This is a genomic window from Marinifilum breve (assembly GCF_003202155.1).
Taxonomy (GTDB): Bacteria; Bacteroidota; Bacteroidia; order Bacteroidales; family Marinifilaceae; genus Marinifilum; species Marinifilum breve.
This window is the reverse complement of sequence record NZ_QFLI01000010.1, coordinates 173015-228077: the sequence shown is the minus strand read 5'-3', so window position 1 is coordinate 228077 and position 55063 is coordinate 173015. Positions and strand designations below refer to the sequence as shown.

Annotated in this window: 39 protein-coding genes and 1 tRNA gene (1 of these 40 only partly in view); 21 read left to right on the top strand and 19 right to left on the bottom strand. The window is 36.5% G+C overall.

The genetic code is table 11. The annotated features are described in order from the left end of the window. The 4 genes from DF185_RS19245 to DF185_RS19230 all read right to left on the bottom strand — a co-directional run. The coding region (locus tag DF185_RS19245) for a cadherin domain-containing protein (protein WP_207784702.1) at positions 1 to 4771 on the bottom strand (4771 nt) is incomplete at its 3' end. 46 nt (positions 4772 to 4817) lie between these two features. Then, a complete protein-coding gene (locus DF185_RS19240; RefSeq protein ID WP_110362674.1) occupies positions 4818 to 5975 on the bottom strand; it encodes an ABC transporter substrate-binding protein in 1158 nt (385 codons plus the stop codon). A 60-nt stretch (positions 5976 to 6035) separates the two neighbouring features. Next, positions 6036 to 6623, bottom strand: a complete 588-nt coding sequence (locus DF185_RS19235) for a phage tail protein (protein WP_110362672.1) — start codon at positions 6621 to 6623, stop codon at positions 6036 to 6038. Between the two features lie 659 nt (positions 6624 to 7282). Then, on the bottom strand, positions 7283 to 8014 hold the full coding sequence (locus tag DF185_RS19230) for a DUF6261 family protein (protein ID WP_110362670.1): 732 nt from the start codon (positions 8012 to 8014) through the stop codon (positions 7283 to 7285). Between the two features lie 431 nt (positions 8015 to 8445). Between DF185_RS19230 and DF185_RS19225 the strand changes: the two genes are divergently transcribed. Continuing rightward, on the top strand, positions 8446 to 9732 hold the full coding sequence (locus DF185_RS19225) for a hypothetical protein (RefSeq protein ID WP_110362668.1): 1287 nt from the start codon (positions 8446 to 8448) through the stop codon (positions 9730 to 9732). Between the two features lie 49 nt (positions 9733 to 9781). On the opposite strand, the gene DF185_RS19220 is transcribed toward DF185_RS19225, so the two are convergent. After that, entirely contained in the window at positions 9782 to 10585 is an 804-nt protein-coding gene (locus DF185_RS19220; protein ID WP_110362666.1) for an energy transducer TonB, read from the bottom strand. Between the two features lie 163 nt (positions 10586 to 10748). Here DF185_RS19220 and DF185_RS19215 point away from each other — a divergent pair, with 163 nt between their 5' ends. After that, positions 10749 to 11513: a hypothetical protein gene (locus DF185_RS19215; RefSeq protein ID WP_110362664.1), complete on the top strand. Its 765-nt coding sequence runs from the start codon at positions 10749 to 10751 to the stop codon at positions 11511 to 11513. Here the strand turns inward: DF185_RS19215 and DF185_RS19210 are convergent. Beyond that, entirely contained in the window at positions 11475 to 12395 is a 921-nt protein-coding gene (locus tag DF185_RS19210; RefSeq protein WP_110362662.1) for a CPBP family intramembrane glutamic endopeptidase, read from the bottom strand. The two genes, DF185_RS19215 and DF185_RS19210, sit on opposite strands and share 39 nt — an antisense overlap. 172 nt (positions 12396 to 12567) lie before the next feature. Here DF185_RS19210 and dusB point away from each other — a divergent pair, with 172 nt between their 5' ends. Further along, on the top strand, positions 12568 to 13563 hold the full coding sequence (gene dusB, locus DF185_RS19205; protein WP_110362660.1) for a tRNA dihydrouridine synthase DusB: 996 nt from the start codon (positions 12568 to 12570) through the stop codon (positions 13561 to 13563). A gap of 69 nt (positions 13564 to 13632) precedes the next feature. On the opposite strand, the gene DF185_RS19200 is transcribed toward dusB, so the two are convergent. From DF185_RS19200 to rbfA, 4 genes are all read right to left on the bottom strand, one after another. Continuing rightward, positions 13633 to 14286 (bottom strand): hypothetical protein, encoded by a 654-nt coding sequence (locus DF185_RS19200; protein WP_110362658.1) that lies wholly within the window; start codon positions 14284 to 14286, stop codon positions 13633 to 13635. Further along, positions 14286 to 14966: a hypothetical protein gene (locus DF185_RS19195; protein ID WP_133250091.1), complete on the bottom strand. Its 681-nt coding sequence runs from the start codon at positions 14964 to 14966 to the stop codon at positions 14286 to 14288. The genes DF185_RS19200 and DF185_RS19195 overlap by 1 nt, the downstream gene beginning before the upstream one ends. Positions 14967 to 15044: 78 nt before the next feature. Further along, positions 15045 to 16259: an ABC transporter permease gene (locus DF185_RS19190; RefSeq protein WP_207784701.1), complete on the bottom strand. Its 1215-nt coding sequence runs from the start codon at positions 16257 to 16259 to the stop codon at positions 15045 to 15047. A 15-nt stretch (positions 16260 to 16274) separates the two neighbouring features. Further along, positions 16275 to 16610, bottom strand: a complete 336-nt coding sequence (gene rbfA, locus DF185_RS19185) for a 30S ribosome-binding factor RbfA (RefSeq protein WP_054715409.1) — start codon at positions 16608 to 16610, stop codon at positions 16275 to 16277. 146 nt (positions 16611 to 16756) lie between these two features. On the opposite strand from rbfA, the gene DF185_RS19180 reads away from it, so the two are divergent. Beyond that, positions 16757 to 17200 carry a YqaA family protein gene (locus DF185_RS19180; protein ID WP_110362652.1) on the top strand — a complete coding sequence of 148 codons (444 nt, stop codon included), beginning with the start codon at positions 16757 to 16759 and terminating at the stop codon, positions 17198 to 17200. 153 nt (positions 17201 to 17353) lie between these two features. Beyond that, positions 17354 to 18346, top strand: a complete 993-nt coding sequence (trpS, locus tag DF185_RS19175; protein ID WP_243421800.1) for a tryptophan--tRNA ligase — start codon at positions 17354 to 17356, stop codon at positions 18344 to 18346. A 55-nt stretch (positions 18347 to 18401) separates the two neighbouring features. On the opposite strand, the gene DF185_RS19170 is transcribed toward trpS, so the two are convergent. Then, on the bottom strand, positions 18402 to 18893 hold the full coding sequence (locus DF185_RS19170; RefSeq protein WP_110362648.1) for an alpha/beta hydrolase: 492 nt from the start codon (positions 18891 to 18893) through the stop codon (positions 18402 to 18404). A gap of 2 nt (positions 18894 to 18895) precedes the next feature. Then, positions 18896 to 19969 (bottom strand): butyrate kinase, encoded by a 1074-nt coding sequence (buk, locus tag DF185_RS19165; protein ID WP_110362646.1) that lies wholly within the window; start codon positions 19967 to 19969, stop codon positions 18896 to 18898. Between the two features lie 138 nt (positions 19970 to 20107). Between buk and hemN the strand changes: the two genes are divergently transcribed. Next, positions 20108 to 21472 (top strand): oxygen-independent coproporphyrinogen III oxidase, encoded by a 1365-nt coding sequence (hemN, locus tag DF185_RS19160; RefSeq protein ID WP_110362644.1) that lies wholly within the window; start codon positions 20108 to 20110, stop codon positions 21470 to 21472. A 142-nt stretch (positions 21473 to 21614) separates the two neighbouring features. On the opposite strand, the gene DF185_RS19155 is transcribed toward hemN, so the two are convergent. The 3 genes from DF185_RS19155 to DF185_RS19145 all read right to left on the bottom strand — a co-directional run bounded on the left by DF185_RS19155 (position 21615) and on the right by DF185_RS19145 (position 25073). Further along, positions 21615 to 22457: a Spy/CpxP family protein refolding chaperone gene (locus tag DF185_RS19155; protein WP_110362642.1), complete on the bottom strand. Its 843-nt coding sequence runs from the start codon at positions 22455 to 22457 to the stop codon at positions 21615 to 21617. 548 nt (positions 22458 to 23005) lie between these two features. After that, positions 23006 to 24607, bottom strand: a complete 1602-nt coding sequence (locus DF185_RS19150) for a S41 family peptidase (RefSeq protein ID WP_110362640.1) — start codon at positions 24605 to 24607, stop codon at positions 23006 to 23008. A 10-nt stretch (positions 24608 to 24617) separates the two neighbouring features. After that, entirely contained in the window at positions 24618 to 25073 is a 456-nt protein-coding gene (locus DF185_RS19145) for a dCMP deaminase family protein (RefSeq protein WP_243421799.1), read from the bottom strand. A gap of 432 nt (positions 25074 to 25505) precedes the next feature. On the opposite strand from DF185_RS19145, the gene DF185_RS19140 reads away from it, so the two are divergent. Next, the gene (locus DF185_RS19140) at positions 25506 to 29411 is read left to right on the top strand and encodes a T9SS type B sorting domain-containing protein (protein ID WP_110362638.1); all 3906 of its coding nucleotides are present in this window, start codon (positions 25506 to 25508) and stop codon (positions 29409 to 29411) included. 12 nt (positions 29412 to 29423) lie between these two features. After that, on the top strand, positions 29424 to 31010 hold the full coding sequence (locus DF185_RS19135) for a PorP/SprF family type IX secretion system membrane protein (RefSeq protein ID WP_110362636.1): 1587 nt from the start codon (positions 29424 to 29426) through the stop codon (positions 31008 to 31010). A gap of 53 nt (positions 31011 to 31063) precedes the next feature. On the opposite strand, the gene DF185_RS19130 is transcribed toward DF185_RS19135, so the two are convergent. Continuing rightward, complete coding sequence (locus DF185_RS19130) at positions 31064 to 31510, bottom strand: hypothetical protein (RefSeq protein WP_110362634.1); 447 nt, start codon at positions 31508 to 31510, stop codon at positions 31064 to 31066. 502 nt (positions 31511 to 32012) lie between these two features. Further along, complete coding sequence (locus DF185_RS19125) at positions 32013 to 32765, bottom strand: hypothetical protein (RefSeq protein WP_207784700.1); 753 nt, start codon at positions 32763 to 32765, stop codon at positions 32013 to 32015. An 821-nt stretch (positions 32766 to 33586) separates the two neighbouring features. On the opposite strand from DF185_RS19125, the gene DF185_RS19120 reads away from it, so the two are divergent. After that, entirely contained in the window at positions 33587 to 34300 is a 714-nt protein-coding gene (locus tag DF185_RS19120) for a hypothetical protein (RefSeq protein WP_110362632.1), read from the top strand. A 131-nt stretch (positions 34301 to 34431) separates the two neighbouring features. Here DF185_RS19120 and DF185_RS19115 read toward each other — a convergent pair. Further along, a tRNA-Leu gene (locus tag DF185_RS19115) sits at positions 34432 to 34513 on the bottom strand. A gap of 187 nt (positions 34514 to 34700) precedes the next feature. Continuing rightward, a complete protein-coding gene (locus DF185_RS19110) occupies positions 34701 to 36239 on the bottom strand; it encodes an AbgT family transporter (RefSeq protein WP_110362630.1) in 1539 nt (512 codons plus the stop codon). Positions 36240 to 36540: 301 nt separating this feature from the next. Here DF185_RS19110 and DF185_RS19105 point away from each other — a divergent pair, with 301 nt between their 5' ends. From DF185_RS19105 to DF185_RS19050, 12 genes are all read left to right on the top strand, one after another. After that, a complete protein-coding gene (locus DF185_RS19105) occupies positions 36541 to 37536 on the top strand; it encodes a dihydroorotate dehydrogenase-like protein (protein ID WP_110362628.1) in 996 nt (331 codons plus the stop codon). Positions 37537 to 37825: 289 nt separating this feature from the next. Beyond that, the gene (amaB, locus tag DF185_RS19100) at positions 37826 to 39385 is read left to right on the top strand and encodes an L-piperidine-6-carboxylate dehydrogenase (protein WP_110362626.1); all 1560 of its coding nucleotides are present in this window, start codon (positions 37826 to 37828) and stop codon (positions 39383 to 39385) included. A 200-nt stretch (positions 39386 to 39585) separates the two neighbouring features. After that, positions 39586 to 42336 carry a DUF3352 domain-containing protein gene (locus tag DF185_RS19095; RefSeq protein WP_110362624.1) on the top strand — a complete coding sequence of 917 codons (2751 nt, stop codon included), beginning with the start codon at positions 39586 to 39588 and terminating at the stop codon, positions 42334 to 42336. A 156-nt stretch (positions 42337 to 42492) separates the two neighbouring features. Further along, entirely contained in the window at positions 42493 to 44142 is a 1650-nt protein-coding gene (locus tag DF185_RS19090) for a hypothetical protein (RefSeq protein ID WP_110362622.1), read from the top strand. Positions 44143 to 44167: 25 nt separating this feature from the next. Beyond that, positions 44168 to 45640, top strand: a complete 1473-nt coding sequence (locus DF185_RS19085) for a DUF5723 family protein (protein WP_133250090.1) — start codon at positions 44168 to 44170, stop codon at positions 45638 to 45640. Between the two features lie 1020 nt (positions 45641 to 46660). Continuing rightward, complete coding sequence (locus DF185_RS19080) at positions 46661 to 46909, top strand: DUF4834 family protein (RefSeq protein ID WP_110362618.1); 249 nt, start codon at positions 46661 to 46663, stop codon at positions 46907 to 46909. A gap of 164 nt (positions 46910 to 47073) precedes the next feature. Then, the gene (locus DF185_RS19075; protein WP_110362616.1) at positions 47074 to 48627 is read left to right on the top strand and encodes a glycine--tRNA ligase; all 1554 of its coding nucleotides are present in this window, start codon (positions 47074 to 47076) and stop codon (positions 48625 to 48627) included. 215 nt (positions 48628 to 48842) lie between these two features. Continuing rightward, positions 48843 to 49643 (top strand): carbon-nitrogen hydrolase family protein, encoded by an 801-nt coding sequence (locus DF185_RS19070; protein WP_110362614.1) that lies wholly within the window; start codon positions 48843 to 48845, stop codon positions 49641 to 49643. Positions 49644 to 49694: 51 nt separating this feature from the next. Next, a complete protein-coding gene (locus tag DF185_RS19065; protein ID WP_110362612.1) occupies positions 49695 to 50927 on the top strand; it encodes a carcinine hydrolase/isopenicillin-N N-acyltransferase family protein in 1233 nt (410 codons plus the stop codon). 169 nt (positions 50928 to 51096) lie between these two features. Then, positions 51097 to 53706 carry a YfhO family protein gene (locus DF185_RS19060; RefSeq protein WP_110362610.1) on the top strand — a complete coding sequence of 870 codons (2610 nt, stop codon included), beginning with the start codon at positions 51097 to 51099 and terminating at the stop codon, positions 53704 to 53706. Continuing rightward, a complete protein-coding gene (locus DF185_RS19055; protein ID WP_110362608.1) occupies positions 53699 to 54925 on the top strand; it encodes a CDP-glycerol glycerophosphotransferase family protein in 1227 nt (408 codons plus the stop codon). The genes DF185_RS19060 and DF185_RS19055 overlap by 8 nt, the downstream gene beginning before the upstream one ends. Further along, positions 54926 to 55063, top strand: the start of a protein-coding gene (locus tag DF185_RS19050; RefSeq protein WP_110362606.1) for a CDP-glycerol glycerophosphotransferase family protein. It continues 1092 nt past the right edge of the window; only the first 138 of its 1230 coding nucleotides appear in the window; its start codon is at positions 54926 to 54928; its stop codon lies off the right edge, out of view.

The window sequence follows — 55063 nt, the reverse complement described above, 5'->3', positions numbered from 1 at the left end:
ACCCGTCACTTACCGTTAAAGTTAGGTTATGACTCCCATTTCGTTCATAATCCAAATAGGTATTATCCAGAATTGTTATTTCACCTGAATTTTCATCAATTTTAAATATACCATCCTCATTTCCTGCAACTATTACCCAATCAGTATAGAAATCATCATCTCCAGCATCGGCGTCTGAAGCTGAAACTTTCCCTATTCGGGTATTATTATCCACATTTTCAACAACATCAAACACTTGACAACAGGTAATGATTGGAGCAATATCATTTATTGGATTCACATCAACATTTATGGTTTCTGAGGCAGAAATATTTGTTCCATCGCTTACCGTTAAGCTTAATGTATAGCTGGTTGTGGTTTCATAATCCAGATTCGTATTGTCTGCAATACTGATTTCTCCGGAAGAAGCGTTAAGCTCAAATATACCATCTGTGTTTCCAGCTGTAATTTTCCAAGTAGAGAAACTTGTACCGGCGTCATTATCTGTAGCCATTACTGTTCCAATAATTGTATTATTAGCTTTGTTTTCATCTACATTGAAAGTTTGATTTGCAGTAACAACTGGAATATTGTCATTTAAATCATTGATGTCAATCCTAATATTCTCAGCCAGACTCGTATTTACGCCATCACTTACTGTTATAGAAAGTGTATATGATTCTGTTTGTTCAAAATCAAGATTCGTGTTGTCTGCAATACTGATTTCTCCGGATGTCGTATTAATCGCAAAAACACCATCATCATTGCCACTAACAATTAACCATTGCGAAAAAGAAGTTCCAGCATCTTCATCAGACACCAAAACTGTTCCAACAACTGCATTGTTATCTTTGTTTTCATCAACATCGAAAGTTTGATTTGATGCAATAACGGGAGTGTTATCATTCAAATCATTGATATCGATCCTAACATTTTCCGCCAGACTAGTATTTACGCCATCACTTACTGTTATAGAAAGTGTATATGATTCCGTTTGCTCAAAATCAAGATTGGTGTTGTCTGCAATACTAATTTCTCCAGATGTCGTATTAATCGCAAAAATGCCATCATCATTGCCACCAACAATTAACCATTGTGAAAAAGAAGTTCCAGCATCTTCATCAGAAGCCAAAACTGTTCCGATAACTGCATTGTTATCTTTATTTTCATCAACATCGAAAGTTTGGTTTGCGGTAATCACTGGGGTGTGATCATCGTCCTTGATACTTACTGTGTGAGATTGAATTGCTCCCTGGGTTGCATTGGTTATATTCACCATATCTACTATCACGCTTTCATCTGATTCATCCAGCATATCCATTGATATGGTAATCGTAATATCAGCCGATGTGCTTCCTGCTGCAAAATTTAGAGGGCTATTTTCAATGCTATAATCTATCCCTCCTCCAGATGCTGTACTTGTTTCATTTACTGAAAAATCTACACTTACATCTCTTCCACTTATTGCGGATAATTCTGCGGTAATTTGCATGGTTCCTGATTCATTTGAGCTTACCTGCGATTCAGTAGTAAAACTTACCGTTGGGGGATCATCATTATCTAAAATAGTGTATGTATGAGTTTGTTTTGTTCCTAAACTTGCATTATTGGGATTGGTTAAGACAACTTCAATCGTTTCATCTTCCTCATCTAATGTATCATCAATGATATCTGTGATACTAATATTTTTACTGGTTTCGCCTTCTGCAAAACTTAATGTTCCATTGGCTAAAGTATAATCAGTACCTGATCCTGTAGCAGTACTTGTCCCCTGAACCACATAATCTACACTAACAGGATAACCACTTGCTGCAGAAAGATTAACTTGTAGATCGGTACTGCTAATTGATTCCGATCTTTCTGAATTTTCAGTGCTAAAGCTAACAGTTGGGGCAAGATCATTATCAATTATATTTGCTGTAAAAGTAGAGGTTGCACCTTGAATTGCATTGGTAGGCTCCCCCATATTCACAATCACCGTTTCATCCGGTTCATCCAAACCATCATTATTAATTGTTATATTGAAAGTGTTGGATGTCTCCCCTGCAAGAATTTTAATCGGACTTCCTGTAATGGAATAATCCACACCACCATCGGTTGCCGTGCTGGCAGGATCCACAGTAAAGGGTACGGTTACCTGTGCATAATTAATTGCCTCTGACAATTGAACGGTGATTGTTATCGTTTCGGTTGCCTCACTAATGGTTTGGGCAATGTTTGTAAACGTAACCCTTGGAGTAGCCTTTACATTTAAGCTAACGGTAGCAGTATTACTGTAATCAGTGCCATCACTCGCTTCATAGGTAAAACTGGAACTGACACCATCCGTATTCAGATATTTCAACCATCCCCAATTTAGATGATCCCGGGAAACCAGTTGATTAAGCACAATTGCTTCACCAGGATCAATTATATTATTATTATCCGGGTCCAAAAACAAGGTTCCATTTCCAGGTAAAGCCGATATACGAATTTTTCGAAGGTAATCGCTATCTCCATCTTCATCAGTATAATCAAGGGCAATATTACCTATGTTAGGATATACATTTCCCTTGTGAATATCAGTGAAGGTACGATTGACAACAGTTGGAGGATTATTGGTTTTAAAACTAACCTGGCTACCGTAAACCGTACCTGCATCGTTCGTAGCAAAAGCCCTGGCATAGTAGGTGGTTCCCGCGGATAAGCCGGTAATGTCGCAAGTAAAAGCACCCGTTACCGAAGCCGCCCCCTTATCATCCTTACTGTCTGCAGTTGTAGGATTTTCCGAAGTACTCCAACATACACCATGAGCTGTAGGATTAGGAATCCCAAGATCATTAATGTTTCCATTTCCGGTTGCTGTTGTTGCGGTAATGGAAGAAACGGCCTGGGTTGTTACGGCTGGAAAAGCTATAATATTTAGTGTTGCAGTGTAGGTGGAAGCGCTGTAGGCTGTACCATCGTACACAGCAAATTCAAAGTAACTATTGATTCCTGTATTATTGTAATATTGCAGGTTCCCGTTATCCAAATCAGCCTTGGTAACATTGTCTGCGTTCGATAACTCTTCTCCAGCGTCATAATCATCGCCATTGTCTGCATCAACATACAAAATACCCTCATGAGGAACCAGATTTACTGCAATCTTGGTCATAATATCGCCATCAATGTCCGTAAAGCCAAAATCTGAGGTCGAAAAAACATAGGATGTTCCTTTGTAAATAGAGTTGGCAGTAAAATTGGCACCAGTTGGCTTATCATTAACTGCCACGACTGTAACAGTAGAATTAACTGAAAGTGCAGCAGTATCATCTCCACTGTTTGCAGTCCCTCCACTATCTTTTATGCTTGTAATAGTAACTGTACGATTTGCTGTATATGGACTATTGCTATTGTTTTGGTAGCTTATTGCATCTATAAGTGTTTGTAATGATAAAGTACTTAATGTACCACCACTAAAATTTACTGTTGCGATAGTTCCTGATACAGACACATTGTAACTAATTGAATTTCCAGTAGTTGTACCAGATGTGCCATTAGTAAGTACAATAGTAGTTCCATCTACATTTAATCTTTCATTTGATCCATTATTTACATTGCTTACGGTCATCGTAAAATCAGAGAATGTTTGTCCGCTCTCAACTGTAGATGCTGAGGTACTTTGGAATAGACTTACTGCGCTTTCTCCTTCGGTGAAGGTTGGATTTAGACCTGTACTAATTAGAACAGGTTCATCGTTTACAGCTATTATGCTTATAGTTCTGGTATCCGAAGAATTCGCAGCATTTTTATCGGTGGCATTTATTGTAATGGTTTTATTAACAGTTCCGGGGTCATCAGATGTATTTCGATATCGAAGCGATTGAAGTACCTCCTGAACATTTGCATTGGTAGCATCGGAATCAAAGACAATTGATAACATTGTACCACCTGTTACAACTCCACCACTGGTAGTTAAATCACCTATGTCAGTTCCATTGGCTAGTAAATTGGTTCCACTTATGGTAATTGCCGTACCATCTCCATCGGTATCACTAATACTAATTTCGTCTGCACTATCAGAGTTTGCCGTTACCTGAACAGTCAAACCTCCTCCATTCCAATCGGCATCGCCATCTGCATCATTTACCGATGCTGTTGCATCAATTAATGTTGCAGCATTGTTTTCAGTATACGATAAGGTGCTGTTATCAACTGAAATTGTTGGATCAGCATTTATTGGTCCAACAATATCCACCTCAAAACGGAGGTCTTTTGATCCTAATGATACAGTGCCACTACCTTGATCCTGATACATATTTCCACCCGGAACGTTATCATTACAATAATATATTTGTACATCAGTAGTAAAATAGAAAGTATATTTGTTTCCATTAACAACAGAAATATTTAATGAAGACAGATCGATTTCTGCCCAATCACCGTATCCAGTTAAAGCTTTATTCAAACTAATTGAGGATTTTGTGCCTAATACTGTACCATCTACTCCATCGCCAGCATAAATTGTTAGCGATGATGAATTTGTAGTGTTCGTGAAACTAAGTACTCTAATTTTGTCAAGTACACCATTCTGGCAAGCAGTAAAGCTATTCCCCATAGTCGATAAACTTGCTTGACTACCATCCTCGCTTGTAGGAGAAATTGTACATTGAGAAAAAGCAGGATTTCCATTAATGAGCAGTATGCTAATTAAAAGAAATAATATCAATATCAAGCGGTTGAGATCTACACAAAACTTGGAATGCCTTAAAAATTGTTTAGGCTCAATACTGTGTTTATTATCAGTGTTGAAAATGTAAAATTTGTTCATAGTGATCGTTTTTAAAGGACTTACTTAGGATAATGATTAAATGGGTTTAAACACACAAGTAGGGATTTAGCCACCCACTCACATTCTCTTTGTGAATGCTTTCGTAGGTGTTATGATCGTACTGCATGGCTTTGCCTTGTTCAATGGTTATTTTGTTGATTTTTTTATGGCTTACATTGATTTTCTCAATGTCAATAAGTGGTGTAGCATACTCTGAGTTGAGGAAAAAAGAGCGAGTGCCCCTTGGACCTTTTATATTTTCAGTTTTGAAACGTTTTTTGATTTCTGTCCAATCTCTCCGATTGAATTCAGGTATTAATTGCTCGAACAGTAGACCCATTTCGTACCCCAAAAGCGTGAACAGATCAGCTTTTTGTCCTGCAAAATCAGAAACTCTCTTTTTAAATGTCAGGTTGAGTTCTTCAATAGAATTGTAGTTCCACATAGAGGCAGAGTAAAAATTCAAACTCAAATTGCTTACCTCTTTCAATATTTCTTCCGATGCCATGTGTGCAGTGGTGATCAATGGAATTGCCTTATTTAATTCGGCTTTGTGATATTCGTTAAAGAACTCTTCTGCTTCGGTTCCACAGAACAGAGCATGAACAAAGGAAGGATTTTGACTTTTCACTTTATCCAATACCGATTGTATTTGTTCTGCATTACAATTTTCAGGATGGTACTTTAAAACCTGTATGTCAAGATTGTCTGCTCCGGCCATAACAGCACCTTGTCGAAAGGCCGATTGCAAATGGTATCCACCATCGTATATTGGCATAATTACTGTACCTTTTTCGCCAAATTGTTTGTGTGCCCAGTATCCCAGTGCAAATTCCGATTGCCACATCTGAAAGCTGTTTACAAAAATACTATCGGACAGATGATGAGTGTAGGGAATGTATTCTCCAAGATCGAAGAAGAATCCCAACCTTTTTCTTTTTTCAATGCTTGGAATTAAGGTTGGCAGAACCAAATAACTAATTAATCCGGAAAGAATGTCCACTTGATGAAAATTAAGAAGTTTATTGGCGGCATCAACAACCTGCTTTTCGCCACCCTGGCCTACGTATTCCGGTATAACCTGGAATAGAGAATGGTACTTTTCTGGAACTGCGGAATAAAAGCCACTAATTAGGCTGGGAATCATTTGGGGGTAGATCGAGGAATACGGAACAAGAAATCCTATCTTAATGTTTCGCTGCATATGTATAGAATGTTTTAGGAAAAAAGAGATTAGGCAAAAAATGCCCAATCTCGTGATATTTTAATCTCTGGTTGGGTAAATACCCTGCAAGCTCATAATGTAATTGGTTACCAGGTATGGTTGGCGGTTTTCGTGTGGCAAACTGCCTCCTGTATCTTGGACTGATACACCACCACCTTTAATGCTAACCCCATTAAGGTCTACTGTTGGAGTTTCAGAATTGTACAATGTATCACCAGGATTGAATCCATCTTTAGTTGCAGCTAGTGTGTGAGCGTTATTTGTACCCGGAGTACTCTCCGTTCCTGCCACATCACTTGCTTTAAACTCAATACCAAGCGAAGTGAGTGCTGCGATATGTGTGTGCTGCGGCATCTGGTTTTGAATGAGGCCTACTTGTTCATAACCTCCAAACCAACCCATTTGGTAAGGGCTAAGTCCTCTTCCCTGCCCATATCCAAGAGGAACACGTCCCCTAAAATCCGGTAAGTTAAAGTTGATTCTACCATCTCCGCCATAGGTGATTCCAATTAAGGAAAATAGACTTGCGTTTTCGCTAACGGTAAGTTTCCCTCCCCAACAATTAGCCCAATACTTAGGAGCCCAATTTAAGGGCCATAGGGCGATAAAAGAAATAAATGTATCCATAAGTGAATTTTTAATGAATTAATAAAATAGATGTTTATTGATATAATATAGATTCGTTAGTCTATCGTCATATATTTCAATCTGGTCTCTAACTCCCCAGCAAATTCATCATTCAATTCTTCCATGAGACTTTTAATAATTATTAGTCAATCAAAGGATATTTTTTACTTAATTAACCCATAATCAATATTGAAATTAGTGTATTTTAATCACATAATTAAAATTTTCATGTTATTTAATGGTAATACCTATAAAATACAAGCAAGTAAATTGAGTTGTATCAATAATTTTATTATACGATAATTTTTTTTTGGTGCTTTTTTTTCATTCATCATGTTTTTATATCCGTTTACTTGAATATTTTTGCATTTTAAAATCACCAAAGCTTGATTAAACAAGACATATAACATGACTTCTTTAAAATTTAATCAACATCATAATATGGATGTTTCATATGTTGATCATAGATCCAATTTTACTTTTGGGATACGGAAAACATAAATTTAAAATGAAAACATCTTAACATATTTATCTGTTAATTTATTTTTATTCTAAATAAAAATCAAAACAACCACGATTTGAGGAATTTAATTAGCAAAATAATGCCAGATTATTTTAATCTGTACCGTAGAATTGTGTGAGATGTGGATAAGATGGAATTATATGCTTGCCAGGTGAGACTGCTTTTTGCGCTTCAGATAATTTTGATGATTTCTTACTTCTGCATTATAGCTTTTGATAATGGTTGACAGCTTTTTTGAGTGATAAACATATGCTTCCTTGTTTGCTAATTTCATGGCATGGATATAAGGTGCAAATTCTTCGTTAATCAATTTTCTTAGTTCTATTGAAAGAATATGGGCAGGCTTAGAATTCTTTCTTTTTAAATCATCTTCCAACTGAAGAGACAAGGCGTTGTAATAGTCTTGCTGAGATTGTTCCAAATTTGAGATCAATTGATCGAGATCAGCAATTTGCTCCCTGTCGTATTTAAGCTTCTCACTCTTGAGCTGTGCAAGCAATGCCCGTGTTGAACTTGATTTGTCGACATATGATTTTTTGATGATCTGAAGTCCAAACCGGTCTAGAATTTCCTTCAGCTTCAGAGCGCTTTGCTTTTTATCATCTTCACGCCTATATGAATAAGCCTCTACCAAATAAAAAATGGCTCTTAAATCGGTATTTCTGATGTTATCAAATTTCCGAACGCGCTTTGTTCTCCACTCTTCATTTGTTTTATCTATCAATTTCTCAGTTAATTCTTTTATTGCACTTAATTTACTCATGAAGTAAATATCCTCCTTCAAAACTGAATTCAATTTGATACAAATAATATCATTGCAAAGCGTACTCATTATTTTGTGATCGATTTTTGATAAAATCTTTTCCATAATATGCAGTTTTTTCACTTATCTGATAAGATCAATTATAATTCCTTATAAAAGTTAATACTTATTTTTATATTAATTAGTATTCTATTTACTTTTTCATGTATTCTATATTTGGTGCATTATTTATTATTACTTTTTCTTTTATTTTATAGTATTAATTTAATTATCACTTTCTTTTTCATTATTTCTTTTGTTTTTATTACCATACATTTATATGTGGATAATAAAATGTAATACCCTATTACAATCCACATTATATTCCTGTTAATTCCAAATCTTTACGAAGTCGGTGAATTTTGTATTACTTAGTTTCGATAGTCGTGCTTGTCGTGGCACAGACTACCTAATTATTTTTAGATTTTATTAAACACCACTTGAATTTATCGACAAACTATGATAAATTTATAGGTAGCTAACAAAACCTACACACTATGCCACGCAAAAAAATCAAGAAAAGAAAAAAAAAGAATAATCAATTTTCTGGTTCAAAAGAAGGGCGAATAAAACTGGGAGGTTTAAATGATTTTTCGAAACGATTTGAAGAATTATCGGAGATAGCTGGCTGTAAGGATGCCTGCAAACTATTAACAAAGAAAATTAGAGCTTTAATGTTCCTTACAAGGCTACATTTAACGCAGCCACGAATAGATAAAGGAGAGCCAATTGATAAAAATCTGGCTAAAATGTTATATAAAATATTCAAATCGCAAAGAAATAGAAAGAGTATAGAATTAATAAAGGGCAAGGAAAAAATCTCTATTGACGATTTATACATTATTGGCTGCCTTAAGGTATATCTGCGTAACGAGGACGAAAGTCCATTACTCAATTCTATTAAATCGGGTTTTAAACCATTGGTTGATGCATACGATGCGCAAAAGCGCCCTGAAATACTTCACAATGAAATGTATGACCAAATACTTGCAATGCTGAATGGAATAGGTCATGATATGTTTAGTATTAAAACATCTGTTGTTAATAAAACTTACCCTAGTTCTGGAGTATTTCACATCGTAAGGGTTAAGCATCACCGACCTATAAAAAGAAATATCCTCATAGATGGAAAAAGAAGACCTATTGTAAAATTTGGGTGGCCTATTGCAGATGGCAATATATGGTACCTAAAAATAGCTGGTGAAAAAATAAAAGATATTTATAAAGGAGACAAAAAGGAATTGGATGTGTACATACAATCACATGCCATTAGAAGGTTTGAAGAAAGAACAAAACCTCTTACCTTAATGTTTTGCAGGCTATATATGACTCTTGTTTTTCGGAATTTCTGTATAGGCAAAGTATACTGCAATAAAATTTACTTAAGTGTTTACTATCAACACATTAAAATAGGATATTTTGTAGCTGATATAATTGAAGAGAAGATAATCATTAGAACATTTCTGTTTCTCACGCACAATTCTACTCCTGAAGGAAAAGCTTTAAAAGAGTTTTCGGGATTACAAAAGAAAGATATCACTTATTGGCATTTCGACTCTCTTGAGTCTTTCATGACAAATCCTCCCGAAGAGGGAAGTTTACTGAAGGATATTATGAACAAAGCAGGAATTGAACCGCTCTTTGAACTTGGCGAATTAGCAGAATTGAATGAAAATGATAATGCTAATGACATTGACTGGGCAGATGTTGAAGACTATATTGAAAAAGGCAGAGAAGAAAGATTAAGATTACCAGAAGAGGAATATGAGGAAATATATAGCTGAAATTATTAAATCTTATTCCTCCTCTAATATTCTTTTAAATTGGTGTTTTTTATCGCAACTCAAAGTTGATTGGCGCCACACTATAGAGCTTTATCGGCTTTCCATTCTTTATTGCAGGTTTCCATTTATTACATTTTTTAATGGCATCAAGTGCGGCCTGATCAAGATAAGGATCTACTTTTCTCAAAATTCGAATATCTGTTGGCTTACCTAGTTCATCAATGGCAAATAAAACCAAAACACAACCCGTAATTCCATTTTCCTGGCATATTCTTGGATATTCAACATTACGTGCCAAATCCATTGCAAACTGCTTATCTCCCCCTTTATATTCGGCAATGGTATCGGCATTTGCATAAATATTATTCGGAAGTTTCCTGCCATGATAAATGGTATATGATAAGGTCATTAATTCTTCATTAAATATATCCATACCCACTACCCTATCGTCAAAAATCTTTTGCCACTGTCCAATTCTATGCAAGGGAAACATTGTTTTACTTAAACCCTTTTTACTGATTTTGTCATTACTATTATATTCTTCTACATAATAACCTCCATTTACCTTTTTATAGGCTCTGGTAAAATTGCTTGTTCCACTACTAATACTATAATGTCCATCTTTCATTCGTTTGATGATCTCTGTTTTTTCATGCTTCCACTTTTCATTGTGAAGCTCATAAGCCATTAGAATAGATTTCTTTTCATTCTTTTTTTGAAATACCACCATATGATCCGCTCCATTCTTAGAAGGAGTAGGTGCATGATTCTTATAGTAAACAATCGTATCGTTTTGAGCAAGTAATAGCTTTGTTGAAATTAGAACAAGTAATAGAATTAATGTGTGTTTCATAATTTTTATTTATTGACCAATCAAATGTAGTATAATTATCATGTAATCTTCATTATTGTATGATATAAAATTTAGATTAATACTGCGAACGGTAAAATAGAAACGCATATTTTTTGTATATTCGCAAATCACAATACCAACATTGCTTAAACCAATTTAATTAATGCCTTACCGCCGATTACCAAATACCGACTCGGCACGAGTACGTGCCCTTAAAGCTGCCTTAAGTATTAGCATGAGAATCAATCGTTTTGACTTGGCTTTTTCATACTCATTATACCAAAGAATTGAAACCTTTTTACCTCATTATGAGCTTGCAATAAGAAATCACAGGCAAGCATTAAGTCAACAATCGAGTAAAAGCAAAGAGTACAACGAGAAATTGAGAAAAGCTCGCTTGTATGTATCTCATTTTATACAAGTTTTAAACTTTTGTATCATTCGTGGTGAATTGAAACCTGAGGCACGTGAATTTTATGGCATTCGGAAAAATTCGAAAGCAACTCCATCCCTATTAAAAGATTCGAAAGTAATTGAATGGGGAGAAAAATTGGTTAAAGGTGAGCAGGAAAGAACAAGAATGGGTGGAAACCCAATTTACAGTCCTTCCATTGCTTTGGTACGTGTGAATTGCGAAAACTTTAAACAAGCATTCAATTACCAAAAAACACTTCAGAATAACACCCATCGCTTCTCCGAAAAAGTTTCCGAATTTAGAGAAGATGCTGATAAACTAATTCTTGATCTTTGGAATCAGGTTGAGAAAAAGTTTGGATCGTTAACGGATGAAGAGAAACGCGCAAAATGTTCAGAATACGGTGTTGTATATGTTTGGCGAAAAGGGGAACGTGAAAAGTTAGAACAAGTTAAACAGGCCAAGAAAGCTTCTCTAAGCCTTCCTTTTACAGATGCTTCTGAAAACTCGTAACAACAGTAGAACAATTGCCACAGAAACTAGACCTGTAAACCAATAATTCTCGTTGGCTCCTATGGTTTCCATTTCTTCCGGAATATCACCTTTACTTATATAATACTTCGTAATAACAGCCATGCCGTTATTTACCAGGTGTGCAATTATTGGCACCCATAAACTTCTCGACCAGATTAGTAAATATCCGAAAAGGATTCCCATTGCCATACGCGGCAATAATCCGTAAAATTGCATGTGAAGTGCTGCAAATAAGAATGCTGTAATGATAATTCCCCAATGGATATTATTTGTAAGTTTTCCAAAAATGCCTTGTAAAACTCCGCGAAACAAAAGTTCTTCTCCAATAGCTGGTATTAATGCAATAACCACAAGGTTTACCAGTAGGTCAGAAGTAGAATTCATCACCAAAAACTTCTCGGTTACAACTTTTGCCCGTTCTTCATTATCAATCATCCAGTTTTCAATTCCCGACATGAATTCAGGTAAACTTAAATGGGAATTCACCTGTGCCAAAAGGTTAATCATGGGCAATGAAAAAATGATAATAAAGGTAGCCAACAGCACTTTTGAAATATTGGTACCTTCTGCTAAAAACAAGTATTCTCGAACTTTCTTACTAACCAAAAAAGCAACAATAAAAGGAGGAATTATAAACATCCCAATTGAATAAACAGATTGGTAAAATTTTAAAACCGATAGATTTACAGTGTCACTATTAATATCTATTGCTTGCAAATCTGTAAAGATGTTAATATCGAAAAATATCAATGCCAATACAGTGCCTACAAACATGGCTAACAGGAATGATACCACTACTGCAATTAAACTAATTAGTAGGTGAGTAAATGGGCTATGATGACTCAAGGATCCTTTTAACATGATTCTTTTTTTAGGTTGAAACACAAAAATAGCAACAAAAGACAATTATCAAATCAATTATTACATAAGAAACAAATGATGTAAACGATCGCTTGAAAATTCGACTATTAGACTGTTCAAGACTTTATTATATCTTTGTGCACTGATTTTTACCGAAAAAAAAGAAGCTGAAGTGAAGATAGGAAATTTGGATTTAGGAAAACAGCCAGTTTTATTGGCTCCAATGGAAGATGTTACCAATCCTCCATTTAGAGTTTTGTGTAAGCGTTATGGTGCCGATTTAATGTATACTGAGTTTATCTCATCGGATGCATTGATTCGATCGGTAAACAGAACCATGAAAAAGCTTACCATACTGGAAGAAGAGCGCCCTGTAGCCATTCAGATTTACGGAAAAGAGGTTGATCCAATGGTTGAAGCTGCTAAAATTGTTGAGGAAGCCAAACCTGATTTTCTTGATTTGAACTTTGGTTGTCCGGTAAGAAAAGTTGCTGGCAAAGGTGCAGGATCAGGAATGCTGCGAAACGTACCACAGCTTTTAAAAATAACAGAAGAAGTTGTAAAGGCGGTAGATATCCCGGTAACGGTTAAAACCAGATTGGGTTGGGATGCTGATTCAAAAATTATTGTTGAGCTTGCAGAGCAGCTTCAGGATGTTGGAATTGCCGGCCTTACCATTCACGGAAGAACTCGTTGCCAGATGTATAAAGGCGAAGCTGATTGGACCTTAATTGGAGAGGTTAAAAACAATCCAAGAATGCACATTCCAATTATTGGAAATGGTGACATTACCAATCCCGTAAAGGCCAAAGAGGCTTTCGATAAGTATGGTGTTGATGCCATAATGATTGGGCGTGCTGCAGTAGGTAAACCTTGGATTTTTAGAGATGTGAAACACTATCTTAAAACTGGGCAATTACTTCCTCCGGCAACTGTGGCTCAACAGGTTGATATGTTAAAAGAACAAATTGATGCTGCTATTGACTGGATCGATGAAAGAAGAGGAATCTTACACATGCGCAGACATATGGCAGGCATGTTTAAAGGTTTGTACAATTTCAAGCAAACTCGTATCGATATGCTTCGCGCAGATCATTACGATGATTTGATGGTAATTCTGAATAAAATTGTCTCTGAATGGGGAGAATTGCAAATCGAAGAGGATTAAAAAGCATTACATACAAAAAACGCAAAGACATTTAATCTTTGCGTTTTTCATTTATTCTTAGCCAATCTACTATTTTAAAATCTTAGGAAGCTCCTTTATAAAGTAATCTGGATTGATAACATTGTATGTTTCTGTTCTCCTTGTCCACTTCATACTTGAATTCAGAATATATCCCGTCTGTAACTTCGTAATTTGATCATGACTTAACTCCAATTCTGCCGAATAGGTTGTGAATCCGTATTTGATATACTCTTTAGGTTCAAAAGAGTCTTTGTAATGTAAAATAACAATCTCACCATTAGAAAGTTCAAATGAGAGAAATGATTTTTTTGTAATAAAACCAAAAAATCGAAATCCTTCTTCATCCATTAGCTTCCAATTGGTTTTTAAAACCACCTTATTGTCCTTTGATACGATTTGAAAATCACACTTTACAGTATTCAAGTCATCCTTAAACTTGGCAATTTTGACACTCTCCCCTTTAATTACAACTTGCTTTTCAAGAAGAGCATCCTTCAAATTAATTTCTTTTGCCACCTCTTCTTTAGAGTTAAGTGGCACAATGTCTTTTATCTCTTCCAGTTTTATTTTTTCCTCGTATTTCCACGTACCATTATTAAATAACAGGACATACTTTCCTTCTGGAGTTTTCATTCTAATTTGTGCATCAACCAGGTTGATACCACAAAAAAGAAGTATCGCAACAAGCAGTAGGTTTTTCATTATTTAAGGATTTGAGGTAATGATTTGACAAAATAAGAAGGTGCTACAACCTTATATTCTTCTGTTCTTCTGCTCCAGGTCATATGCGCTTTATAAACAATAGAGTTTCTAAGCAAACGAATTTGTTCTTCGTTTAATTCCAATTCTGCTGAGTAGGTAGAAAACCCGTATTTCTCATATTCTTTAGGCTCAAAATCTTTAGTATAAAGCAAATCTATTTTTTTGCCACCTATTAATTCCAGGCTAATCATACTTTCCTTATTAATGAAACCAAAATATGAATAGGCTTCACCATTCATGACTTTCCATTCGGTTTTCAATATAGCTTTTCCATCTTTCGATGTTAAGGTAAAATCGCAACGAACAATATTTTTATGCTTAAAATATTTCGAAAGTTTTTTACTTGGACCTTCAATAAATGCCATTTTCTCAACTGTGCCTTCTTTCAAACTAATAGGAGAATTATCTACAACAGATACATTTGTTGGCACAGCAACGGTTCCATCTTTCTTTTGAACTTCCTTGGTGTTTGTATTTGGAAGTTTTACATCGGCATAGGTCCAGGTTCCATTGTCGTAAAGAATCACAACTTTTCCATCGGAAGTTAAAGCTGTTTGCTGTGCACTTGCAACAATTGAAATACCAAATGCAAGCATGCAGAATACGAAAATCTTCTTCATTTCTGTAATTTTTAATAAGTTATTGATATTAGAAATCAACTTGATTTCTATTCGTTAATCGGTAGTGGGAAATACTTATCAGTTAAACTGCAAGTATCTTTTGGTAATGTATCGTACAGGAAAACGCGATGCGAAATACCCGATTAATACAACCGTTATAAAGATGATAAAAATATCAGAAAGATGCACATTTACTGGATAAGAGTTCATAAAGAAACTTCCGGCAGCCAATTTTACGAATCCAAATTTAATTTGTAGCCAACAGACAATTACTCCTAAAATTACACCTAACAAGGCACCAGATACAGAAATCATACAACCTTCAATTAGAAAAAGTTGTCTAATGGTTTGCTCATTTGCACCTAGACTTCTTAAAGTGCTAACATCTTCTTTCTTATCCAATATCAGCATGGTTAATGAACCTATGATATTAAAGGAGGCAATTACCAAAATAAATGCTAAAATGAAGAAAACTGCAGCTTTTTCTGTCTTCATCATTTTATAAATGACATCATGCAATTCGTATCGATTCTTTACTTGAAAATCATCGCCAAGCATTTCCTGTATTTCAGATTTCACCTCACCAATATCTGCAGAATCATTAATTCCAAGTTCTATGGCACTTACTTCGCTTTGATAACTGAATAATTTTCGTGCAAAACTTAAGGGGACCAAGGTGTATTGCGTGTCGAAATCTGGCTGAACTTGAAAAAAACCAGATGGCCATATTATCTCTGTGTTGAATGCATTCAAAGGATTGTGTCCTACTTTGGCATTACGTTTCGGCACATAAAACTTAATCGGATCAACAAAGGTTAAACCTACACCCAAATCTAATGCAACACCATATCCCAACACGGCAAACTGATACTTTGGTGTATCCAACACAAAGTTCCCATCTGCCATCATGGTATCAATGCCAGTCATCAGAGTAAAATTTTCATCTACTCCTTTTACAATTGCGGGTCGTTGACGATTGCCATATTTAAGGAGTGCGTTTTCTTCCAGAACTTCAGAATAGAATGCCACTTGTTCCATGTTTTTGATTTCTCCAAAAATTGAATCGGGAACAAATGTTTTGCCTTTAGCCGGAAGTATTTTTAAATCGGGATCGAAACTACTAAACTGTTGCTCGATAAATTGATTTAAACCATTAAAGGCCGACAACACAATTACCAATGCCATAGTACCCACCGTAACACCAACTACAGAAATTAGTGAAATGATATTGATAACATTCTGCTTTTTCTTTGAAAACAGATATCGCCTGGCTATGTGAAATGGTAAATTCAAACTTGGCAGGAGAGTTTATGACAACAGGTTGTCGATATTCTCGATATAATCCAAAGAATCATCAATGTAAAAAGCCAATTCAGGAACTACTCTTAATTGTTTACCAACTTTAGTTCCTAGAATTCTACGGATGTTCTTGGTGTTCATGCGAACAACCTCTAGCGTTTCTTCTGACTTGTCTGAAGGAAAAATACTGAGATACACCTTAGCAAGTCCCAAATCCGGGCTAATTCTTACAGTAGTAACCGAAATCATTTTTCCTCCAAATAGATTTCGTCCTTCCTGCTGAAAAATTAATCCTAAGTCCTTTTGTAATAATCTTGAAACTTTGCTTTGTCTTGTGGTCTCCATATGTATTTTTCTAAATTTTATACAAAGATATAATAAAGTCTTGAAAAGCCTTGAAAAGTGAAAGAGGGGAAAAGTTAAAGTTCTTTAAAGTGAGTTAGATGTCAAACTCACGTTCTTAAAGCATTTGCTTTTTATACATTTGCAGCATGGCGGAATGGATAGAATATGGATATTGGGGATTGTTTCTGGCAAGTTTTTTAGCTGCAACTATTCTCCCCTTTAGCTCAGAAGCAATTCTTAGTCTTTGTGTTTATTCTGGTTTTGATATCAGCTTGACTATAGTGGTAGCAAGTTTAGGCAATTGGTTGGGCGGTTTAACAGGGTATTACCTCGGATATTTGGGCAAATTGGAGAGAATTGAAAAATGGTTAAGAATTAAACCTGATAAAGCGATTAAATCCAAAGAATTTCTCAGAACCAAAGGAAATGCATTCGCTTTTTTTGCTTTTCTACCATTTTTAGGTGATTTAATTCCTATTGGATTGGGGTTATTACGAACCAATCCATACTGGATGGCCCTGTTTATGGCCGCTGGAAAAGTTTGTAGATATGTAGTTTGGGCTTGGTTAACATTACAAGCTTTGTCATGAAATCCCAAACATCAAATCTCAGAAATCAAATTTAAATACTCAATAACAATAGAATTATCTAATACTATTTTATTTATCGGATAGGTTTCATAATTTTGTCGAACTAAAATTTTTAAGTATAAACAGCTCATATTTGAGCGATTAATGAATTGAATGATGAAGACAGTAGTAAGTGGAATTCGATCTACAGGTAACTTACACCTGGGAAATTACTTCGGAGCAGTGAAGAACTTTGTGCAAATGCAAAACGATAACAATTGCTTTTTCTTTATTGCTGATTGGCATTCCCTGACTACACACCCAACTCCTGCAGATCTTCACATCAACGTAAAACGTGTATTGGCAGAATACTTGGCTTGTGGAATCGATCCTGAAAAAGCAACGGTTTACGTACAAAGTGATGTGCCGGAAATTCCTGAATTGTATTTGTTGATGAACATGAATGCGTACTTGGGTGAGTTGGAAAGAACAACTTCTTTTAAAGATAAAGCTCGTAAGCAACCTGAAAATGTAAATGCTGGTTTGCTCACCTACCCTGTTTTGATGGCTGCAGATATTATTATCCACAAAGCAAATCAAGTTCCAGTAGGAAAAGATCAGGAACAAAACTTGGAAATGGCTCGTAAATTTGCTCGCCGTTTCAATAACATTTATGGTGAAGAAACTTTCCCAATTCCTCAACCTTATTCGTACACAGGTGAGTTTATTAAAGTTCCAGGATTAGATGGATCAGGTAAAATGGGTAAATCAGAAGGCAATGCAATCTGTTTGGTTGATGACCCGAAAGATATCCGTAAAAAAGTGATGAAAGCGGTTTCAGATAGTGGTCCAACAGAAATGAACCAGGAAAAACCTGAGGCAATTCAGAACTTGTTCTCTTTAATGGATATTGTTTCTACAAAGGATACTTACGATTTCTTTAACGACAAATACAACAATTGCGAAATTCGTTACGGCGATATGAAAAAGCAGTTGGCAGAAGATATCATCAACTTTACAAGTCCAATTCGTGAGCGTATTTTAGATATCATGAAAGATGAAGAATATTTGCGACGAGTAACACAAATGGGTGCTGAAAAAGCACGTGAAAGTGCATCTAAAACTCTTGAAGAAGTTCGCAGATTAATTGGTTTTAGAAAATTCTAAACTCAAAATATTTAAAGAAAATGCCAGCTTGTTATAAGCTGGCTTTTTTTTAATTCTAAATTTTCTTAAGGAAGTTTTCGAAAACACTTTCCACCTTATCTAAAGAGGAATTCAACCTATGATCACCTGCAATTAAATGTAAACTACAATTTGCCTTCTTGGCAAATCTTACAGAGTGATCGAATGGAATAACCTCATCATCCCATCCATGAATTATTTCAATTTTGTTACAAGATAATGGATATTCCTGTTGCTTGTATCCTTCAAGGTACAAAGCCGGAGCCATTAGAAAAATAGCTTTTGGGTTTACATACTCCGAACTAACCAAAGAAACATATCCGCCCATACTCGAACCAACCAATATAAAATCCTGCTCTTCATCCTTTAAATAGTTTAAAAGTTGACATACTCTATCATCAGGATTAGCGTATGTACGATAATCCAAACTATCTACTTCAAATCCTTGCGCTTTAGCTATTTCGCTTAATCTCTTTATTTTGGTTCCCCAAGGACCACTTTCCTTTCCATGTGAGAAAACTATCTTCATATCTAATATTCTATTGCCAATTCTTTACCATCAATTACGCGGAATGCCCCTTCCGCCAATGCTTCCATTTCATTTTCTCCGGGATATACAAAAAATTCAGTCAAACATCCCACATATTCCTTCAAATCTGCAATAAACCGATCAGAATAGGCAATTCCACCAGTTATAATAATTCCATTGGCTTTGCATTTCATTGCAGTATGGTAAGCCCCAATTTCCTTGGCAATCTGATACACAAAGGCATCGTATACCAATTGAGCTTTTTCGTTTCCTTTTTCAATCAGTTTAAATACATCGCGCAGATCATCGACACCTAAATAAGCTTTCAATCCACTATTCTTACTCAATAAGGTTTCCACTTCTTTTCTTGACTTGGAATAGCACAAATCCATAATGCCACGCGTAGGAATTGCTCCTGCCCTGTTGGGAGAAAATGGGCCCATTCCCATTAGTGCATCATTTACATCGGTAATTTTTCCACCTTCAACCGATGCTATCGAAATTCCTCCTCCCAAATGAGCAATCACATATTTGGCTTTTTCATATTCGATTCCTTGTTGAGCAGCAATCTTTCGAGCGGTCATTTTCATATTCAGCGGGTGACCTCTACGATTTCTTTCAATTCCAGGGACACCAGAAATTTGAGCCTTTTCGATAATATTCCCTGCCGAAACCGGATCTACCGTATAACTTTCATCTAAACCAAAATGATTGGCCAGTTTATTTGCCAGCATACTTCCCAAATTCGAAGCATGATCGCCATATTTTCCAGTACGTGCATCTTCTAAAAATTCATGGCTAATGCGATAGGTTCCACCTTCCAATGGTTTTACTATTCCACCTCTACCAACAATGCCAACAACCGAATAATCTTTGCCATTCAGCATATCATTCAAACAATCTTTTAGCATTTCAAATCGGTATTCGAACTGATCGGTAACACGATTAAACTGATCCAAATCTTTTTGCAAATGTCTGGTTACAAAATCTTCTACCAATCCTTCTCGGTTATATAAGGCAATTTTTGTTGAGGTTGACCCTGGGTTGATCACAACAACTACTTCGTTTAGCTTCATAGTACTTCTGAATTTTATTTGAGATTTGTTAAATTACAAAATCTTTGACAAATAAGCTTCTCTCTATATCTTGACTTATCAGACTAAGTTCTTATAAAAAAAGATATCTTTGTATGAATAAGGCAAAAGAAATTTTTCATGAACAAAGAGCTCTTAATCGAAAAGTACAACGTTCCTGTACCACGATATACAAGTTATCCAACCGTACCATTTTGGGGTGATGAAAGACCAGATACAAAAGACTGGTTAAAAGTAGTTAAACGTACTTTTGATGAATCGAATTCTACAAAAGGAATTAGCATTTACGTGCACCTACCCTATTGCGAACGTCTTTGTACTTATTGTGCCTGTACCAAGGTAATTACTCGCGATCATGGCGTTGAAGACAAATACATCGATTCTCTCTTGCAGGAATGGAAAGTGTATCTTGATACTTTCGGGGAAAAACCTGTTCTAAGAGAATTACACCTGGGTGGTGGAACTCCTACATTCTTTAGTCCTGAAAACCTGAAAAAACTGATTAATGGCATTAAAGAACATGCCGATTTACATCCAAAATATGAATTCAGTTTCGAAGGACATCCGAACAATACCACACGTGAACATTTGCAAGCGCTGTATGATGTTGGATTCCGTAGGGTAAGTTATGGAGTTCAGGATTTCGATCCTGAAGTACAGCGTGTGATTAACCGCAAACAAAGTTTCGAAATTGTAAAAGAAGTAACCGAAGCAGCCAGAGAAATTGGCTACCAATCGGTGAATTTCGATTTGATTTACGGATTGCCTAAGCAACAAATTTCATCGGTTCGCGATACTTTCGAGAAAGTTTCGGAACTGAAACCAGATAGAATTGCCTACTATTCGTATGCACATGTACCTTGGAAAACCAAAGGGCAGCGCATGTTTACCGATGCCGATATTCCTGATAGTGCAGCCAAGCGTGCTTTGTACGATTTGGGAAAAGAAAAATTAGCAGAACTCAACTACAGCGATATTGGTATGGATCACTTCTCTTTGCCTCACGACGAACTCTTCGTGGCCAGAGAAGAAAAGCGTCTGCACCGAAATTTTATGGGCTACAATACTTCCCACACCGAATTGCTGATTGGCCTGGGCGCATCATCTATTTCTGATGCCAAGTATGCTTATGCGCAAAACCCAAAGGAGATTCATTTGTACCAAGCAGCCTGCGAAAAAGGAGAATTAGATTTGGTGAAAGGTTATTTCCTTACGGATGAAGATTTGACCGTAAAGCGTGCCATACTAGACATTACTTGTCGTCGCGAATTGTTCTTTACCGATGAATTACAAAAATACCTTCCCGAAAGCATTAGCGAAGAACTGAGCGTAATGAAAGAAGAAGGAATTATTGAACTAGACGAAGAAAAGTTAATCGTTACCGATTTGGGTATGATTTTCTTGAGAAACATTGCCAAACCATTCGATAATAAACTGCGCTACTCGCAAAAAGGTGGCGATAAGATGTTTTCGAAAGCGATATAGTAAGTTTATACGTTCAGATCGAAAAAACTTAAGGTCCAATTACTAAAATGTAATTGGACTTTTTTTTTAGCTTAACTATTTGAGCCTTTCACAAAAAAGAGGTTCTAAAAAAGAACCTCTCCTAACCTAATTATATCCAGTGTTACCACCTGTTGTGGCCTCTATGAAAACCTTTGCCTGCTCTACTCATAAAAATTACCAACTGATCTTCGTCAAGAATTTGGCGAACTTCCATTTTATGGTCGAATTTCTTTTTTGCCAAAGTGTTTTGGATATCCGCCAAGCGGTTTACATTGGCAACCAATACTTTCTTATCTGGATTTTCATCCGTCATTAAGTTTCTTTGTTTCAATCTTAATTCTTCGGCCTCATCGCGTAACGATTTGGTATCTTTCATGTGAGCCAAACGCAATTCTTTCATTTTTGCCTGCTGACCATCATTCAAGTCCAACATATTTCGTTTTCCTTTGCCAGCTTGCATGCCTCTTTTGCCTTGCATTTTTCCTTGTCCACGTTTCCCTTGCATTCTGCCCTGTGCCATTCCCTTCTTTCCTCCACGGCCTTGTTTCATTCCCTTGCGGTGATTTGGTCGGGCATCAGCACGTAACAATTGCTCCTCAGTTAAAAACGAACGCATTTCCATTCGCATATCTAATTTCTGAAGGTGCAATTCCTTTTTCAATGCAGTCATCTTATCGATATTGGCATAAACTTGCGATTGATTTGGTTTCTCTGCCGAAACCAAAGTTTGTTGCTTTGCTTGCAATTCGTTTAATTCATTCTTGATATCAAGAGTTTGCTTTGCGTACTTGGTACGCGCCTCTTTCATTTGTTCTTTTTGTGCATCGCTAAGATTACAACGCTCACCTTTTTGGCATTGTACGTTTCTTTGTCCGCGTTGCCCTCTATTTTGTTGTGCATATAGGTTCGACATTCCAGCCACCACAAACATGCAAATCATTCCAACTATAACTGATCGTTTCATATATCTAAAATTTTAATGTTCTCATTTACTAAATTTCAGCGCTTTTTAAAATCGAATTCGGTTCTTTGACTTTTGAAAAGTTGGAAGGTTTAATTGGCTTTGATTTTTTTTAAACTGGAAAATTTCTTGATTAGATAAAGATACCAGCTGAAATAAAGGTTACGGTGCGCTGCACCTACTAAAAAAACTCAAATGATAAGGCTATAAATCTTACGCAGCGCTGCTGCTTTTCTCACAAGAAAAAGTAGATCATTACTAAGGTGCGGAGCACCATGATATTTATAGGTAGTTTCAATATTAAAAAATAAAGGTACAGCGTACCGTTATCTGTTGTTAGCAATGCTATAATTACAATTAAAAAAGGGTTCAATATGGAATATAGTGGGCTACTAAATCAATTATTAATTGAAAATATTATCCTCTGATTCTTTAACTTTACTTTGCTCAAGCCGGATGGCTCTTACTTTTTGCATCGATCAAAAAGTAAGCAAAAAAAGAGACTCACCATGCAGCAAGTCTCTTCTTCTATTTTGTGTGATAACCTTATTCTAAAAGTGTGTTTCGGCTTCTATTAAAGTTTTATCCAGTTCCCTAATGATTGGATAAAATCCGATATCATCAATTAAATCGCGAGCAATATAAGCTTTCAATTGTGTTTCTATCACTTTGCGCGATTGTCTTAATCCTTTTGAATCTGGTTTTACTCCTTTTTTATCGGCGTAAGCTACCAGGTTCTTAACAATGGCTTTATCCTTCACAAAATTTAAAACGTCCTTGTGAGTTTTTAAGCCTTGCATCTGCTCTCTGTACTTATCAACAAAAGAGAATGCATACTGGTAGATGATTCCTTTTCTTCTCAAATCTCGGAAATAATTTGAGTATCCTGAAGTATCAACTGGAATGAAAACATCTGGCATGATACCACCTCCTCCGTAAACGGTATTTCCTCCTGGAGTTGTAAACTTTAATGAATCATTAAAATGGATGGAATCTTTTTTCTCGAACTCTCCATGAATAAATCGCAGGTTCAAATCATTGTAATATTCTTCTTTTCCATTGTTGTATGGTTTCTGAATACATCGGCCGGTTGGTGTGTAATAACGTGCAACGGTTAAACGCAAAGCCGAACCATCAGGCAATCGTCTCTGTTCTTGTACCAAACCTTTACCAAAGGAACGGCGCCCTACAATTTTTCCTCTATCATTATCTTGTATTGCACCTGCAAAAATTTCACTTGCCGAAGCCGAAACCTCATCAATCAGCACAATAACCGGTAAATCCTGGAACCTACCACTGCCATTTGATTTGTAATCGGTTCTTGGTTGTGATTTACCTTCGGTATAAACCATCATTTTATTTTCGGAAAGAAATTCATTGATCATGTTGGTTGCCTCAGACAAATAACCTCCTGTATTTCCTCGAAGGTCAACAATCAGCTTCTTCACTCCTTCGGATTCCAACCTCTCCAATCCTTCTGAAAACTCGAAATAAGTAGTTGCTGCAAAACGACTAACCTTAATGTATCCAACTTCGTTGTTAATCATGTAAGCAACATCAACACTTGGAACTGGTATCGATCCTCTCAACAATTCCATTTCTAAAGTCTCATTGCTGCTTCTGCGATAAACACCAACTTTTACCGGAGTACCTTTGGGTCCTTTCAATCGACCAATGATATCATTATCTTTTAGGTCTTTACCAACAATGGAAGTATCATTAACGGTAACCATTCTGTCGCCAGCCTTAATGCCTGCCAATTCAGAAGGTCCACCTGGAATTACACGCACAATGGCAACAGTATCCTGATAACGAATGAACTGCACGCCAATCCCTCCAAAATTTCCTTTCAAATCTTCATTTACCCTCTGTAAATCCTTAGCTGGAATGTATACGGTATGCGGATCAAGATCTTTCAGCAGCGCAGGAATTGCCTGCTCTACCAAATCTGCAGAACTAACTGTATCTACATAATCCGATTCAACCATATCTAAAACAACCTCCAACTTACTGCCCGCTTTAGGCAGCTGGAAAATAGTTGATTCTCCTTTACTGTTTCCTTGAAACAGGGAGTTAATAAACATACCAACTACAATGGCTAAGGTTAGCAGAATTGGTAAGAATATTGCACTTCTTTTATTGTTGTAACTCATGTATTTTGTTTTAATTCTCTTTGTTCAGATTGATATACTTTGTATCAATACCAGCTCTTTTCAATAAATCAATTCCATCGGTACTATGATACTCTTCAGAATAGATAACTCGAACAATTCCGGCTTGAATAATCAACTTTGCACACTCAATACAAGGGGAAGCGGTAACATATAAAGTAGCATTTTCGCTACTGTTACCCGACTTGGCAACTTTGGTAATAGCATTGGCTTCTGCATGTAGTACGTAAGGTTTGGTCTTAAAGTTGTCATCCTCGCATACATTTTCGAAGCCAGAAGGTGTTCCATTGTAACCGTCTGAGATGATCATTTTATCTTTTACGATTAACGCTCCCACCTGCCTTCTTTTACAATATGAATTTTCAGCCCACACCAAAGCCATTCTCAAATATCTCCTGTCTAACTTATCTTGCTTACTTAACACACTCACTGATTCTTTATTCATCATATTTTCAATCCATATTATGTAATTCTAACAAATGTATAAAAATATATTGGTAGTTCACCCTGATATTTTAGGAATCCTCACAATTTACCATAATCGATTGACAGCAAAATAAAATACATTTATCTTTGATATCCGTCGATTTGTCAATTTTTTAGCTATTTTTAGTGCAAGGTGTCTATCACAGCATAATAGGTAGAGTTGTATATATTGGATTCTAAATCGTGTATTTACCATTTATATCCCTAACAAACTAAATACCAATAAGATTCAACAAACAAATCTACTTATTTATCGTATTAAAAAATTGTTTGAAATCTTAAAAAAATCAAAATATTAAAGAATATCTATTGAATTCATTTTTCATTCAACTATTTTTTCGAAAAACCAATGAATTACAAGCTTTATAAATCCACTATAATCTAAATCTATTGAATGAAGCATTTCTACCCCTATCTACATACTACTCTTTTATTTGTTTTTCTGTTATTCTCCAGTCAATTTGTTGTAATTGCAGCACAGGCACCACCTGACAGCTCGATTGATTTAAGCATTGACAAATCAGCAATATGCGAAGGAGAAACCATAAGTATATTTTTAGAAAGTAGTGAAGTTGGTGTTGAATACCAACTTAAAGCCAATGGAGTGAACGAGGGCACTCCAATAAATGGAACTGGCGCACAAATATCGTTTAATTCACAACCAAATATAACGACAACTTATAGCGTTACCGCTACCAATACAAGTACCAGCGAAAGCATTGATCTGACAGAGACCATTACTGTAACGGTTAGTGCAGGACCTAATTTAAACTTATTGGTTACCGCATCTGAAACACAGATCTGTAAAGGCGAAGGTGTAATCATTTCGGTCGAAAACACTGAACTTGGCTACAAATATCTTTTAAATAATGGACCCGATGACTTTCCTCCTGCAATAGATGGAAATGGAGTAACAATTCCATTCCCACAAGTTTTTCCAGCTAGTAATACTACCTACCAGATATTTATCAGTGGTGGTTCATGTTACGATCAGATCATGCTAAACAACACTGCCTCAATTAATGTGGCAGCTGCTCCAAAAATTGATCTAGTTGCCTACGCAGATAATAATCAAATTTGTATTGGCGAATCGGTAAACATTACCATAGAAAATTCGGAGATTGGAATTGACTACCAAATTTTTGATGGTAGTACATATGTTGCAGGACCATTAACAGGAAATGGCAGCAACCTGATATTTACCTTAACACCAACAAGTACGGAGCTATATACACTGAGAGCTTTTGGTCCTAGTTGTTTGAACTATTACAATCTGGATCAAAAAATATTGGTAACTGTAGGAACAACTCCAAGAACAGATATCAACTTAAATGCGGATGATACCGAGCTTTGTATTGGCGAAACTGCCGTGATTAGTCTAGAGGAATCTGAAAATGGAGTGGAATATCAACTTACTGATGGTACGAATCCGGTAGGAACTCCAATAACAGGCGATGGAAATTCAATTTCTTTTGCAGGAGTAAGCCCTAACGCAACTACCACCTACCATGTTGAAATTAACTCAACAGAGTGTTCTGAAACTAAAGATTTAGATAATACCATTGAGATTACAGTAAAGCCACAGGCTGATATCACGCTTAATGTAACACCAAACTTTGCTGATATTTGTGAAGGTGAGAGCATTTCTATTTTCGTAGATGGAAGTGAAAATGATGTGAATTATCAATTGTATGATGGAAGTTCAACAATTGGATCGAGCATCAAAGGAAACGGTGGAAGTATTGAATTTAATATTTCACCAAGCTCTTCAACAACCTACGAAATTCAAGCAATTAAAAACAATTGTAGTAAGGTAAACACCTTAAATCAGAAAGCCACAATTACTGTAAATCCAAAACCTGATTTGGATCTTGTTATAAAAGCAAATTCTGCTGAAATTTGCGAAGGTGAATCAACAATTATCAGTATTGAAAACACCGAGAACGATGTGCAATATCAATTGAAGGATGCATCTGGAAACATTGGTACTCCTATTGCCGGCAATGGCAGTCAAATCGATTTTCCAGCAATTAGTCCGCTTAGCACTAACAATTACCTGGTAGATGCAATAAAATCTACCTGCTCAAATGTATACGAGTTCACCAATCAAGTCGCAGTTACGGTGCATCCGCAACCTGCAGGCACAATCAATTATTCTGTTGATCCCGCCACAATTTGCGAAGGTGAAATTATTGCAGTTACCATTACCGGAAGCGAAAATGCAATCAAGTATGAAGTGATTGGTAGCATCGAAGGAAAATTAGGAGAAGTTGAAGGCAATGGCACTGACATTAGCATTTTTATTAAGCCTAAACAATCGCAAACGCTAAGTATTCAAGCACAAAACTTACTATGTGCCTCTCCTGTTCTTTATCCAAACACCAGTAACATTACTGTAAACACTGGACCAAAACTCGATTTAGCAGTTACAGCAGATCACACTCAGATTTGTGAAAGCTTAAATACACCTGTGGTAATTTCAGTTGAAAATTCTGAAGCTGGTTTGTCTTATTGGTTAAAGGATCAAACCGGATCGGTTCTGGACATGGCAACCGGAAATAGCGGAACAGTTAACTTTACCTCGGTTTCGCCAACAACAAGTACCACCTACATTGTGGAAACCACCATGGCTGGGTGTAATGACAGACTTGATTTACAAAACAAATATGATCTAGCAGTGATTGCATTGCCAGTTACAACAATGGATGTTAGCATTTCAGAACCTGAAATTTGTGTTGGAGAAAATACCATTATCTCCATTGATTCAAGTGAAGTAGGCGTAAAATATCAACTTTTTGATGGTACCTATCTGGAAGGCGACGCTATTGATGGGACAGGTTCGGCCTTATCATTTCCTGAATTCTCACCTTTCCGTTCGGTAACCTACCAGATAATCGCTACCAACGATGCTTGTGGTACCCAGCAATATCTCGATGAAAGCATAAGAGTTAATGTTGGTTTACAACCAGAAATTCATCTTCATCCTACAATCGATAAACATACCATTTGTGAAGGTGAGCAAGTTGTTATTTCACTAACTCCCACCGACACAAGAGTTCAATATCAACTTTGGGAAGAAAGCACAGCCATTGGCTCTCCTATAACAGGCAATAACGAAGAGATTCACTTTGAACCAACAGCTCCTGCCAATTCAACCACTTATAGAATTGAAGCATTAGGTGAAAGATGTTTGGCTCCAGTTGACATTCGATACACAGTGGATGTTGATGTACACCACTCTCCTGAAATCAGCAAAATCATTTTAAGCAATCGCGATACCATTTGTGCAGGCGAAGAGGTAGTTATTTCGGTAGAAAACAGTCAAGCTGATATTTTTTATCAATTGCATGATGGCAGCAAGCTAATCGAACCCAATGTAGTTGGAAATGGTGGCACCATTCAGTTTCCAGAACAATATCCGAGCACTAGTAGTACATATACAGTTTATGCACACGAAACAGTTTGTACTGATCCACTTGCTCTTGACAATACCAAATTAATTACTGTTCCAGATATCAGCACCAATTCTGTTGAAAACTTTGCTACTCCGGAAGAGTTTTGTGAGGGAGAAGCCATTGATATTGAATTGACCAGTACAATTTCTGGCATTGAATACGTTCTTCAGGATGGTGACAACATCCTTTCGGAAATTGTTGGAGATGGAGGTCCAATTGTATTTGAAGATATTGTTCCAAACATCAACTCTAACTTGTTTGTAAGTGTTGGAAACTGTAAGGATGAACTAATTGCAGCAAAACCGAATTACACACTACAAAGCAATCCAAAATTACAGATTGTAAGCACCGATGTACACACGGGATACGATGGTAACCTGGTAATTTCGGTTTCGGAAGGTGTTGCTCCTTATACTTACATCATTAATCCAGGAGAAACTACAACAAGCGATAATCCAGTTTATGAACTTACCAATCTTGAATCTGGCACCTACCAGGTTTTGGTAGTTGATGGAAATGCATGTCGCTCTTCTGATGCCGGACAATTGGTTGAAATAAAACTGGATGAAGATCAACAGATCATTGTTAATAACGCTTTAACTCCTAATGGAGATGGAATAAATGATACCTGGAAGATTCATTATGATCCGAGTTTAGGAAACCCGGAAGTATACATTTTTAATATCTACGGTCAGGAAGTTTACCACTCTAAATCATATCAAAACGATTGGAAAGGAAGCTTTAACGGTTCAATTCTACCTAATGGTGCATACTATTATCTAATTGAATTTGAATCAGGAGAAATTAAACCTGTAAAAGGAAGCTTATCAATTCTGGGAAATTAAAACCACGCAGCAATGAAACAATTTTACCTTACTAAATATATTCCGATATTCATTTTTATTCTGGTTTGTTTCTGCGGAAATAAGCTAAAGGCGCAGCAGGTTCCCTTGCTCGACCAATACTATATCAATCCCACAGTGTACAACCCTGCTGCTGCAGGAGCCAACAACCTGTTTAATGCATACATGTTAAGAAATCAGAAATTTGCCGATTTTGATGGCGGACAGGTTACACATGTTTTTACTGCCGATGCTGCTCTAAAAGAAGCAAAATACGGACTTGGTTTTAGCCTGGTAAACGACAATGTTGGAATTTTTGACAACACACAAGCTTTGGCAAGCTATTCTTACAGGCTTGAAATTGCTACCGATCACTTTTTAAGATTTGGTCTGTCTGCCGGAATATCCGATTTTAGGGTAAACATGAAGGATTTAAGAGCAAATCCCGATGATCCTTACCTAATTAATACAGATTTTAAAAATACCGAACTCATGGCCAATATGGGTTTGTATTACACCTATAAAAATGTTGTGGTGGGTTTAACCATTCCACAACTTTTAAACAATTCGGTGAGTGAAAGCAATGATGGATCTGAATCATCATACAACCTGGTTCGTCATGCCATGTTAAGCGGAGGTTATGAGTTTAAAATTCCGCGCATTAAAGACCTGAGTGTTACGCCATACCTTATGATGAGATATGCCGATAGCTCTCCTGTTCAGTTTGATGTAAATGTTATCGCCAAACTTGCAGACAAAGGTTGGTTTGCAGTAAACTACAGAGACGATTTTTCGGTTGGATTAAATGTGGGTGTGAATGTATTAAAGAACTTTGTAATTGGGTATTCTTACGATATTGGCATTCAGAAAACAGGAAGATATTCTTCCAATAATCATGAATTCCTTATCGGATATCGATTAAAATCAAAAAAGAAAAGAGAACCGGAAAGAATTCTGGACAATGATGTGAGCACCTTAAAATCATTATTGGCTGAAAAGTACAAAAAGATTGACCGCTTGCGCCAAGAGTTGGAACAGATGGAGAAAGAAGAGAAAATGAGTGATGAAGATCGGGATGGTGTACCTGATGAAAAGGACGATTGCCCGGGAACTCCACCTTTCTATATTGTTGATGAAAATGGTTGTCCTGTTGATTCTGATCAGGATGGTGTGGTAGATAGTGAAGATTATTGTCCTGAGATTCCTGGTATTGCAGCAAACAATGGCTGTCCTGAACAAAAAGAAGAAAGAATCGAAATGGAAGAGCGTTTGGAAAATATCTATTTTGCCTTTGGTAAATATGAATTAACCGAATATTCTCGCAGGAAACTGGTTACCGTTATCAAAATGATGGTAGAAAACAATTCTTACATTCTTAAAATGCATGGACATACCGATGATATTGGTTCGGATGACTCAAATATCGAATTGGCCTATAAACGCCTTACAACGGTTAAAAACTATTTAATTTTAAATGGTGTACCCGACAATCGAATTATCATTATTCCACACGGAGAAAGCAATCCAGTTGTGGCAAATACCGACAATCAAAGCAGGGCCAACAACAGACGTGTTACTTTCGAAATTTACGACTATCAATAAAAACAAAAGCCCGATATGAATTCATATCGGGCTTTTTAATTATTTTGATTTCTTTATTTAAAAAGAAAAACTTTTCTCTCCTGAGATCCTGGTCGACCAATGATGTTTTTGATATAGTCATTCTTCTCGTTCAATACACCAGCTTTCTGAACATATCCTTTTGCCATTGGCATATTTGCTCCCCAAGCACCACTTGGACTACAATTCTCAAAATCGGTAATTTTTACAATGGTATGTACACCAACAGTAATAATACAGGTTTTGTAAGTTTTAGCAAGTTCCAATGTTTCTTTGATATTCTCTTTGGTCAAGTCAATTGTTTTATCAGCTTGCTTTTCTGCTAATTTATTGATGGTAACAATTGGTTGTCCTAAATCTGCAAATTCATCATTAAAACTTATTGAACCTGCAACAAATTCTTTTAATACTTCAAGTTTCGTATTCTGTGCACTTAATGAAAATCCAATCAGCACAAATAATATAACTATTGATTTTTTCATGGTTGGGATTTTATATTAAAAAAGATTAAACTGTTAATTGATATACAAATCTACAAAATATGTTCACTTAATTCTATATTTTATTTAAAATAAATTCCGTCCCAGCCAAAATTCCTTGCGCATGGTGCAGTATACAAGTACTTGCTACAAACGAAAAAAGCTTAGGCACCACCCTAAGCTTTCTTTACTAACCACTATTTACTAACCTAAATCTAAGAGAAACTACTTGTTTGTTTTCTCTATTGTAAAAGTATCTCATTTAATCGTTAAATGGTCTCAAAGGAAGTTAAAGAAACTTAAGCTCCGTTTTCTAGAAATGTATACAAAATAAAAAACCCGGCTGGTAAGCCGGGTAATCTATTTAAACTCCTAATCTATTATTCTATGAAAAAACCTAATCTATCTCTTTTGTCTGTAACAAATGTATTTAACATTTCGGTTAACAAATGAGAAGAAGTGTTAAAGAATGTAAAATTTTACAGATTGTTGCTTTTATTCGAACTTAACTTGCACAAGTTTTTAGAATACATTCAACCTGTCCTCCAACCCCTGGTTTGTTGGCTGGGAATGAACGTTCAAAGGCTGCCGTTCCTACCGTAAAAGCAGCAGCATTGGTTGCTTTTACGGCTTCTATCCTCGATACACTATCAATACTGCCAGCTACAATTATCGGCTTTTTTGATAGTTTACATACTTCTTTAATTAAACTTGGAATATCTTCCTCGGCGTGGCGATAAGCCAATAAATCCAATCCATCTACACCATCAAGACTAGTTATTTCTTCGGCTTGTGTAGCTATTTCAGTAATGCTTCCCTTCAAAATACTTGGGTGATCTTCAACGCGACCTACAAAAGGATAATATTTTAATGAATGATCTTTCACCAAAGGAGCAATTAGTTCTGGTCTTGTACCGCCCAACAGGTAATCTACATTTAAATCCATTGCCACCTTTGCTGAGTTGATTTCGCTCTCCGAATCTAAACTTACCACTTCCAGGTAAACCGTAACTCCTGCCTGCCTCAAATCTTGTGTTAATTCTTTCAGATCTTCAAAAGGCAAACCAACATCTTTAAAACCGATATGTTTTACGCCCTCTGCCACAATTTCCTTCACATACTTTCTGGCATCTTGTACTGTTTTATCATCCCTGGTTAGCATGAATATAAGATCTATGCTCATCTCTCTCATCAATTGTTTATTGTTAGTATTAGTGTTGTGTGTTTTAATGGGTGCAAATATACTTGATCCATTCATTTCCAAAGAATTTATATTGAAGGAAGTATTCTTTATTCAATTGATTTCCTCTTGAGGCTGTTTATTTCAAGAATCATACATTGAGATAAGTTCTAATACTACCTCCTGTTAATTCTGTCCTATAATTCCACTTCCCCTATCTATTTTCAAAACCTCCTTCCCTATTTTTAATGGCATTTACCATACGATATTATTGTTTGTTTAATACATACAATTATCCTCTTCATACGACATAGCAATCTTCTGGTATTATATATTAGTCTTTAGCAATCTGATCTCATCCTCCTACTAGGACTTCTCACTCCCGTTCTATTTTTTGTCATCCCCGTTGGGGTTATTAACAAATAGCACCAATTTTTTAACACCTACGGCAAGTTTCTTGGTTCGTATGCTGGGATTAGCATATCGTAAGCTGGTTCTTCTTACTAGTATGGTAGTCTTACTTATTGGTATGGATGGTCTGTTATTCTCTAAGGTGGGGTTATTTATTCGTAAGCCAAGTATCTTTAATCATAAGGCTATTTTATTAACAATTATGAATTTTTCTACAATTCATAATAATAAAAACACCATCCTTTCAGTTATATTCAAAACACACATAAAGTGTAACACTGTTATTAGCTAAATTAGAATGAACGATATGTACAAGACTTAAAAAAATATCAATTTATAGCTTATTTAAAAGCACTTGGAGGCAAAAGTCTTTTTGTAAATATATCCGAAGACTTCATTCTTTCTTAGAAGAATCACTCAATATGCATAATTTAACTTTTACTACATAACTATTATTGAATCATTTATTAAATCAAAATTCAAAACAGATGAAAGAAAACAAAACCATTAATCTAAGTTACCCTGAATTAATACAACGTAGCGATAGAGTAGCTATGGTCGTACAGCGCGATATCACAGAATTTCAAAAGTATGGCTATGCCGAAAATGTTAATGAAGAGGTTGCCGCAAAATGTCTTGCCTTTAAACAGGTAGAATCGGATATGTTTTGGGAAGGACAAAAGGTATTGGCCACCAACAAGAAAGAGAATTGTAAAGGCAAATTGGTAGAAATTCTTGGTGAGTTTGCATTTAAATCGAAATTGGCTCTGGGTGAGCATACGAAAGAATACAGAATGTTTCGATTTACTGGCTTAAAGAAACTTAACGATAAAGAATTGATCCCTTATGCATCGCATGTAATTAAAACCGCCAGGTTAATGCCTGATGAATTGGCGAAGCGGAATTTAACCCTTGAGGATTTCACCGCTGCCGAATCTGCTACCAAGGCACTGGATGATGCCATAGATGCTCAGGCCGATGCCATAGCGGTTCGCGAACAAAAAAGCATAGAACGCCTAAATAAGGGTAGCGAACTTTATAAGATGATTTCGGAACTTTGTGATGTAGGAAAAAGAATATGGGAACACAAGAACGAAGCATTTTATAACGACTATGTTTTGTTTGGCTCAAACAAATCAACATCGCATAGCGAAGATGAGGAATCAGAGAGTGTGGTGGAAGAAACAAGTACCGGAGAATAATAGTTTCGCCTTACAAAGCAATTTTAATATACATGCGATAGCCATTTTCATATGCTTATACCAAGATCATTTACATTGAAAAATAGCATAAAAAAAAATCCTTCCGAATATCATCGAAAGGATTTTTTTAGTACCCAGGGCCGGGATCGAACCGGCACGGGTTGCCCCACTGGTGTTTGAGACCAGCGCGTCTACCAATTCCGCCACCTGGGCATTGCTTTTGAATGCGATGCAAATATAGACCTTTGTTTGATTCTCGCAAAACAAAAACTACATTTTTTTGAAAAAAAAGTGATAAAAAAATCTCAGCACATAAGGCGGAAAGCCCCACAAGTACTGAGATTCATATTTTTACACCCAAAAGAAATATTTCATTTGAGCAGCATTTTTTTTTGAAATTTTATTGCGGCATGCTGTATTCAAGGCCAGCTCCTGGTCCCAATGGCAATCCTAGAAGAATCCAAACCATCAAAACAATCACCCAAACCACGAAAAATGCAACCGAATATGGCAACATGGTCGCAATAATGGTTCCAATACCTGCATTCTTTTCGTATTTCTGGAAATAAGCAATGATTAAAGCAAAGAAACTCATCATTGGAGAAATTACATTGGTAACACTATCCCCTATTCGGTACACCACCTGCGACAGTTCCGGCGAATAACCCATCAGCATAAACATCGGGATGAAAATTGGTGCCATAATGGCCCATTTTGCCGATGCCGATCCCATAAGCATATTAATAAGTGCCGAAAGAAGCACGAAAAGAATCATTAATGGAATCATACCAATTTCGGCAGCCATCAATGCTCCTGCCCCTTTAATGGCCATAATTACCCCCAAGTTCGACCATTTGAAATAGGCAACAAATTGCGCTGCAAAAAATACAAGTACATAGTATCCGGCAAGGGATTGCATCGATTTAGCCATTCCCTTCATGATATCAGCATCGTTTTTGAAAACTTTGGCTCCAAATCCGTATGCAATACCACATCCTCCTGCTCCTAAAAATAGCAAGGCTACTACCCCTTTAATTAAAGGTGAAGTTAAGAATCCACCATCTGGTCCTCTAAAGAATCCATCTTCCGGAATCAATCCCCAAAGGGTAATGGCAGTTAAAAAAATCACTACATACAAAGCCCAACGCAAGCCTCTGCGTTCTAAATCGGTAATGTCATGAATTTCTTCCTTGTGTAAATCAGAGTCTTTATATACACCCAAACGTGGTTCAATTAATTTATCGGTAACCAAGGTACCCACAATGGCAATTACAAAGGTAGAAGCCACCATAAAGTAATAGTTGGCGGTTGGATTTACCGTAACCGTAGGATCAACAATGCGAGCAGCCTCTTGCGAAAGACCTGCTATCAAAGGATCGATGGTTCCCAGAATTAAGTTGGCCGAGAATCCACCAGACACACCGGCAAAAGCAGCTGCCATACCAGCAATTGGATGTCGATCAACCGCCACGAAAATAATCCCTGCCAAAGGAATTAAAAGTACATATCCTACATCAGAAGCTGTATTTGATAAGATACCAGATAGTACCAATACAAAGGTTAGCATCTTTTTAGGTGCCGATAATACCAGTTTACGAATTAATGTTCCAATTAATCCACTACTTTCGGCAATACCAATCCCCAACATGGCAACCATTACAATTCCTAAAGGTGCAAATCCGGTAAAGTTATCTACCATTTCTACCAGAATGCGATGCAATCCTTCAATGGATAATAGATTTACCACTTCGATGGTTTCTTTGGTACCTGGATGAACCGCCTGCCATCCGAAAAGGGATGCCAATCCCGATAATAAAATTGCCATTACAGCAAAAATTGCAAATAAGGTAGCCGGATGCGGTAAGGCATTTCCGAATTTCTCCGTTACATTTAAAAACCTATCGGTCCAACTCCTCTTTTTCACTACAGTCTTCTCCATTTTAATCAGTTAAGGTTGGTTTAGTTTGTTGTCAATTAATGTGAAGCCACAAAAAAAGTGAAAAAAGAATTATACTGCAAGAAGAATCGTAAGCTTAACATTTTTGGTACCTGTTTCAATTTCTCTGCTTAAGGATTTAGGCCTTATCTTCTGATTTATAGCTCAAAACTTAATTTATATGTCCATAGGCAGAACATTAACATCAGGATTTTCTATCTTAGTATAAAGATTATTGATTTGTAATAAACTGTTTCCCCAATTAAATTTGATAGAAAATCACACAAACAAAACTTTAACTGATATGCCTAACTTAACTACAAACTACCTAGGACTAGATTTAAAAAATCCAATTATTGTTGCCAGCTCTGGTTTAACTGATTCGGTAGAAAAATTAGTGGAATTGGAAGAAAATGGTGCAGGTGCCGTTGTTCTAAAATCTCTTTTCGAAGAAGAAATCATCATGGAAATGGAAGAACAAATGCATGCCATGACAAGTCGTCCTTACATTTATCCGGAGACTTTTGACTACATGCAGGAAGAGCCACATGAGGATATTCTTCGCAAATACTTAAGATTGATTGAAGAGGCCAAAGCTGCCTTATCGATTCCTGTAATTGCAAGTATTAACTGTGTTAGCGCTGAAAAGTGGACCTATTTCTCGAGAGAAATTGAAAAGGCTGGTGCCGATGCAATGGAGATCAACTTGTTTGTTTTGCCAACAGATATGAACAGATCGGGCGAAGAAAACGAAAAAATTTATTTCGATGTTCTGAAAACTGTTAAAGATCAGGTTGCCATTCCTGTTTCATTAAAAATTAGTCCTTACCATTCGAACCTGGCCAATATGGTGAAAAAGTTGGATGATATGGATGCTGATGGAATTGTAATGTTCAACCGTTTTTACAGTCCTGATATCGATATTCATAACCTGGGAATTACAAACGGACAGGTTCTTTCTCATTCGGATGATTATAAAAATTCATTAAGATGGATTGGAATCATGTCGGATAGAGTGAAGTGCTCATTGGCAGGAACTACTGGTATTCATACTTCAGAAAGCATTATCAAGCATTTATTGGTTGGTGCTGATGCGGTTCAGTTGGCTTCTGTTATTTACAAAAACGGACCAGAATACATTGACATTTTATTAAAAGAAATTTACTCTTGGATGGAAGACCAGGGATTCGAAAACATTCGCGACTTTAAAGGAAAGATGTGTCAGTCGAATGCTAACGATCCTGCAGCTTACCAGAGAGTACAGTTCATGAAGCATTTTAGAAATTTCATTATGCACTAGAACCTTTTATTTTCATTTAAATACAGCATGCCCGAATCAATTTATTGGTTCGGGCTTTTTCGTGAATTGAATTCCCTTAAAACCTAATCAATCTCCTTCATTAAGGATTAAAACCTGAAACTTTCCCATTTGGAATGATTGCGAAATGACAAACCAGTTGAAATTAGAGAACTTAGAATCCAAAACAGTTGAAATAAACTGATAAAAATCATTACTATTTAGATTTAGTTTTATTAAATTGTATTCTTCTCAAGTTTAACCCTTAATACCACAATAAATTCATAATCAAATGGAAATTACAACTTCACAAGAACTCAAAAAGAATTTTGGAGTACAAGAAACACTAAACCGACTAGGCATAGCAGATGTAAATGCCGGAGTATCAACTGGAACTGAATGGTTCGATTGCAAGGGAGATATCACAGAATCCTACTCTCCTATTGACGGATCACTTATTGCAAAAGTTAAAAATGCTGATAAGGATGATTATGAAAAAGTTCTGGTAAAAGCTCAGGAAGCCTTTAAGGTTTGGAGAAAAATGCCAGCACCAAAACGTGGTGAAATCGTTAGACAAATTGGAAATGCCCTTCGCGATGCCAAAGATGATTTGGGCAAATTGGTTACCCTCGAAATGGGTAAGATTTACCAGGAAGGTTTGGGCGAGGTTCAGGAAATGATTGACATTTGCGACTTTGCAGTGGGTCAGTCAAGAATGCTTTACGGATTTACCATGCATTCGGAAAGACCAGATCACAAAATGATGGATCAGTATCACCCTCTTGGATTGGTGGGTGTGATTTCTGCATTTAATTTCCCGGTTGCGGTTTGGGCATGGAACGCCATGATTGCTGCTGTTTGTGGTGATGTTGTAATTTGGAAACCTAGCTCGAAAGTGCCTCTTTGTGCCATTGCCTGTCATAAAATCATTCAAAACGTATTAAAAGAAAATAATGTTCCCGAAGGTGTTTTCAACCTGGTAGTTGCAAAATCATCGGTAATGGGAGATAATTTTATTGAAGACAAGCGTGTTCCGTTGATTTCAGTTACCGGATCGACTGCCATTGGTAAGAGAGTTGCCGAAAAAGTAGGCGCTCGTTTGGGAAGAACCATTGCCGAGTTAGGTGGAAACAATGCCATTATTGTTGCTCCTACTGCTGATTTGGATATCGCCATTCCCGGCATTGTATTTGGATCTGTCGGAACTGCTGGTCAGCGATGCACTTCAACCCGTCGATTGATTATTCACGAAAGCATTTATGATGATGTGAAGAACCGTTTGCTGAGTGCCTACAAACAAGTTGAGTCCAAAATTGGAAATCCACTTGACGAAAATACTTTGGTAGGTCCTGTAATAGATGAAGGAGCGGTTGAGGTTTACCAAAATGCCATTGCAGAGGTGAAGAAAGCAGGTGGTACTATTGTATTTGGCGACAAAGTACTGGAAGGAAACTATGTATTGCCAACATTCTGCGAGGTAGAAAACCATTGGCAGATTGTTCAGGACGAATCTTTTGTTCCTGTTCTGTACATCATGAAATACAGTACGCTTGAAGAAGCCATTGAGTTGCACAACAACGTTCCACAAGGTTTATCCTCATCGATATTTACCCTAAACATGAGAGAAGCACAAACCTTTATTTCTGCCGTAGGTAGTGATTGCGGTATTGCCAATGTAAACATCGGAACATCGGGTGCCGAAATTGGTGGTGCTTTTGGTGGTGAAAAAGAAACTGGTGGTGGTCGTGAGTCAGGATCCGATTCTTGGAAGACCTACATGAGAAGACAAACCAACACATTAAACTTTGGAACCGAGTTACCATTGGCCCAAGGAATCAAATTTGATTTGTAATTCAACCAAGACTAAATTTTCAACATTTAGCCTCGACTTTGGTCGGGGCTTTTTTGCATGAAAAACTCACGCTTTCACCTAGCAAAACTCTTAATTCACGAAATAAGCAGGCATTGACACAAAAGCCTTTCACATAATTTTTTAAACACTGCATAAATTCTTATTTTTGAAGCAACACTATACCTTGCAATCTGTTTACTATGCTGAGAAAAATTCTTACCTCTTTCTTTATTGTTTTGCTTTTGGCAATCATCGTTTTAGGCTACCTATATCTTCAAAAACAAAAGGAATACAAAGGCGTCGACCCTTTTTCAGCAATTCCGGTGAACTCCGAATTAATCGTTCAGTTTGAAAGTTTGGAGCATCTAATCACAAAATTGGAGAACAATACCGGTGCATGGAAAGAGTTAGGAAATTTCCATAAGATTGCAAAAATCAATGAAAACCTTCAGTTCATAGATAGTTTGGCAAGTAAGATTGATTCGGATCATCAATTTACTCTCGACCGATCGTTTACCATGGCCAGTCATCTGCAAGGAAAAAATGACATTGAATACCTTTACATTCTGCCAATACTGGATTACCTGGAGGAAAAGAAACTACAAACTGCGGTTTCGAATTGGATTGGACCAGACTTGGTTTTGCGTGAAAGAAACTATCAAAACACAAGTATTTACAGCATTCCTGCAGCCAGTAAAAAGGAAAAAGAACTGCACTTTACCTTCTCAAAAGGATTGTTCCTGGCCAGCAGATCGATGCTACTATTGGAAAACTCGGTTCGACAATTAAGCACTGATAATTCTATATCTAAAACCAAAGGATTTGAACAAATCAGAAGAACCATTGGCAAAAATGTTGATGCGAATATCTTCCTGAATTTAAAGACTTTTCCAAAACAAATTTCCTTCTCGTTAAACAAGGAACACAGCAAGTTTATTCGCAATTATACCAACATCGGAAACTGGACCGAGCTGGATTTAAGCTTCAGAAACAGAATCATCCTGTTGAATGGATTTACCTATAGCGATCCAAGTCAAGGAAACCTGATGAACTTGTTTTTACAGCAAGAACCTGTAAAGATGGAAATGGAATCCATTCTGCCAGCTACAACTGGTGTTTTGGCTGTGTTGGGCATTGATGATCCACTGCTTCACAAAGGAAAATATCGCAAGTTTTTAGATCAAATGGGAAAACTTTCCGATTACCAGAAAGCCATTAATGACCTGAAAAAGAAAACGGGTGAAGATTTTGAAGAGATCATTTTCTCGATCATCTATAAAGAAATAGGTTTGGCCTTTGCAGAAGGAAATGCCGATAAAAAGTTTACTGTAATCCGCACAAAGAGTGCCAGTATTGCAAAAGAGAAGATGTTAAAACCTATTCTTGGTTTTGCTAAAAAACAAGAACGAACCCTATCCTACTACAAAAGAACTTACAAGCTCGATTCTGAAACTTCTTTTGACATTTACCGATTACCAGAAGATCGACTTCCCGAAAAGTTATTTGGCAGCTTCTTTAGTGATGCCTCATCGGCTTACTTCACCTTTATCGATAACTATTTGGTAATGGGACCAAGCATTAATGCATTGTCTGAATTTATTCAGGAATCTGTGTTAGGTAAAACTTTGGACAGCAACCAAAACTACCAGGAAAACAAGGAATATCTATCGAATAAAGCGAACTTCTTCTTTTACACTTCAACACCGAAGGCAAACCGTTTTATCACAAGTTTTCTGAATGAAGAGCTTCAATCTGAAATACAAAACCACAAGGAAAGTGTAAACAAGTTTCAGGCAGTTGGCTTGCAATTGAGCTCGAACAGAAACTTAATTTACAACAATCTGTTTATTGAGTATGATCCGGTTCTGGAGTCGGCACCACAAACCGATTGGGAATCAAGAATTGATACTTGTTTCCGCCACAAGCCTTACCTGGTTAAAAACCACTATACCAAAGAAAACGAAATCTTTGTGCAAGATATTCAGAACCAAATCTACCTGGTAAATCCAGCAGGAAGGATTCTATGGAAAAAGCATTTGGATTCGCAGATAGTTGGTAAGGTTGAGCAGATTGATTTATTTAAAAACAACAAGCTGCAATACCTTTTTGCAACCAAAAATCATTTGCACTTAATCGACAGAAACGGAAACTACGTTAAAAATTATCCGGTACGCCTAAAAGCAGAAGCGGCTCGTGGCATTGCCATTTTCGATTACGACAAGAACAAGAACTACCGTATTTTTATTCCTTGTAAAGATCAGCGCGTATATGCTTATTCAAAAGAAGGAAAGATAATAACAGGTTGGAATCCTAAGAAAGCAGAAAATCCAATTACATGTGAAATCCAGCACTTCAGAATTGGCGGCAAAGATTACATTGTTTATGCCGATAAGTTTAGAGTGTACATACTAAACCGTCGTGGTGTTGAAAGAGTGAAGTTGAAAAAGCAATTCTCTAAATCAGAGAACAATCCTTTTTATTTGGAAAAACAAAATAATCGCCTGGTGACAAGCGATACCAATGGAACCATTCACTACATCTATTTTAATGGTAAAGTGGAATCAAAGTCTTTCACTCAGTTATCGGAAGCACATTACTTTACGGCTGCCGATATTAACTCCGATGGGAAGAACGAATATCTATTTGCTGATTACAATTTTCTTAAAATTTTCGATGCATCGGGAGATCAAAAGCTAGAGAAGAAATTCGATTCTGGAATTAGCTACAGACCCAATGTTTACAAGTTCTCTAGAAGAAAAATAGAAATTGGCATCTGCACCGAAAACGAAAATAAAATCTATTTGATTGATTTGAAAGGAAATAATCATTCCGGCTTCCCGTTAAAGGGCAATACCGAGTTTTCAATTGGCTTTGCCAAAGCGGGCAACAAATCGTTTAATCTTTATGTAGGTGATAATCGCAACTTCTTATTAAACTATTCCGTACACTAGGCCGTTTGTCAACAATTACAATTAATTCATGTATCAGATTTATTTTCTCACATGATTAATTGCTTTTTTTGATCCGGATAAAATTTAACATTAAAGCTAGGGTTTTAGATGTTGAATTCGGTTCAAAACTAATATTGTCTATTTAATTACATTACTATGATATCTAAATCACGATTTCTGATTCCACTAATTCTTTGTGGACTATTGGCCATTACAACACAATCTTGTTTCGATTCTGACGATTACGACATGGATCGCTTATCCGAGAAAGTTGAATGGACTCCAAACATGATTGCTCCTGTTGGATATGGTACTTATACCCTTTGGTACCTTTTAAACGAACACGAGCTTGATCCAAACGATCAAACCATATTTTTAGAAGGAAACAACCTTGTGATCCGACATCGCGAAAATGATATCTTTTCTTATGCTGTTGATGAAGTATTAAATTTCCCAAATCAGGTGAGTCAGAATCTTGGAATTGCAATTGGCAACTTTCCGGGGATTCCTCATGCATCGATTCCTGTAAATCCAATCAATTTCTCAGAAACATTCTCGGTAAATGCAGGTAATCCTGATATTATTCTATCTGAATTATTGCTAAACACAGATATCGATTTAAGATTAACTAACCCTTTGAATACCGAAATTGATTTAACCATTACATTTCCTGGAATAAGCGAAGGTGGAAGCGTAGTGACTCGAACTTTTCGTGTAGGGGCCAATGCAAACAATCAACCAGAAAGCATTACTCTTAACAATGCTACAGTTAATTTTACAACTCCGTACACTACCAGTAATGAAATTGACATTGATTTTTCTGTATTTATACGAGACAATGGAGGTAATATCAGTGGAAGCGGAAATGTAGGAGTTAATTTAACGGTTCAGAATATCGACTTTATTACTGCATCAGGTGATTTTGGCAAGCAAGCAATTAATATTGGAACAGGTAGTATTGATTTGGATGTGGATTTTTGGGATGATGTAGATGGTGAATACCGTTTTGCAGATCCTAAGATTCATGTTCACTTGCGCAATTCAGTTGGTGTTCCTTTTGCTATAAATGCAAACATCACGGGTTACAGCTCGGGTGGTAATACTCAGAATTTAAATCCTGATGTATTGCAACCTGTTAATTATCCTAAAACCATTGCCGATGTTTTAGATACTCCTAATGAAGAAACCATTACTTACGATAAAACCAATTCAGACATTGTTGATTTAATGGCACTTCCTCCATCAGACAGGTTGGATTATTTTGGTAATGTAAACTTGAATCCTAACACGGTAGATGTTGCTACTCAGCCCAACATTATAAGTAATACCTCAAGAATTGATGCGGATATCGAAATTGAAATTCCGTTGGAATTTACTGCAACAAACCTAACACTTAAGGATACAATTGATGACATTGATATTGATGATGCGGATAAAGTAATGAATGCCGCAGTGGTAATTACAGCCAAAAATGGTTACCCACTTGATGTTACCGTTGAAAACATTCAACTTACTGATGCTAGCTACAATGTAATTGATGAGATTAAAGACAATGAAGTAATTGATGCCGCTTCGGTTTATACTTCGGGAGCAAATATTGGTGTGGTTGATCCGAATTCGATTAAGGAAGTTTCCCACGAAATAAAATTAACGCAAGCTCAAATTGCTAACCTTAACAAAACCGAAAACATCATTATAAATGCTGTTGTAAGTACTCAAAATGGAGGAATTCCAGTAAAGCTAAAAGGCGATTACGAATTAAAGTTCACCATATCGGTACAAGCGCAACTTGACCTAAGCAACTAAAACAAGCACTTTAAAACATCCTATAATGACAAGAATTTTAACCAAGATATCTCTTACAGGATTACTTTTTGTACTCCTGACTATGAACAGTACTGCTCAAAAATTAAACAACACCTTGTATTTGATGCAGAATGTACCTCAATCAAACCAAGTAAATCCTGCAATACAGCCAGAGTGTAAAGTCTTTGTTGGCTTTCCGGCTCTTAGTTCCATCTATTTTAATTACAGCAACAGTAGCTTTGCTTACAATGATGTGATTACCGATGGAACAGGCATTAGAAGCGATTCATTGGTTGTAGATGTAAATAGTTTTCACGATGCTTTAAAAACCACCAACTTTATTTCTCAGCAATTTGAATTGACTCTTTTTGCATTGGGAATTCGTGCAAAGGACTTCTATTTCACTCTTGATGTAATCGAGAAAGAAGACTCACGCTTTAGTTTCGATAAGGAAATGATTACCTTTCTAAAGAATGGTAACTACGACTATAGAGGAAGAACTTCCAATTGGGGTGGATTGGGAGTTGATGCCAATGCCTATCATGAAATTGCCTTGGGTATTTCGAAGAAAATCAACGATAAGTGGACTGTAGGTGTAAAAGGGAAAGTTCTTTTTGGTATTGCCAATCTTCATATGGATGAATCAGACATGTCTGTTTTCACATCCTCAACTGGTGATCAGGTGATACTGAATTCTAAGCATCGATTAAGAGCATCTGTTCCAATCAATCAAATTACTTACGACGCCAATGGTTTTGTTGATGATATCAATTTTAGCAGTGATGATTTCGATGAAGATTTCTTCTTGAATACCGACAACAAAGGTTTTGCAGTGGATTTGGGTATGACTTACAAAATGGATGAAAAAACAACACTTTATGCAAGTGTACTTGATATTGGAGCCATTACTTGGAAATCTAACGGTTATGAATTTGTTCAAGATGGATCGTTCACTTACAATGGTGCAGACTGGTCACAATCTGGGAATTCAAACGATCCAAACTATAGAGAAATAGAAGATGTATTTGATGATTTGGTAGATGATATCCAAGACGAATTTCGTGTGTCAGATTTGACGGGTTCTTACTCTGTGGGTTTACCAACCAAAATTTATTTAGGAGGTTCACACCAAATTCATAATAGAGTAAATTTAGGAGCTTTAAGTCGTACTGAAATTTTTAATGGCAAAGTTCAATCATCACTTACTTTATCGGCTAATGCACGATTCTTTAGAAACTTAAGCACAAGTTTAAGCTATACAGCTGTAAACAATTCTTACAATAATATTGGATTTGGAGTAGCCGCTAAACTTGGTCCAGTTCAATTTTATACCATTACCGATAATATTATGGCTGCAATTAGACCTAACAGTGCTCAAGTTGCCAATGTACGCTTCGGCTTTAACCTATTATTTGGCTGTAAGGATAAAAACAAAAAGAAAGACGAATGTTCATGGTTTGAACCTATAGGAAATAAAAAGAAACCATTATACAAATAAGTTGTAACTTTATATTGCTCTGTGTGAACAGAGTGTTTACATCAATTTAAATTCCGGGCTACCTTCTATGGGTAGTCCTTTTTTTATAATCAAAACCGATACAACAATACTCTTTTAAGTTTCATTAACTTTTGTTTAAACCATTTAGCACATATACAACCTATATTTGTAATGTACAAAACAGAGAAGTTTTTTCATAGAATTAGATTTAGGTTAGTAAATAGTGGTTAGAGAAAATCCCGGGCTTAACGAAGCTCGGGATTTTTCTTTGGGGTAAACTGAGCTTCAAAATTCACTTTTAAGCTTCATTAACTTTTGTTTAAACCATTTAGCACATTTACAACCTACATTTGTAATGTACAAAACAGAGAAGTTTTTTCATAGAATTAGATTTAGGTTAGTAAATAGTGGTTAGAAGAAAATCCCGGGCTTAACGAAGCTCGGGATTTTTCTTTGGGGTAAACTGAGCTTCAAAATTCACTTTTAAGCTTCATTAACTTTTATTTAAACCATTTAGCACATTTACAGCCTACATTTGTAATGTACAAAACAGAGAAGTTTTTTCATAGAATTAGATTTAGGTTAGTAAATAGTGGTTAGAGAAAATCCCGGGCTTAACGAAGCTCGGGATTTTTCTTTGGTAATACTTTAGTCCTTAGTTAAAGCAAAGAATAAAGGATAAGCCCAGGTATTTAATAAAGCATAGTGAGCTAGTGTTTACAGCTTCCTTATAATCCTCTTTACCGTTTCAAGTATATGAAACAGTTCGTATCATAGGCTTGAAACGCATCGTTTCAAGTATATGAAACGTTTCGTATCATAGGTTTGAAACACTTCGTATCAAGTGTATGATACGGTTTGTATCAAGTATTTAATACGCTAAGAACAATTAAGTGTATTGTTCTGCTTTTATTAAGCTATCTTTCTCTGCATTCTTAAGCGTAATACATACCAATTCCTCAGCTCCCTTTTACTCATTCGTTATAATTCTGTTATCTTTGTCATTCAAATTATAAGAATATGGCATTTATAAAGTTTATCATTATTGCTGTCGGTATTTATTACTTGCTAAAATTGATCATTCGTGCAATGTTCCCTTTTTTGGTGCAGAAAACTTTTGATAAAATGCAGAATGAGGCTAAAAGACAGCAGCAAGAACAACAACACAAGCGAGAAGGTGAAGTTACCATCGATAAAAGTCCAAATAGCAAATCAAATCCAAACAAAAAGGATGTAGGTGATTATGTGGATTTCGAAGAAGTAGATTAATTAATTTATAAAACTTCTGCTACGCAAACGATAGTATTACACTATCCAGCAAATAAATTATCAAAAACACTAGAAATTAATGATATGGAAAAGCCAACCAATGGCTTTTTTTGTATTTTTGTGTTTCGTTCAAATTAAAATAATAAACTCAAAATATAAGATTTATGGCTCAGGAAGATGTTTTCAAGAAACTGGTTGCCCATTGTAAGGAATACGGTTTTGTATTTCAGTCGTCGGAGATTTACGATGGACTAAGTGCTGTTTACGATTACGCACAATTGGGTGTTGAATTGAAAAACAACATCAAAAAGTATTGGTGGGATTCAATGGTAAAATTGCACGAGAATGTAGTAGGGATTGATTCTGCTATTTTTATGCACCCAACCATTTGGAAAGCATCGGGCCACGTTGATGCTTTTAATGATCCTTTGATCGATAACAAAGATTCGAAGAAACGTTACCGTGCTGATGTTTTGATCGAAGATTTGATGGCGAAATTCGAAGCCAAAATGGACAAGGAAGTTGCTAAAGCGAAGAAAAAATTTGGTGATTCGTTCGACGAAGAACAATTCAGAGCAACCAACCCACGTGTAAAAGCAAACCAGGAAAAAATGGATGCGGTACACAAGCGTTTTGTTGAGGCTTTAGACAAGAACGATCTTGAGGAATTGAAGCAAATCATTATCGATAATGAGATCGCTTGTCCGATTTCAGGTACCAAGAACTGGACCGACGTTCGTCAATTCAACTTGATGTTCTCAACTGAAATGGGTTCTACTGCTGATGGTAGCAGCAAAATTTTCCTTCGTCCGGAAACTGCACAGGGTATTTTCGTAAACTACCTAAATGTTCAGAAAACTGGTCGTATGAAGATTCCTTTCGGTATCGCTCAGATTGGTAAAGCTTTCCGTAACGAGATTGTAGCTCGTCAATTTATCTTCCGCATGCGTGAGTTCGAACAAATGGAACTTCAGTTCTTTGTTCGTCCGGGAGAAGAAATGAAATGGTTCGACAAGTGGAAAGAAACGCGTATGAGCTGGCACAAAGCTCTAGGATTCTCTGAAGACAAATACCGTTTCCACGATCACGATAAGTTGGCTCACTACGCTAACGCTGCAACCGATGTTGAATTTAAATTCCCATTCGGATTTAAAGAGGTGGAAGGGATTCACTCTCGTACCGATTTCGATTTAAGCCAGCATCAGGAATTCTCAGGTAAGAAAATTCAGTACTTCGATCCTGAATTGAACAAGAGCTACGTTCCTTATGTAGTGGAGACATCGATTGGTGTTGACCGTATGTTCCTTCAGATTATGTCGGAAGCTTATGCAGAAGAAAAAATCGAGAAAGAAGATGGAAAAACCGACGAACGTGTTGTATTAAGACTACCAGCTGCTTTGGCTCCAATCAAATTGGCAGTTATGCCATTGACAAAGAAAGATGGTCTTCCTGAAAAAGCTCGTGAAATCATCAACGACTTGAAATTCGATTTCAACTGTCAGTACGATGAGAAAGACTCAATTGGTAAGCGTTACCGTCGTCAGGATGCTATTGGTACTCCATTCTGTGTAACTGTTGATCACCAATCATTGGAAGACAACACAGTTACCATTCGTCACCGCGATAGCATGGAACAAGAGCGTATCGAGATTTCTAAACTAGCTGAAATATTAGATTCACATGTTAGCATGAAATCTTTATTCAAGAAATTGAAATAACACCGATTAGTTGCTTCAACGACTCACGTATTTCATTTATAAGTGAGTGTGAGCAATGTATCGGCATTATACGCTCGTATAAATTAGAATAAAGTCGTATAAGCTGAATTCAAAATATATGAAAGCCATTCTCGTTTGAGGATGGCTTTTTTGTTTCTCGCAAAGACCACAAAAGTATTATTATATTTAAGCTTAGTATTTTAAACCCTATAATTATGCCTAAGCTTAAGTTCTCTGCCATACAGGTCAAAAACAAAGATGCCAATTCTATTAGCGATAGAGATGAGAATCTTCAGCATGCCAAGGAAATAATTGATAAGCTAGAATCGGTTGATTTAATTGTTCTGCCAGAGCTTTTCACAAGCGGTTATTCCCGGAAAACATTCGATCAACTAAACGAATTAGCAGAAGATGCAAATGGCAAGAGTTTTCAGTTCTTTTCGGATATCGCTCAAAAGAAAAACTGTTACCTCTGTTATGGATTTCCTCAGAAAAAAGAAGATGGTTTCTACATCTCTCAAGCCCTTGTCAATCCTAAAGGTGAACTGGAATGCATTTACAGCAAGCAACACATGGCTCAATTCGGAAACTCTATGGAAAAGGAGTATTTCCAACAAGGTGGGAACACCATCAGTTTCGAGATCAATGGCGTAAAAATTGGCATTATTATCTGTTACGACATGAGATTTCCTGAACTACCAAGAACATTAGCCTTAGATCATAAAATTGATTTTCTGATACATCCAGTAGCTTTTTACAAGGATAACAGTTTCCCAAGTTGGCATCATTTTGTAATTACCCGGGCATTAGAAAACCAAATTTACATGTTAAGTCTGAACCGAGCCGGAGAAGAATATGGCAATTCTATTTTCTGTACTCCTTGGATTGATTACAACACCTCTCCTACTATTCTTAAAGAAAAGGAAGAAGTATTGTTTGGTGAAGTAGATTCAGATGTTATTGGTACTATTCGTGAAGAATATCAATTTAGAAAGGACAGAAAAAAGAATTATTGATTAATTTAGAGGCTTCTTAAAGGATAACACAACTAAACCACTAACTAACAAATGAAAAATTTATTGAGCCTACTGCTACTTGTTGTAGTAAGCGTATGGCAGGCTGGAGCCTGTACCACTGCAGTGATATCAGGTAAATACACAAAAGATGGTCGTCCAATCATTTGGAAACTGCGCGACACAGAAAGTTTTGAAAACAAAATGATGTATTTCACCGATGGTAAATATCCATACATCGGAATGATCAATTCCAACGACGAAAAAGGGGAAAACGTCTGGGGTGGATCGAACGCTATGGGTTTTGCAATCATGAACTCTGCATCCTTTAATGTAAATATGCAGGATACAACTTCTTTGAAAGATCAGGAAGGACGCTTTATGAAATTGGCCTTGCAACAGTGTGCAAACCTTGAAGAGTTTGAGCAATTATTGAAAGATACACCTAAACCAATGGGATTGGCGGCTCACTTTGGTGTGCTAGATGCTGATGGCAATATAGCTTTCTATGAGGTAAATAATCATACTTTTACAAAGTTTGATGCTAACGATCCTGCACAAGCACCAAATGGATATATTTTGAGAACCAACTATTCCTTTACTGGTAAAAAAGATATTGGTTACGGATTTATTCGTTTCCAAACAGCTCAGGATATTTTCTACCAAGCCGATGCTTGTGGCGATATGAATGCAAAAACTGTAATTCAGGACTTTTCAAGATGCTTAAAGCACCCTGTCTTGAAAAGAGACTTCAGAAAAGAGTTTGAAACAGTTCCATATGGTGAAAACTTTGTGAATTCAGGAGATTTAATTACTCGTCACGGCTCATCATCTATGATCATGATTGAAGGTGTGAAAGAAGGTGAAGACAAAGACTTGGCTACCATCTGGACTCAAGTTGGTTTTCCAAATACATCAATTGCATTACCAGTATGGGTAAAAGGTGGTAAAAATTTGCCTAAAGTATTATTGGCTGATGGAAAAGAGAACTGCCCTTTAAATGCTATGGCTATGGAATTGAAAAACCGCTGTTACCCAATTTCTCGCTCAGCTGGATACAAATACTTAAAAGTATCAGAATTGATTAATGCTGAGAAGACTGGTATCATTCAAAAACTTGAAAAAGCAGAAGAAGAACTTTTCAATAACACAGAGAAGCATCTAAAGAAATGGCGTTCGTCTAAAGCGAATAAAAAAGAGATTGAAGAATTTTATCAATGGTTGGATGATTACACTTACAAAAACTACAATGGCATGCTTGATACCCAAAAGTACCAGAGTTTGTAATGAAATAAACAATCGAAAAACATTAAGTGAAGCACAGGGCAATATTGTTCTGTGCTTTTTGTATTTTAGAGCCTGAATTTAAAATTATCAATTATCAATGATGAATTATGAATTGATTCACTCATAATTCATCCCCGATAACTATCGGGATCCTAATTCATAATTCAATATGAGTTTTAAGTCGATATTTAAGTCCGCATTGCCTCACCTGGTATCCATCCTGGTATTTCTAATTGTAGCATTCATGTATTTCCAGCCAGCTTTGGAGGGAAAACAGTACAAAAAGGGTGACTCAATTCACGCTTGGGGTGCTAAAAAAGAAATTATTGATTTTCGCGAAAAGACTGGCGAAGATGCCTTGTGGACCAACTCAATGTTTGGAGGAATGCCATCTTATCAAATTAATGTTGATTACCAGGCAAAAGACATGTATACTTTCAAAAAAATGATGGAGCTTTATACTCCCGATCCTGTAAAGTATATCATTCTGTACATGCTTGGTTTTTATATCCTTCTCATTAGTTTACGAGTAAATCCATGGCTCTCTATTGCAGGTTCCATTGCATATGCATTTTCAACTTATTTCATCATTATTATTGGTGCAGGTCACTTGTGGAAGGTAAATGCATTGGCTTTCATCCCTCCCGCCCTTGGTGGAATTTTAATGGTTCTAAGAGGACGATATCTTTGGGGTGGAATTATTGCCGCATTCTTCCTGATCATGGAATTGTATTCCAATCACATACAAATGACTTATTACTTCATGTTAACGGTTATTTGTATTCTAATCTATGAATTCTACCACCAGTTTAAAGAAAAGAATCTGAAACATTTCTTTAAAGCCATAGGAGTGCTTGCCATAGCTTCGATTATTGCTTTGGGGGTTAACTTCACGAACTTATATAGCTCATACGAATACAGTAAATCCACAATTCGAGGTAAATCGGAATTAAGCTTGGGGAACAAGGACAACCAAACCACTGGAGTTGATAAAGATTACGGAACCATGTGGAGTTACGGAATACAGGAAACTTTAAGCCTACTGATTCCTAATGCCAAAGGTGGTGGAGGATCTCCACAAGAAGGTATGCAAGTTTTGAACTATGTGAATGGTGGACAGGTTAAATCTGTTGCCGATTATTACAATATGGAGCAGGTAAAAAACCACCATTATTGGGGCAATCAGTTATTTACCGTTGGTCCTGTTTATGTGGGAGCATTTATATTGTTTCTGTTCTTCTTAGGTTTATTTATTGTGGCTGGTCGCCTAAAATGGGGATTATTAACTGCAACTATTTTGGCAATCATGCTATCCTGGGGACATAACTTCGCAGTCCTTACAAACCTGTTCTTCGACTACGTACCACTTTATAACAAGTTTAGAGCGGTATCATCCATCTTGATTATCGTTGAACTGTGTATTCCGCTAATGGCCATTTTAGCACTTAAAAAGTTAATAGATGAACCAGAAGTACTGAAGAAAAAAGTGAAATTTGCTTCTTTGAATCTAAATGTATTGGTTCTGCCATTTGCATTAACAGGAGGTGTTGCCATTCTCCTTTACCTAATTCCAACCTTTGGTTTGGATTTCTTAAGTGATGTTGAGCAAAACTATTTTACCCAAATAAGTGCTTCCAATCCGAATGCAGTATCATTCATCGCTCAAATTCAGAACGATTTGGTTAATGCCCGTATTGACATGTTCAAAGCTGATGCTTTAAGAAGCTTCCTGTTCATTTTTGTTGGTGCAGCTTTAGTTTGGGCCTATTCTAAAGATTACCTGAAGGCAAAATTCTTTATCCCAGCGGTAATTATTTTGATTTTAGTTGATTTGTATCCGGTAAACAAACGCTTTACAACTAATGATGCATTTGTAGAAAAGAAAGAATTGAATCTGGCATACATGCCTAATATGGCAGATTTTCAAATTCTGCAGAACGAATTAAAAAACAATCCTGAATTAAAGACAATTGCCGATCAGGCAGTAAAAGACTACACCAGAAAGAACAGAAAAGCCAGCGATTACGAAAAAGTAGCAGCACAACTTTGGGCTGTTACCTACAATACCAATTATAGGGTGTTCGAACAAATCGGTGGTCCTTTCCAGAATGCACGTCCATCCTACTTCCACAAATCCATTGGAGGTTATCATGGGGCAAAATTGCGTCGTGTTCAGGAATTGTACGAATATCATATCGACAAAGGCAACATGAAAGCTTTGGATATGTTGAATGCGAAATACATTATTAGCCAAGGAGAAAAGGGAGCTCAGGTAAGCATTAATCCTAATGCACTTGGTAACGCATGGTTTGTGGATTCATATAAATTGGTTAAAGATGCTAACGAAGAAATCATGCTTTTAAATGGCTTTGATCCGGCTAAAGAAGCAATTGTTGATCAGCGTTTCGAAGATCAGCTGAATGGTTTCAGTATTGTTGCGGATTCAACTGCCAATATTCGAATGACAAAATATTCGCCAAATCAGATTAGCTACGAATATCAAGCAAAAACAGAACAACTGGCCGTTTTCTCAGAGATATATTATCAGCCAGGTTGGAATGCATATATCGATGGAAAACCAGCAAAACACTTTAGAGCAAACTATGTGCTTCGTGCTATGAAATTGCCAGCAGGAAATCACAAAGTAAAGTTTAAATTCGAGCCGAAAGGATACTACATAGGAGAGAAAATATCTCTTACAAGTATGATTCTGTTCTTCGTTCTTGCATTGGGCGCAATTGCTTTTGCCATCAAAAACTACAAAAAGGAAAATGCATAGCGGATACAATAAGACACAAGAATTTGTAAACTTTATGCAGAAAATTGTTTTTCTGCATATCGTGCTGTTTTTTCTACGTTGGTTCTATTTCTTTTTGGAGAAGTTAGTGCCTAAAAACAAAAGAATTGCACTATTCTTTTTGACGGAAAAGAACTATTTCGACAATTCGAAATACCTGTTCGAATACATGAGGGTAAAGAACGATTTCAACAGCATTTTGTTTACGCCTCACAAAGCATTGTACAAGCAGTTACAAGAAAAATTCCCGGGCGAAGTAGTTTACGCCTGGTCTTTTAAAGGTTTTCTATTGTTTTTACGAAGCAAGCATGTTATTATTTCCTATGGAATTAGCGCTGCTGCTTTTGCTCCATATTACCTGCATGCAAAGTGTAAAAACATCATCTACCTGGGGCATGGAACGCCAATGAAAAAAATGGGTTTGCAAACGCCTGTATGGAGAAAATATGGCAAGCAGAAACAACTTCAAGGCTATTCCTATATGGTGGGAAGTTCGCCCTTAGAGCAAATTATACATGCTGCCGGATTTAATATGGACATGAATGATGTCTGGGTAACGGGTTTGCCGCGAAACGATTACTTGACTGACCCGGAAAATTTAAATACCGATTTGCTTCTTAAAAATCCATTTCTGGATCGAAAAATTATTCTTTATGCACCAACCTGGCGCGAGGAAGGACACAAAACCCACTTTTTCCCTTTTGAGGATTTTGATGCAGATAAACTTTCCAAGTTCCTGGAAGAAGAAGATGCATACATTCTGGTTCGTGGGCATAAAGAAGATATCAAACGCAAATCGGTTGAAAAAAAGCACGATTTCTTTTCCATTGAGAGAGTCATAAAAGCCGATCAAGACAGGTTTGCTGATGTATATGACTTGCTTCCTTACGTGGATATTCTGGTTACGGATTATTCTTCGCTTTGGATCGATTATCTGTTGCTTGATCGACCAGTTGTTTTTCTTCCCTACGATTTGGAAGAATACAGCCAATACAAAGGATTTTTCATCAACTTTGATGAGAATAGTCCAGGTGCAAAATCGGAAAGCCAGAAAGAGTTTATCACACACTTGAAACGATATTTCGATCAGCCAACAACACACGCCAAATGGCGCAAAAAAATTCGCGATATGTACCACACTTACCAGGATAATGGCAGTTGCGAAAGAGTTTACAACGAAATTCGAAAATTGAATCAATAAATGAACCTAAATAAACATTCCAAGCCTGTTATATTTTTCACCACTCTTTTGGGGTGGATTTTTCTTGTTCCTATAAGTTATCTGATTCCCAAAAAGAAAAACCTGATGGTTTTAATGGGTGCCAAAGATGGATTCTTT

Excerpts from the sequence above, each read along its gene's own strand:
- DF185_RS19220 (WP_110362666.1), bottom strand. The coding sequence starts at position 10,585 with ATGAAACACACATTAATTCTATTACTTGTTCTAATTTCAACAAAGCTA.
- DF185_RS19145 (WP_243421799.1), bottom strand. The coding sequence starts at position 25,073 with ATGATGAATAAAGAATCAGTGAGTGTGTTAAGTAAGCAAGATAAGTTA.
- DF185_RS19125 (WP_207784700.1), bottom strand. The coding sequence starts at position 32,765 with ATGAATGGATCAAGTATATTTGCACCCATTAAAACACACAACACTAAT.
- DF185_RS19215 (WP_110362664.1), top strand. The coding sequence starts at position 10,749 with ATGCCTTACCGCCGATTACCAAATACCGACTCGGCACGAGTACGTGCC.
- rbfA (WP_054715409.1), bottom strand. The coding sequence starts at position 16,610 with ATGGAGACCACAAGACAAAGCAAAGTTTCAAGATTATTACAAAAGGAC.
- DF185_RS19130 (WP_110362634.1), bottom strand. The coding sequence starts at position 31,510 with ATGAAAAAATCAATAGTTATATTATTTGTGCTGATTGGATTTTCATTA.
- DF185_RS19155 (WP_110362642.1), bottom strand. The coding sequence starts at position 22,457 with ATGAAACGATCAGTTATAGTTGGAATGATTTGCATGTTTGTGGTGGCT.
- DF185_RS19110 (WP_110362630.1), bottom strand. The coding sequence starts at position 36,239 with ATGGAGAAGACTGTAGTGAAAAAGAGGAGTTGGACCGATAGGTTTTTA.
- DF185_RS19095 (WP_110362624.1), top strand. The coding sequence starts at position 39,586 with ATGCTGAGAAAAATTCTTACCTCTTTCTTTATTGTTTTGCTTTTGGCA.
- DF185_RS19235 (WP_110362672.1), bottom strand. The coding sequence starts at position 6,623 with ATGGATACATTTATTTCTTTTATCGCCCTATGGCCCTTAAATTGGGCT.
- DF185_RS19180 (WP_110362652.1), top strand. The coding sequence starts at position 16,757 with ATGGCGGAATGGATAGAATATGGATATTGGGGATTGTTTCTGGCAAGT.
- DF185_RS19225 (WP_110362668.1), top strand. The coding sequence starts at position 8,446 with ATGCCACGCAAAAAAATCAAGAAAAGAAAAAAAAAGAATAATCAATTT.
- DF185_RS19060 (WP_110362610.1), top strand. The coding sequence starts at position 51,097 with ATGAGTTTTAAGTCGATATTTAAGTCCGCATTGCCTCACCTGGTATCC.
- DF185_RS19075 (WP_110362616.1), top strand. The coding sequence starts at position 47,074 with ATGGCTCAGGAAGATGTTTTCAAGAAACTGGTTGCCCATTGTAAGGAA.
- DF185_RS19065 (WP_110362612.1), top strand. The coding sequence starts at position 49,695 with ATGAAAAATTTATTGAGCCTACTGCTACTTGTTGTAGTAAGCGTATGG.
- DF185_RS19090 (WP_110362622.1), top strand. The coding sequence starts at position 42,493 with ATGATATCTAAATCACGATTTCTGATTCCACTAATTCTTTGTGGACTA.
- DF185_RS19210 (WP_110362662.1), bottom strand. The coding sequence starts at position 12,395 with ATGTTAAAAGGATCCTTGAGTCATCATAGCCCATTTACTCACCTACTA.
- DF185_RS19105 (WP_110362628.1), top strand. The coding sequence starts at position 36,541 with ATGCCTAACTTAACTACAAACTACCTAGGACTAGATTTAAAAAATCCA.
- DF185_RS19120 (WP_110362632.1), top strand. The coding sequence starts at position 33,587 with ATGAAAGAAAACAAAACCATTAATCTAAGTTACCCTGAATTAATACAA.
- DF185_RS19200 (WP_110362658.1), bottom strand. The coding sequence starts at position 14,286 with ATGAAAAACCTACTGCTTGTTGCGATACTTCTTTTTTGTGGTATCAAC.
- DF185_RS19055 (WP_110362608.1), top strand. The coding sequence starts at position 53,699 with ATGCATAGCGGATACAATAAGACACAAGAATTTGTAAACTTTATGCAG.
- DF185_RS19150 (WP_110362640.1), bottom strand. The coding sequence starts at position 24,607 with ATGAGTTACAACAATAAAAGAAGTGCAATATTCTTACCAATTCTGCTA.
- DF185_RS19195 (WP_133250091.1), bottom strand. The coding sequence starts at position 14,966 with ATGAAGAAGATTTTCGTATTCTGCATGCTTGCATTTGGTATTTCAATT.
- buk (WP_110362646.1), bottom strand. The coding sequence starts at position 19,969 with ATGAAGCTAAACGAAGTAGTTGTTGTGATCAACCCAGGGTCAACCTCA.
- DF185_RS19230 (WP_110362670.1), bottom strand. The coding sequence starts at position 8,014 with ATGGAAAAGATTTTATCAAAAATCGATCACAAAATAATGAGTACGCTT.
- hemN (WP_110362644.1), top strand. The coding sequence starts at position 20,108 with ATGAACAAAGAGCTCTTAATCGAAAAGTACAACGTTCCTGTACCACGA.
- DF185_RS19135 (WP_110362636.1), top strand. The coding sequence starts at position 29,424 with ATGAAACAATTTTACCTTACTAAATATATTCCGATATTCATTTTTATT.
- trpS (WP_243421800.1), top strand. The coding sequence starts at position 17,354 with ATGATGAAGACAGTAGTAAGTGGAATTCGATCTACAGGTAACTTACAC.
- DF185_RS19170 (WP_110362648.1), bottom strand. The coding sequence starts at position 18,893 with ATGAAGATAGTTTTCTCACATGGAAAGGAAAGTGGTCCTTGGGGAACC.
- DF185_RS19140 (WP_110362638.1), top strand. The coding sequence starts at position 25,506 with ATGAAGCATTTCTACCCCTATCTACATACTACTCTTTTATTTGTTTTT.
- DF185_RS19240 (WP_110362674.1), bottom strand. The coding sequence starts at position 5,975 with ATGCAGCGAAACATTAAGATAGGATTTCTTGTTCCGTATTCCTCGATC.
- DF185_RS19070 (WP_110362614.1), top strand. The coding sequence starts at position 48,843 with ATGCCTAAGCTTAAGTTCTCTGCCATACAGGTCAAAAACAAAGATGCC.
- DF185_RS19085 (WP_133250090.1), top strand. The coding sequence starts at position 44,168 with ATGACAAGAATTTTAACCAAGATATCTCTTACAGGATTACTTTTTGTA.
- amaB (WP_110362626.1), top strand. The coding sequence starts at position 37,826 with ATGGAAATTACAACTTCACAAGAACTCAAAAAGAATTTTGGAGTACAA.
- DF185_RS19080 (WP_110362618.1), top strand. The coding sequence starts at position 46,661 with ATGGCATTTATAAAGTTTATCATTATTGCTGTCGGTATTTATTACTTG.